This is a genomic window from Jeotgalibacillus haloalkalitolerans, assembly GCF_034427455.1.
Taxonomy (GTDB): Bacteria; Bacillota; Bacilli; order Bacillales; family Jeotgalibacillaceae; genus Jeotgalibacillus; species Jeotgalibacillus haloalkalitolerans.
Map to the genome: position 1 here is coordinate 980418 of NZ_JAXQNN010000001.1, position 44728 is coordinate 1025145.

General features: G+C 44.4%; 39 protein-coding genes (1 of these 39 running past the window's edge). 37 read left to right on the forward strand and 2 right to left on the reverse strand.

The window, feature by feature from the left end; all coding sequences use genetic code 11:
• The 32 genes from UFB30_RS04530 to UFB30_RS04685 all read left to right on the forward strand — a co-directional run.
• Positions 1-683, forward strand: the 3' portion of a protein-coding gene (locus tag UFB30_RS04530; RefSeq protein ID WP_322420487.1) for a flagellin N-terminal helical domain-containing protein. It extends 148 nt beyond the left edge of the window; 683 of the gene's 831 nt are visible here — the last part of the coding sequence; its start codon lies beyond the left edge, outside the window; its stop codon occupies positions 681-683.
• Positions 684-1142: 459 nt separating this feature from the next.
• Positions 1143-1505: a flagellar protein FlaG gene (flaG, locus tag UFB30_RS04535; protein WP_322420488.1), complete on the forward strand. Its 363-nt coding sequence runs from the start codon at positions 1143-1145 to the stop codon at positions 1503-1505.
• 10 nt (positions 1506-1515) lie between these two features.
• A complete protein-coding gene (fliD, locus tag UFB30_RS04540) occupies positions 1516-3567 on the forward strand; it encodes a flagellar filament capping protein FliD (protein ID WP_322420489.1) in 2052 nt (683 codons plus the stop codon).
• 20 nt (positions 3568-3587) lie between these two features.
• Positions 3588-3989 carry a flagellar export chaperone FliS gene (fliS, locus tag UFB30_RS04545; RefSeq protein WP_322420490.1) on the forward strand — a complete coding sequence of 134 codons (402 nt, stop codon included), beginning with the start codon at positions 3588-3590 and terminating at the stop codon, positions 3987-3989.
• On the forward strand, positions 3989-4336 hold the full coding sequence (gene fliT, locus UFB30_RS04550) for a flagellar protein FliT (protein WP_322420491.1): 348 nt from the start codon (positions 3989-3991) through the stop codon (positions 4334-4336). The genes fliS and fliT overlap by 1 nt, the downstream gene beginning before the upstream one ends.
• A gap of 14 nt (positions 4337-4350) precedes the next feature.
• Positions 4351-4551, forward strand: coding sequence for a YjfB family protein (locus UFB30_RS04555; protein WP_322420492.1), 201 nt, complete (start codon positions 4351-4353; stop codon positions 4549-4551).
• Positions 4552-4898: 347 nt separating this feature from the next.
• Positions 4899-6587 carry a methyl-accepting chemotaxis protein gene (locus tag UFB30_RS04560; RefSeq protein ID WP_322420493.1) on the forward strand — a complete coding sequence of 563 codons (1689 nt, stop codon included), beginning with the start codon at positions 4899-4901 and terminating at the stop codon, positions 6585-6587.
• A gap of 496 nt (positions 6588-7083) precedes the next feature.
• Positions 7084-9279, forward strand: a complete 2196-nt coding sequence (locus UFB30_RS04565) for an EAL domain-containing protein (RefSeq protein ID WP_322420494.1) — start codon at positions 7084-7086, stop codon at positions 9277-9279.
• A 178-nt stretch (positions 9280-9457) separates the two neighbouring features.
• Positions 9458-10441, forward strand: coding sequence for an aldo/keto reductase (locus UFB30_RS04570; RefSeq protein ID WP_322420495.1), 984 nt, complete (start codon positions 9458-9460; stop codon positions 10439-10441).
• Between the two features lie 145 nt (positions 10442-10586).
• Positions 10587-11177 (forward strand): ribosome hibernation-promoting factor, HPF/YfiA family, encoded by a 591-nt coding sequence (gene hpf / locus UFB30_RS04575; RefSeq protein ID WP_039811095.1) that lies wholly within the window; start codon positions 10587-10589, stop codon positions 11175-11177.
• 310 nt (positions 11178-11487) lie between these two features.
• Entirely contained in the window at positions 11488-12237 is a 750-nt protein-coding gene (locus tag UFB30_RS04580; RefSeq protein ID WP_322420496.1) for an SDR family NAD(P)-dependent oxidoreductase, read from the forward strand.
• A gap of 395 nt (positions 12238-12632) precedes the next feature.
• Positions 12633-13667 (forward strand): YecA family protein, encoded by a 1035-nt coding sequence (locus tag UFB30_RS04585; protein ID WP_322420497.1) that lies wholly within the window; start codon positions 12633-12635, stop codon positions 13665-13667.
• A 316-nt stretch (positions 13668-13983) separates the two neighbouring features.
• Complete coding sequence (locus UFB30_RS04590) at positions 13984-15594, forward strand: gamma-glutamyltransferase family protein (protein WP_322420498.1); 1611 nt, start codon at positions 13984-13986, stop codon at positions 15592-15594.
• Positions 15595-15630: 36 nt separating this feature from the next.
• Positions 15631-16158: a chromate transporter gene (locus UFB30_RS04595; protein WP_322420541.1), complete on the forward strand. Its 528-nt coding sequence runs from the start codon at positions 15631-15633 to the stop codon at positions 16156-16158.
• On the forward strand, positions 16155-16685 hold the full coding sequence (locus tag UFB30_RS04600) for a chromate transporter (protein WP_039811079.1): 531 nt from the start codon (positions 16155-16157) through the stop codon (positions 16683-16685). The genes UFB30_RS04595 and UFB30_RS04600 overlap by 4 nt, the downstream gene beginning before the upstream one ends.
• 33 nt (positions 16686-16718) lie before the next feature.
• Positions 16719-17549, forward strand: coding sequence for a DUF1028 domain-containing protein (locus UFB30_RS04605; RefSeq protein ID WP_322420499.1), 831 nt, complete (start codon positions 16719-16721; stop codon positions 17547-17549).
• Positions 17550-18109: 560 nt separating this feature from the next.
• Positions 18110-20617: a preprotein translocase subunit SecA gene (secA, locus tag UFB30_RS04610; RefSeq protein ID WP_322420500.1), complete on the forward strand. Its 2508-nt coding sequence runs from the start codon at positions 18110-18112 to the stop codon at positions 20615-20617.
• 478 nt (positions 20618-21095) lie between these two features.
• Positions 21096-22200 (forward strand): peptide chain release factor 2 gene (gene prfB / locus UFB30_RS04615; RefSeq protein ID WP_343217557.1). Its coding sequence is split into 2 segments (ribosomal slippage): positions 21096-21167 and positions 21169-22200, totalling 1104 coding nucleotides; the frame shifts between segments, so codons are not numbered across the junction.
• 303 nt (positions 22201-22503) lie between these two features.
• Positions 22504-23373 carry a YitT family protein gene (locus UFB30_RS04620; protein WP_322420502.1) on the forward strand — a complete coding sequence of 290 codons (870 nt, stop codon included), beginning with the start codon at positions 22504-22506 and terminating at the stop codon, positions 23371-23373.
• Between the two features lie 53 nt (positions 23374-23426).
• On the forward strand, positions 23427-23747 hold the full coding sequence (gene cccB, locus UFB30_RS04625) for a cytochrome c551 (RefSeq protein ID WP_322420503.1): 321 nt from the start codon (positions 23427-23429) through the stop codon (positions 23745-23747).
• Between the two features lie 250 nt (positions 23748-23997).
• Positions 23998-24684 carry a cell division ATP-binding protein FtsE gene (gene ftsE / locus UFB30_RS04630; protein WP_322420504.1) on the forward strand — a complete coding sequence of 229 codons (687 nt, stop codon included), beginning with the start codon at positions 23998-24000 and terminating at the stop codon, positions 24682-24684.
• Positions 24674-25558: a permease-like cell division protein FtsX gene (ftsX, locus tag UFB30_RS04635; RefSeq protein ID WP_322420505.1), complete on the forward strand. Its 885-nt coding sequence runs from the start codon at positions 24674-24676 to the stop codon at positions 25556-25558. The genes ftsE and ftsX overlap by 11 nt, the downstream gene beginning before the upstream one ends.
• 51 nt (positions 25559-25609) lie before the next feature.
• Positions 25610-27019 (forward strand): murein hydrolase activator EnvC family protein, encoded by a 1410-nt coding sequence (locus UFB30_RS04640; protein ID WP_322420506.1) that lies wholly within the window; start codon positions 25610-25612, stop codon positions 27017-27019.
• A 366-nt stretch (positions 27020-27385) separates the two neighbouring features.
• Positions 27386-27931: a TlpA family protein disulfide reductase gene (locus tag UFB30_RS04645; RefSeq protein ID WP_322420507.1), complete on the forward strand. Its 546-nt coding sequence runs from the start codon at positions 27386-27388 to the stop codon at positions 27929-27931.
• 24 nt (positions 27932-27955) lie between these two features.
• Positions 27956-29353: a S41 family peptidase gene (locus UFB30_RS04650; RefSeq protein ID WP_322420508.1), complete on the forward strand. Its 1398-nt coding sequence runs from the start codon at positions 27956-27958 to the stop codon at positions 29351-29353.
• A gap of 115 nt (positions 29354-29468) precedes the next feature.
• On the forward strand, positions 29469-30632 hold the full coding sequence (locus UFB30_RS04655; protein WP_322420509.1) for a PDZ domain-containing protein: 1164 nt from the start codon (positions 29469-29471) through the stop codon (positions 30630-30632).
• Between the two features lie 329 nt (positions 30633-30961).
• Positions 30962-31600 (forward strand): HD domain-containing protein, encoded by a 639-nt coding sequence (locus UFB30_RS04660; protein ID WP_322420510.1) that lies wholly within the window; start codon positions 30962-30964, stop codon positions 31598-31600.
• A gap of 31 nt (positions 31601-31631) precedes the next feature.
• Complete coding sequence (locus tag UFB30_RS04665) at positions 31632-31877, forward strand: CsbA family protein (protein WP_041123198.1); 246 nt, start codon at positions 31632-31634, stop codon at positions 31875-31877.
• A 641-nt stretch (positions 31878-32518) separates the two neighbouring features.
• Positions 32519-34501 (forward strand): excinuclease ABC subunit UvrB, encoded by a 1983-nt coding sequence (uvrB, locus tag UFB30_RS04670; RefSeq protein ID WP_322420511.1) that lies wholly within the window; start codon positions 32519-32521, stop codon positions 34499-34501.
• A 7-nt stretch (positions 34502-34508) separates the two neighbouring features.
• Positions 34509-37391 carry an excinuclease ABC subunit UvrA gene (gene uvrA, locus UFB30_RS04675; RefSeq protein ID WP_322420512.1) on the forward strand — a complete coding sequence of 961 codons (2883 nt, stop codon included), beginning with the start codon at positions 34509-34511 and terminating at the stop codon, positions 37389-37391.
• A gap of 328 nt (positions 37392-37719) precedes the next feature.
• The gene (locus tag UFB30_RS04680) at positions 37720-38982 is read left to right on the forward strand and encodes a DUF4097 family beta strand repeat-containing protein (protein ID WP_322420513.1); all 1263 of its coding nucleotides are present in this window, start codon (positions 37720-37722) and stop codon (positions 38980-38982) included.
• A gap of 522 nt (positions 38983-39504) precedes the next feature.
• Positions 39505-39768 (forward strand): hypothetical protein, encoded by a 264-nt coding sequence (locus tag UFB30_RS04685; RefSeq protein WP_322420514.1) that lies wholly within the window; start codon positions 39505-39507, stop codon positions 39766-39768.
• Positions 39769-39814: 46 nt separating this feature from the next.
• On the opposite strand, the gene UFB30_RS04690 is transcribed toward UFB30_RS04685, so the two are convergent.
• Positions 39815-40471 (reverse strand): N-acetylmuramoyl-L-alanine amidase, encoded by a 657-nt coding sequence (locus tag UFB30_RS04690; RefSeq protein WP_322420515.1) that lies wholly within the window; start codon positions 40469-40471, stop codon positions 39815-39817.
• A 175-nt stretch (positions 40472-40646) separates the two neighbouring features.
• Between UFB30_RS04690 and hprK the strand changes: the two genes are divergently transcribed.
• The 5 genes from hprK to UFB30_RS04715 are packed head-to-tail and all read left to right on the forward strand — an operon-like array spanning position 40647 to position 44522.
• The gene (gene hprK / locus UFB30_RS04695; RefSeq protein ID WP_322420516.1) at positions 40647-41582 is read left to right on the forward strand and encodes an HPr(Ser) kinase/phosphatase; all 936 of its coding nucleotides are present in this window, start codon (positions 40647-40649) and stop codon (positions 41580-41582) included.
• Positions 41583-41600: 18 nt separating this feature from the next.
• Positions 41601-42431, forward strand: coding sequence for a prolipoprotein diacylglyceryl transferase (gene lgt, locus UFB30_RS04700; RefSeq protein ID WP_322420542.1), 831 nt, complete (start codon positions 41601-41603; stop codon positions 42429-42431).
• A gap of 9 nt (positions 42432-42440) precedes the next feature.
• Positions 42441-43385, forward strand: coding sequence for a nucleoside recognition domain-containing protein (locus tag UFB30_RS04705; RefSeq protein WP_322420517.1), 945 nt, complete (start codon positions 42441-42443; stop codon positions 43383-43385).
• The gene (gene ppaX / locus UFB30_RS04710) at positions 43369-44022 is read left to right on the forward strand and encodes a pyrophosphatase PpaX (protein ID WP_322420518.1); all 654 of its coding nucleotides are present in this window, start codon (positions 43369-43371) and stop codon (positions 44020-44022) included. The genes UFB30_RS04705 and ppaX overlap by 17 nt, the downstream gene beginning before the upstream one ends.
• Positions 44019-44522, forward strand: coding sequence for an acyltransferase (locus tag UFB30_RS04715; RefSeq protein WP_322420519.1), 504 nt, complete (start codon positions 44019-44021; stop codon positions 44520-44522). Before ppaX ends, UFB30_RS04715 begins: the two co-directional genes overlap by 4 nt.
• 32 nt (positions 44523-44554) lie before the next feature.
• Here the strand turns inward: UFB30_RS04715 and UFB30_RS04720 are convergent.
• A partial coding sequence (locus UFB30_RS04720; protein WP_322420543.1) for an IS3 family transposase occupies positions 44555-44728 on the reverse strand: 174 nt, incomplete at its 5' end.

The window sequence follows — 44728 nt, forward strand, 5'->3', positions numbered from 1 at the left end:
AAAAAATGCGTGGACAAATTCGTGGTTTAGAGCAAGCTTCTCGTAATGCACAGGATGGAATTTCACTCATTCAAACAGCTGAAGGTGCTTTAAATGAAACACATGCGATTTTACAACGCATGCGTGAACTAGCGGTTCAAGGAGCAAATGATACTAATGCTACTGAAGATAGAACTGCAATTAAGGCTGAATTAGATGAATTAAGTGCAGAAGTAGATCGAATTGCAGCTGATACTGAATTTAATACTCAAAACTTAGTAGGTACTGATGGTGCTACTGTGGGTACTGTGAGTATTCAAACAGGTGCGAATTCTGCAAACTCAACGATTGATATTACATTATCTGATATGACTGCTACTACTCTTGGTGTAGATACAGGTTCTCTATTAGTTGACGATAATACTAATGCTAATGCTACAATAGATGCTGTTCAAGGAGCTATTGATAGTGTCTCTGCTTATCGTTCAGAACTAGGGGCAACTCAAAACCGTCTAGAGCATACAATCAAAAACCTTGAAAATGGGTCAGAGAACCTACAAGCGGCAGAATCGCGTATCCGCGATACCGATATGGCTAAGGAAATGATGAACTTTACTAGAACAAATATCCTTAACCAAGCTTCTCAGGCAATGCTTGCTCAGGCTAACCAGCAGCCGCAAGCTGTATTACAATTACTTCGTTAATTTTATATTCAAATTTAGAGAGACTCTGGTTAGACTGGAGTCTCTTTATATATTTAAAGAATAGATTCTATATATCCATAAAAGATAATGATTACAAAAAAAGAATGTAAAATTGTATTTGTATTTAGAGAATTCCTAAACAATATGATAGGAATTATAGCTAACATAGGTTATTGTTACTTTGTTTAGAGTTTTTTAGTACATAAATATCATAAAATTTTATTTAAAAAATCTTTTTAATTACTGCCTGTAAATCTTCATCTTATTTTTAAGTCGAGTAGCCTAGTTGCTATTGAAAAAATGCGAGCCCTAAGCCTTTACTTCTATTTTGGAAGTAGGGGCGATTTTAATTTTAGGTGAAATAATGACAGAAGACAGTTTGTCTACAAAAATCATTAGTACTAAAGATAAACAGGGATTATCCGATATTTAAAATATAACCCTCAAGGAGATGGAAATATGAACAGGATCGGAGAGATTAGCAGCAGCAGAGATTTTCAACAGATGGGTCAGACATCATCAGTTACTCAAACTGAAGCGATTGTGAAGCATACTAAGGAAATAGCGAAAGAGTTAAGCAGTCAAAGTCAGAGACCCAAGGAAGAGCAGCTAGAGCAAGCTGTGCAAGGGTTGAATAATTTACTCAAGCCTTATGATTCTCATTTGAAGTTTGAGTATCATGAAGACCTGGGAGAATATTACGTAACGATTGTTGATGATGTTTCAAAAGAAGTAATTAAAGAAATTCCTTCAAAAAAACTGTTGGATTCCTACGCTGCGATGGCTGATTTTCTTGGAATCCTGATGGATCAGAAAGCATAGGAGTGAGAGTATGCGTATTGGCGGATTAGCAAGTGGAATGGATATAGATTCAATCGTGAAAAATCTAATGATGGCTGAACGAATGCCCTTAGATCGAATGAAGCAGGATAAACAGATTCTTGAATGGCAGCGTGATGATTATCGTGCGATGAATGCTTTAATGCTTGATTTCAGAAATAAATTGTCTGACATGAGATTTACAACGAATTATCGTGCACGAACAGTGTCAACATCTGATGATACTCGAGTAACTGCAACAGCATCAAGCGCAGCAGCACAGGGATCCTACTCCATCACTAAAGTAGATAAACTTGCTTCTGCGGAAACATGGGTTACAACTACAAGTATTAATAGTGATAACTCCACTCCTGTAGATGGTTCAAAATCTATTAAATCTCAGGAAAATTTATTTGCGAATTCATTGACGTGGCAGACTGGTGCTGTCGGTTCTCAAACCATCACGGCTAACGGGACAGATCCTGTAAAGTTAAACCTTCACACAAATGAAACGATTGTTAATAGTGAACTAAGCAAGATGAGTGTACAAGTGAATGGTAAGTCTTATAAAGTAGTTGCTGCCGGGAATCTAGAAGGTGCTGCAAATCAGGTAACAATCAGTGCAAACGGTGAACTATCTTTCAGCAGTGATGTGCAGATTTCTTCAGGTGCTTCTGTAAAAGTTGATTACGTTACGAATCAGAAAGTCCAGGAGGGTACCTTAAAAGAAGGTGCTGCAACATATAGTCTTAGCAAGAAGAACCTCGCAGAAGATGGTTTTACAGTAAGTCTAGACGGCGGCGCTGGTGTCTCTATTTCCAACGTAACTGGTAATATCGGTACACTTGATGGTATTGGTGAAATTAACCTTGATACAGGGGTTATTACATTTAATGATGGTGTTGTTTCTGCTGATATGTCAATTCGTGTGAATTATAAGCAGGAATACACGAGCTTCTCAGCTGGTGCATACAACTCCACATCAGGCGCTTCACCAGTTACTGAGAATTTTTTAATTGAATCATCACAGTCATTAAATCAGGTGTTTTCAAGAGTAAATTCGAGTAAAGCCGGTATCTCTATGCTTTTAGATGAGACAACGGGTCAGCTTTCAGTCATGAAAAAAGAAACCGGTGATTACAATACGAGTGGAAATGATATTCAACTTGAAGGTGATTTGGCAGGTTTACTCAACCTTGATTCATCAACCGTTACACAAGGGTCTGATGCGGAGTTTACGATTAATGGACTTGCAACAACAAGGAAGTCCAACACGTTTACGATGAGTGGGGTTACTTTTACCCTGAAGCAGACGTTTGATGAAACTGAAACTCCGGCAGGTCTAACTGTAAATAACGATGGAAACCAAGTGTTTGATAACATTAAAGAATTTGTAGAAAATTATAATACACTAATCGGTGGTATTAGTCTAAAAACTTCTGAAGAACGTTATCGTTCATTCCAGCCATTGACAGACGAACAGCGTGGTGAAATGTCAGAGAAACAGCAGGAGCAGTGGGACGAAAAAGCGAAAAGCGGTTTAATCAGAAGAGACCCAATTCTGACTGGTGCACTTTCTTCTATGAGAAATGATTTTTATTCTCCTGTTACGAATTCTGATACTGATCCAATGATGAGACAGTTAGCTTCAATTGGTATTACAACCACCTCAAATTATATTGAAGGTGGTAAACTCGAAATCAACGAAGCAAAATTAAAAGCAGCAATTAATAATAATCCAGAAGCAATAGAAGCTATGTTTATTGGAGGTAATAACAATACAAATGACAGTGAAAAAGGAATCATCCACCGCTTACATGATACTGCAACTGAAACTATGGATCGTCTACGTACTAAAGCAGGGAATGAATTCTCCACATTACAAAATTATTCGCTTGGTAAAAGTATTGTAAATGTTGATGAACGAATTCAACGTTTTGAAGATCGTCTCATACAGGTGGAAGATCGTTATTGGGCTCAGTTCACAGCAATGGAAAAAGCGGTAAGTCAGGCAAATTCACAGGGTATGTATCTTATGAGTCAACTGGGCATGGGTGGTCAGTAATTGTACAAGGAGTGTTTTAAATGGTGAAAAACCCACAGCAGGCGTATGCAAACAATTCAGTAAATACAGCTTCACCAGGCGAATTAACGTTAATGCTCTATAACGGTTGTCTTAAGTTCATTAAGCAGGCAGAGATTGCGATGGAGCAAAAAAATGTTGAACAAAAGAATATTAATATACAAAAAGCCCAAGCGATTTTAAGAGAACTGTCGATTACATTAAAAACAGATCAGGAGATCGGTAAAAACATGCTTGCTCTTTATGATTTTTTAATCAGCCGCCTGATTGAAGCAAATATTCAAAATAATATAGAGATCCTCACTGAAGTTAGTGGATTTGTTGCACAGTTCCGTGACACATGGAAAGAAGTAATCCAGACAAACAGAAAGCTTCAGCAAGTAGGTGCAGGCGGTAGAGTCTGATGTCATTAGCAATTTGTCACCGAATTACAAGAGAGTTATTTGATGTTGTGAACGAACAGGCTGATACCGAACGAGACGAAATCATTGAAAAAGTCACTTCTCTTTTAAATGAAAGGGAAGTGATTCTGGCGCAAGTTCAAAAACCGGTTACTCCTGAAGATGAAGTACTGGCACGGGAAATTATTCAGTGGAATAAAGTGATTGAAGCAGAACTTGCAAATATTAAACTGGATATACAGAAAAAGATTAAACAGACCGGTGATAAAAAACAAACCGCAGCGAAGTATAATAACCCGTATGCCAATGCTGAAGCTAAAGATGGCATTTATTACGATAAGCGGAATTGATGGGAGCAGGTTATATGGATATTGCGGCACCATCAATTGCACTCAGCACTTCTAGAGTTCAACAGGCCACTTCTTTCGCTTTAATGAAAGAGACAATGGATCACACACAGCAGGGAGCGAACTCATTGATTAGTATGATGAGTTCAGAAAGTACAAAGGCAGTTCAGCATGCTGCTCAGCCGCATTTAGGCAGTCATGTTGATGTGAGTGGTTGAGTGGAGGGCATCTCTTTGGGAGGTGTCTTTTTAGTTTGAAATTAGGTTAGAAGGCTGGCTTTCTTATCAGGACAACCTATGTGTGCCGATATGGCTGATACAGCATTCAGATGTGATGACGCATACCTCGATGCTCACTTTACCAACCTCAACCCGGGTGTGTCGCTACTTCAAACAGAATCATACATACGTCGATGGTTTCCATGCGCACCTGGGCAGTGTAGGTAGTGAAGGAAGGGACAGACCCTCCCTTCGCAAAGTGAAACTTTTATACCAAAAATCATTCACAAATAAGCCTTAATACCCGATAATAAGACTATACATATAGCAAGATGGGGGTTAATAATTTGAAGATTAAAGGGAAATTGATCACGTCGTATTTGGTTATTGCAGGACTTTTGATCCTGCTTGGGGTTGTAAGCGTGTTGTCTTTGAATCAGGTGAATGAGAATGGAAAAAGTATGTATGCGGATCAGCTTGTGCCGGTTTCGATTGTGGCGGATTTGACGAGGATGACGGAGAATACGCGTGTGCAGATGTCGAGTGCCGTGCTGCTTGAGAGTCCCCGTATGACACAGACTGCTGTGCAGAATATGGATCAGGTGGATACGCTTGTGGATATGTTATGGGCGACGAATCCGGGTCCTGTTATATCTGATTCTCTGACCAGTTTTGAAGAAAATTGGTCGGTATACAGGGAATCTGTGGAAAGGAATATTCCGATAATTGAGGCTGGAGATTATGATGAAGCTGCGCAGGGAATTGGTGCATCCGGTTCTGTTTTTGCGATGGCCCAGACGGATCTGATTGATATGAAGACCCGTAGTGTTGGGGTGGCGGATCAGCTGAATTTGGAAAATGAAGAGATTTTTGAAACGAATCAGTTAATCATTTTAGTCATCAGTGGTGCCGCTTTACTTGCCGCCATTGCAATCGGTATTTTTATGGGACGTGCAATCGGCAGTCCGCTGAAGCGCGTGGCATCACGCATGGAGCATGTATCCAACGGTGATCTGTCGCATGACACGCTCGTTTCTAAGCGAAAAGATGAAATCGGTACACTTGTTGCCGCGACAAATAAAATGCAGGAAGACCTGAAAACAGTGGTCAGTAAAATTGCTGCAGCAACTGAAAATGTGTCTGCTCAAAGCGAGGAGTTGACGCAATCTGCAAATGAAGTGCGTGAAGGCAGTCAGCAGATTGCGGTGACGATGCAGGAAATTGCTTCCGGAACTGAAGCACAGGCGACAAATGCCGGCTCACTTTCTGAAACAATGGAAGTATTTTCAGGGAAGATTCAGGATACGACACAGCAAAGTGAAAAGGTTTCGAATCGTTCACGCACCGTCATGACAAGTGCTGAAGAAGGATCACAGATGATGGAATCCTCCATTCAGCAGATGATAGTGATTGATCAGGTCATGACTGAAGCGGTTGGCAAAGTGCGAGGTCTTGATCATCAGACAAATGAAATATCAAAGCTTGTCGGTGTGATTCGTGAGATTGCCGAGCAGACCAACCTTTTAGCACTGAATGCAGCCATCGAAGCAGCACGTGCAGGTGAGCAGGGGAAAGGATTTGCAGTGGTGGCAGATGAAGTCCGTAAGCTTGCCGAGCAGGTAGCGAACTCTGTAAATGATATCACCGGTTTTGTAAATGGCATCCAGACTGAATCACGCAGCGTCGTCAGTTCACTTGAGCAGGGGTATGAAGAAGTCAATGAGGGAACGAAACAGATTGCGGTGACTGGTGAGCGATTCAATGAAATTAACGGATCAATCAGGGATATGATTCAGATGGTGGATCAGATTACGGATAACCTGCAGGATATTTCAAATGGCAGTCAGTCAATGAATGCCTCTGTTCAGGAGATTGCTTCTATATCACAGGAATCTGCAGCCGGTGTTGAAGAAGCTGCCGCATCGAGTGAGCAGTCACTTAGTACAATGGAGACGATTTCTGCGAGTGCAGAAGAGCTTGCAGGGCTTGCAGAAGAGCTGGCTGGTGAGGTAAGAAAGTTTAAGTTGAATGCATGATCAGGAATCCGGGGCTAGGGGGAGCTCCGGGTTTTTTATGTTTTTGCTGGATGACGTGTAGGGTAAATTGAGGTAGGTTCACGCCTTGTCGACGTAGCGATACACCTGGGTTGAGTGCTGTTCATATGCAATTGAAGTATGTTCCACTTTATTTGAGTGCGGTGCCCACCCTGTTGATGACTTTAAGAAACTAAAAGCCTGTTTCCTAAGTGAACGAATAGGATGAGGGAGTCGAACGTTGTATTTTAGCTGTCTACGTAGGTGAATTGGGCTGTGATGTAGCGATACACCCGGGGTGAGAGCAGTGATTTTCCTATTCACTGCGCTACACTCCTGTATCTGCGGCTGTTGATCTCCTTGTTCAGTGCTTATCACTCGCCGATTGTGACAGACAGCCACATTTTTTGTCGCAAAAGTCTGAAAATACATTCGACAAATCCTCCTATTTTCCTACAAATGGTATATAATAGAGCCATTACCAGCAGGAGGTGGAGTGATGGGTCTTTTTGAAAGATTGATGAAGGGTGCTGAGGAGTCAGCTGATACTGCTGAAGTCACAAGTTCATTTAGAGTGAGCCAGGAGCAGATTAATGAGCTCGGCGCTTTTGCTAAGACTGCACTTTGGACGTTGGATATTCAAACAGGACGCGTTACCAGCTGTACACGCAGTATTGAGGAAATTTCGGGTTATGCTGCAGAACTGTTTTTGTCTGATGAGCTGAAATGGGAGCACCTAATTCAAAAAGAATTCCATCAATTATACCTTGAAAAACAGAAGCTGCTGAAATCAGGTGAGCCGGTTCAGAGTGAATATCAGATTAAAGATAAAGAAGGAAATCTGCGCTGGATCAGTGATAAAGTGATTCCCGAGTTAAATGACGCGGGCGAACTGATTGGCATATACGGTGTGCTGATGGATATGACGGAAGAGAAAACGCGTGAAATAAAAGAGGCGTTTGATGCTGATCATGAAAAGCTGACGGGACTGCCAAATCAACAGAAATTGTTAAAAGATCTGGACGTAAAAATGAAATTGAGTCAGCCGTTTACAATTTTGACGCTGAAGCTTGACCGGATGACGCTTGTATCTGACGTGATTGGGCGGAAAACCGGTAAAAAAGCTGTTCAGAAAATGGCGGAGCTGCTGGACATTCTCAATGTCGAAAATGCACAAATCTATCATGTGAGGAAGAACGAGTTTATATTTTTATATCACAAAAAATTAAGTGATGAGGAGGCCGTCGAGCAATGCAAAAAGCTGATTGACGGTATTCAGTGCCCCATCATTATTGATAAGCTTGAACTTTACTTTACCGGATTTATCGGTGCAGCCGCCTTCCCGGAAGATGGAACGACTCCATCAGCACTGATTAAAAACGTACATAAAGCACTTTACTATGCGATAGAATCCGGTGTGAATTCATATATGATCCACTCGGAAAATATCAGCCTGGATACATATAAAAGAATTTCCATTGACCGGGATTTGTTTAGGGCAGTGAAAGAAAATCAGTTTGAGCTGAAATTCCAGCCGCTTGTTGAAATTGAGCGAAATATGATTATTGGCGCTGAGGCGTTAATCCGCTGGGATCATCCGGAATGGGGGGTGCTTTCGCCTGATGAATTTCTTGGGCTTGCTGAAAGCAACGGGCTGATCTCTGATATTGATAACTGGGTGCTGGAAGAAGTCTGCCGCAATCTGGATCTCTGGCGACGTCAGAAGGTGCCGCTCGTACCAATCTCTGTGAATCGTTCTGCAAAAAGTTTTCTACAGTTTGATACGCTTGAAAAAATGGTCACACCATTAAGAACTTATGACATTGATCCGGGACTCATCCACTTTGAACTGACAGAATCGTCACTTGTTGAAAATTATGACCGCGTGTCAGCTGTGATCAATCAGCTGAAAGATAGAGGATTCAAAGTGGCGCTCGATGACTTTGGTACCGGTTTTTCATCACTTTTTCATCTGAAGGAATTCCGAGTTCATACCCTTAAAATCGATAAGTCATTTATCGGCAGCCTCCTTGAAGAGCCTGAAAACATGGCCATCACCAGTGCGATTATCCAGATGGCCAAGGACCTTGAACTGAAGGTGACAGCGGAAGGCGTTGAGAATCCGGCGATATTAAAATGGCTGCTGGAACGCGGTTGCGACTACGTTCAGGGTTATTTATACAGTAAACCGATTGCACCAGAAAATATCCGCAAGCTGTTTGCCAGACGCATTTTAAAGCCATTATTCATTGGCGGGGCACATTCAATTGAAAACAGACGGACTTATTTCAGAATCAAGCTGCCATACAAAATGACAGGCGCCATGACAATCACCCAGCTTGCCGGTAAACCTTTATCCATTGGTAAAACACCAATTCTCATCGATAATGTTGGAGGTGGAGGGCTTTCATTTACAGGGAAAATGGAACTGCCCATTCGCCAGGATGTCATGATGAAATTTTATTTTGAAATCAATGGAAAACCATATGAAGTGACGGGACAGTGCAGACGAAAACATGAGGTGAAGGAAAAACTGTATCAGTATGGGGTGGAATTTATCATGAATGAAACTGCCCGTGACCAGTTGATCTCTGCACTGCACGAATTGCAGCTTCATGTAAGAAATCATCCTTACAATCCGCGATATCCACATTTTGAAGATGCGGACCATGAATATTTTCACTCAGGAAAATAGCCTTTCGGGGTTATTTTTTTGTTTAATCAGGAACTATTCAAGCTGCGCAAGGGTTGTATATCCAATCTAAAATCACTGGTATATCTTTATTTCTCAGAATCTTATAAATATTTGTCCAACTCCCTTTCACCGGTGTACAATGTACATACAAATGAAGTGTGTGGAAGGAGTGTGTCGTGTGAAATACCGTCAGTTAGGCAATACAGAACTCAGTTTGAGTGAATTAAGCTTTGGTACGTGGGCGATCGGTGGTGCATGGGGGAAGTCGGATGATCAGGAAGCGCTGCGTTCACTTCATTACGCGATTGACCGCGGTGTGAATTTTTTTGATACGGCTGATGTATACGGTGATGGCCACAGTGAGGAGCTTCTTGCTAAGGCAACGAAAGGTCAGGAATCGAGTATTCATATTGCGACAAAATTTTGCCGTGCCGGTGATATTCATGATCCGAAAACATATGAGATGCAGCAGGTGGAGGCTTATCTGGATGGGAGTCTGAAGCGTCTGGAGCGGGATCGTGTAGATTTGTATCAGATTCATTGCCCGCCAAAGGAAATTCTGGAGGATGGCAGCGTATTTGGTGTGCTGGATCAGCTGCAGGAAAAAGGGAAAATCCGTCATTATGGTGTGAGTGTGGAAACCGTTGAGGAAGGGCTTATCTGTCTGCAGCATCCAAATGTGAAAAGCCTGCAGGTGATTTTTAATATTTTCCGTCAAAAGCCATTAGAGGAGCTGTTTGTTGAAGCAAAGAAAAAGGGTGTAGGGATCATTACGCGTCTTCCGCTTGCGAGTGGTCTGTTAACGAATAAATTTTCGCTGGACCACGAGTTTGAAGAGGACGATCACCGCAGATTTAATGAAAACGGTGAACAGTTCAATGTTGGTGAAACATTTGCGGGGCTTGGTTTTAAAAAGGGTGTGGAGCTGACGAAAGAGCTTGAATGGATTGTTGAAGGCAGAGTCAATATGGCACGTGCTGCACTTCGTTTCATTTTAGATCAGGATGAAGTAACATGTGCGATTCCGGGCTTTAAAAATCAGTCTCAGATTGAAGAAAACCTGCAGGCACTGCACACGCCATCTTTTACAAAGCATGAGTTAAATCAGCTGCATGACTTTTATGCGAAAGAGGTTCATCCTCACATTCGCGGGGCATATTAAGGAAGCATCTGAGTGTGACACAACCCAGTTTTTACCGCAACCATTTCGACAAAAAATTAAAAAATCTTTTACGATTAAGAAGGAGAAAGCAAGGGTAGAGGAGAAATAGGTAGTATAGCTTTTAAGATTCAAAGGAGGAGTTCACATGTTGAATTATAATATCAGAGGCGAGAATATTGAGGTAACTCCAGCAATCCGCGAGTACGTGGAGAAAAAAATCGATAAGCTAGAGCGCTATTTCAACGATACACCTGATGCGAACGTGCATGTTAATCTAAAGGTGTATAACGATAAGCAGACAAAGGCGGAGGTTACAATCCCGATGCCAAGACTGACTCTTCGCGCTGAAGAGCGTCATGAAGATCTGTACGCAGCTGTTGACTTAATCCTAGACAAGCTTGAGCGTCAGATTCGTAAGCACAAAACAAAAGTAAATCGTAAATTCCGTGAAAAAACAAATGAGCCAGAGTTTTTCGCAACAACGGTTGACGCGGAAAACGGCATTGAAGAACTGGAGCCGGTGTCTGTCGGCGCAGATGATGGTGACGAAAGCGAATTCGACATTGTCCGCACAAAGACATTCAACCTGAAGCCAATGGACAGCGAAGAAGCTGTTCTTCAGATGAATATGCTCGGCCACAGCTTCTACGTCTTCACCGACGCTGACTCTAACGGTACAAATATCGTTTACAAGCGTAAAGACGGGAAGTATGGATTGATCGAAACTGAAGCTTGATTGATAAAAGGCGTCCTGCGGGGCGTCTTTTTTGGTTTTGCGGTGTAGCGAATGGCGGGCGACTGGTTGGCCGGTGGATCCGGACAACTTTGGCGGGGATTGCTGCAACTCCGGCGAGGATTGCGATAACTTCCCGGGTGTATCGCGACAACTCCGGCCGAAATTGCTACATCCTGAACGAAAACACAGACAACAAAGGAATTTTCCTCTTCATGCACTTCAATAACAGCCTTTCAGTTTCATAATTGCATGAAGAGTGTGTAGTGAAAGTCAAACAAAAATTTACATAAAAAATGACAGGAGGATTCACATGACAAATAAAGTTGCACTCATAACAGGCGCTTCAAGAGGTCTGGGAAAAAGTATGGCAGTAAAGCTGGCTGAAGCCGGTTTTAAAGTCGTGATCAATTACAACAGTAACCATGAGAAGGCTGAGGCAATCGTTCAGCAGATCAGAAATTCCGGTGGGGAGGCAGTCGCGATTTCAGCTGATGTTACCAGTGAAGAGGCAGTTAAGAAGCTGGTGGCTGATTCGCATGAAGCCTTTGGTCAGCCGATTGAGATTCTTGTGAATAATGCAACCGGTCCGCAGCCTGAGTTGTCCCTTGAAGAAGTCACGTGGGATGATTATCTGGACCAGCTTCACTTTACGGCAAAAGCACCGCTGCTTCTTTTAAAAGAAGTCATGCCTTCCATGAAGAAAAATCAGTGGGGCCGTGTGATTAATATTGGCAGTGAAGTTGTCGAACTGGGCAACCCTGAATTCTCAAATTATGTTACGGCGAAATCGGCCGTGATTGGGATGACCCGTTCCTGGGCAAATGAACTTGGGAAATATAATATCACTGTAAATGCTGTTCATCCTGGTTTTATACCAGTTGAACGTCACGGTGAAGTTACTGAGGAAAGTGCGAGCGGTTATTTGCGGGATGTGCCGTTGAACAGACTGGGGAAACCTGATGAGATCGCAAATATGGTCCGCTTTTTAGCGAGTAAGGAAGCCAGCTTTGTGACGGGGCAGAATATTAATGTGAATGGCGGGAAGACGTTTGGAGTGTAGATGGTAATGCTACGCGCTGGTCTGGAATTGCGAAAAACTTCCCGGGTGTATCGCTACACCATTGGAGTAGATACCTACTGCCCGGACGAAAACACAGACAACAATGGAGACTCTTTCTTCATGCACTTAGGTAACAGTCTTTTAGGTTCTTAAATGCATGAAGAGGGAGTGGTGAAACTAACTGGTGACGGAATATGACAACAGAAAAGTGGGATTGCTACACGCTGGACGGAAATAGCAACAACTTTCCGGGTGTATCGCTACAAGATCAAGCGAAATTACGACAAGACTAACCCGAAATCGCAACAACTTCCCGCCTGAAATCGCCTCCTTTTTGCGTTCTCACGCGCAAGTGTTACAATAATGGGTGATTATTTTAAAAAGGAAGTGCCGAAATGCAGGAAATTGGACGTAATGAACCGTGCCCATGCGGCAGCGGTAAGAAATATAAAAAATGCTGTGCAAATAAAGTAGTAAATATTGAAACCATTTTAGTGAAGGAGCAGATGGACCTTCAGCTTGGTTTCTTAAATGAAGCGATGGCGCCAAAGCAGTCTTCGTTTAAAAAGGATTATGAATATGTGCTTCAGGAAGTCCAGGAAGTGTTCAATGAGCCTCAATTCCTGACTGTATTCCTGACTTATCTTTTCGGGCTGCACGGTCAGCCGTCAAGCTGGGAGCAGTTCCTGGAGGAGCGTACGCCTTCAGTGGAGCGTCCACGCCTGAAAGAATTGCTTGAAAACTGGCAGAAGCCTAAACCGGTTGTGGCAGAAGTGACTGAAATGGAAGAGCTGACGCGTAAAGTGGTAATGAAGGACCTGATCACTGGCGAAACATATGAAGTGACGATTCCCGACTTCCATTCATGGGCACCGATTGATTACATGTTTACACTCCTTCTTCCGTTTGAAGATAAGTGGGTGCCATACGGATTTATGTTCCCGTCAGTATACACGAAAAGTGAAGCAGCTGGGCTGAAATCACGCGTGGAAAAGCTGGCTGAAGACCGCAGCGAGTGGGTTTCAACAGAAGGTGTCGTTGAAGTTATCCGCGCACTGGTTGGCCGTGAACAGGCTGAGGACAACGGTGAATGGATTGACCAGATGACAGCATCACTTTCATCTGATCAGCAAAAAGAAGCACTTCACGAGCTGAAAGCATTCTGGGATCAGCGTGATGAGGACCTTTCCCTATTCGCTTGCCATATCGCCTCAGCTTATTTTGCAGAACATGGGGCAAAAGTGAGAAAGCCCGCGACTTACCTTGCAACCTTCTCTTACTTAATGGCGCAGCATGCAACTGAGCTGCCGATGACGCAGAAAGAAGCAGGAGAAGCGTTTGACGTAACAGCTTCAAGCGTGTCTTCAGCAGCACGTAAGGTTGAAGAGTGGTTTGTTGGTGAGTTGGAGGAATTAAAGAAACAATCATAATTAGAGACGCCGAATGCTTTAATTTAAGCATCCGGCGTTTTTTGTTGAACGTGCCTTGATTGAAGGACATGTTTTTTTAATTGAAGGGGCTATGCTTGTCATCGAAGTAGCTATACACCCGGCTTGAAGTAGGTATGAGCTGCGTTGAGTGTCATGAAAATACAATTGAGTGACATCACAGCCTGATTTACCGTTTTCAGTAGACCCGGGACAGACCCGCTTCTACCCTTTTTGAATCAAAACTAGAATTTTCCCTCAATTTAGACTATAATAAAACGCATTGGTTCGCATTTCGAAATAAAAGGAGCATACATATATGACAACTGATTACTTATATCATCCATTTGCATCCCAGCGGAACACTGTATTTGCGAAGCGCGGGATGGTGGCGACGAGTCAGCCGCTTGCTGCGCAGGCAGGTCTTGAGATCTTGCAGCAGGGAGGCAATGCGATTGATGCGGCGATTGCGACCGCTGCAGCACTGACTGTTGTGGAGCCGACTTCTAACGGGATTGGCGGCGATGCGTTTGCGCTTGTGTGGACGAAAAACAAACTCCACGGTCTGAATGCAAGCGGTCCTGCACCGCAGTCTATTTCAATAGAAGAAATGAAGAAGCGCGGTTATGAGAAGATGCCTGTTTTTGGCGTGGAGCCGGTGACTGTGCCAGGTGTACCGGCTGCTTGGGCTGAGCTTTCTGAAAAGCACGGAAAGCTGCCTTTTGAAAAGCTCATGGCACCTGCGATCCGTTTAGCTGAAGAGGGGTATCCGGTGTCACCTATTCTCGGGAAGTACTGGAAGTCTGCTGCCGAGAAATTCAAGGAAATCTTCAAGGAAGATGTTTATAAACCATGGTTCGATACATTTACACCTGAGGGACGGGCGCCTGAAATTGGTGAGATGTGGTCTTCAAAGGGGCATGCTGAGACGTTAAAAGAAATTGCAGACACGAAAGCGGAGAGCTTTTACAGCGGGGAATTAGCTGATAAAATTGATGCTTATATGAAGGAGCACGGAGGATATTTATCAAAAGAGGACCTTGCAGCATTCAAGCCTGAGTGGGTTGAGCCTGTGTCAGTGAATTACCGCGGCTATGATGTGTGGGAAATCCCGCCGAACGGCCAGGGGATGATTGCCCTGATGGCGCTGAATATTGCACAGGGCTTTGAGTTTGATGAATTCCAGAGTGCGGATACATATCACAAGCAGATTGAAGCGATGAAGCTTGCGTTTACAGATGGAAAAGCGTTTATCACTGAGCCTGAGGATATGCCGATTTCAACAGAAGAGCTTTTATCAAAAGAATATGCGGACAAACGCCGTGAAGTAATCAGTGAAAAGGCGATGGATCCCGAGCCGATGGAGCTCCCAAAAGGCGGTACGGTTTATCTTGCAGCAGCAGATGATGAAGGAAATATGATTTCATATATTCAGAGTAACTATATGGGGTTCGGTTCAGGCGTAGTCGTGCCGGGAACCGGGATTGGGCTTCAGAACAGAGGGCATGATTTCAGTCTTGATGCTGAACATCCGAATGCACTGAAGCCGGGTAAACGGACGTATCATACGATTATTCCGGGATTCCTTACAAAAGACGGGGAAGCAGTCGGTCCGTTTGGCGTGATGGGTGGCTACATGCAGCCGCAGGGTCATTTTCAGGTCGCAGTGAATACAATTGATTTCCATTTGAATCCGCAGGCAGCGCTTGATGCGCCGAGATGGCAGTGGATGAATGGGAAAACAGTTCATGTGGAGCCGCATTTCCCGAACCATTTAGCGCAGGCGCTTGTGCGAAAAGGGCATACGATTCAGGTAACAACAGACGGTGGATCCTTCGGACGCGGACAGATCATCTGGCGCGATCCAGAGACTGGCGTGTTAAAAGGCGGGACAGAATCCCGTACAGACGGACAAATTGCAGCGTGGTGATGAATGTTGGCGAAGAATAAACAGGGCGGTCTGTTCATGGGATTTTTCAGAGTCGGCATCTTCGGCTTTGGGGGCGGACCGTCATCAATTCCACTCGTTCATAAAGAAGTGGTGGAACATTATAAATGGATGAGTGACGAAGAATTTTCAGATGTACTGGCGCTCGGCAATGCGATGCCGGGGCCGATTGCAACAAAAATGGCCGGCTATATCGGCTACCGTGTCGGCGGCGTGCTGGGTATGATCAATGCAGTGTTTGCAACAACTTTTCCATCTGTGGTTGCGATGATTGTCATGCTGATGGCGTTGAACGCGTACCGTGACGTCGCCTGGGTGAATGGTATGTCGCAGGCAGTGGTGCCGGTAGTCGGCGTGATGCTTGCCGTGCTGACCTGGGACTTTGTAAAGAAATCTAAAAGTGCGCTTGGCTGGGGCAGTGCGATTGCGCTGATTCTCGGAAGCTTTGTGCTGCTTGAAATGGCAGGGCTGCACCCGGCGATTTTAATTCTCGGCATTCTGTTGTATGCACTGCTGTTTGGTGGAAAGCGGGGTGCTAAGCAATGATCTATTGGGAAATCTTTTTAGCATTTTTTATACCGGGTATTCTCGGTTACGGCGGGGGTCCAGCTTCAATTCCACTTGTTGAAAATGAAGTGGTGGACCGCTATGGCTGGATGACCACACAGGAATTCTCAGAAGTGCTCGCACTCGGGAACTCTCTTCCGGGCCCGATTGCAACAAAAATGGCCGGTTATATCGGCTATGCAGAAGGCGGAATTTTAGGAGCAGGTGTTGCACTCTTCGCAACGATCGCCCCTTCGTTAATTCTGATGATTGTCCTTCTTGGGCTGATTATGAAGTATAAGGATTCTCCGCGTGTGAAAAAAATGTCCACACTCGTGCGCCCGACGATTGCAGTGCTTTTAGGTGTGATGACATGGGGATTTTTCGCGGATGCGATTGAAGCAACAGGGACTGTGCAGACTGTTGTACTGGCGGCGATCAGCTTTGTTTTGCTGGAACGTTTTAAGGTGCACCCTGCATTTGTCATTGCCGGGGCGCTGGTTTACGGAGCGGTTTTCTTAGGGTAAATAAAAGCATCTTGATATGAGGGAGTGCTGAAAATGACGTATTCAATCGTGGGTTATGATCCTGTAGAAAAAGAATGGGGCGTAGCAACGCAATCAAAATTCCTGGCAGTAGGGGCTGTTGTGCCGCATGCGGTTGCGGGTGTAGGGGCAGTAGCGACACAGTCCTATGCAAACACAACCTACGGGCCGGAAGCGATGACTTATATTATGGCAGGGAAAACAGCTGAAGAAACAATTGAGCTTTTAACAAAAGAAGATGAAGACCGCGTGTACAGACAGGTCGGCATTATTGATAACCAGGGGAATGCCGCTACATATACAGGTGAGCAGTGCTATGACTGGGCCGGCGGGATGACCGGAAAGCATTTTGCCGTGCAGGGGAATATTCTGGTCGAAGGTACCGTTGAATCAATGGCGCGCGCTTATGAAAATGCAGAGGGACAGCCACTCGCCGACAGACTGCTGGCAGCACTTGCAGCAGGTCAGGCTGCCGGAGGGGACTCGCGCGGTCAGCAATCGGCTGCACTGCTGGTTGTAAAAGATAAGGGGGGCTATGGCGGCTTTAATGACCGCTATATCGATCTGCGTGTAGATGATCATACAACGCCTGTTGATGAACTGATCCGGATCTACCGCCTGCACCAGCTCTACTTTGCACCAGCTAAAAAAGAATACATCGTAGCGATCGAAGACGAAGTCGAAAAGAAGCTTGAACTCCAGCTCGTGCGTCACGGCTATCTGAAAGAGGGCATGTCCATTCACAAAGCACTGCGCAACTATCTGCATACAGAAAACTTTGAAATGCGTGAGCAGGCAGAAGGGTATGTGGACATGGAAGTCGTGGAATATATGGAACGGACGTAAACCGGGCGGAGGCCCGGTTTTTTTGTTGTGTAAAAGAGGGGGGAGGATGACGGTTTTTTTACTGAAGTTGTTGCGATTCTGTTTCTGGATGTCGCGATACACAATGTGAGTTGTCACAATCCGCGACCAGGATGCAGCAATCACCCACTTAGGATGTAGTATTCTCACACTAAATCACAGCACCACACCCACTTGATGCCCTTAAGAAACTAAAAGCTTGTTACTCAAGTGCATGCAGGGCATGGTGTAGTGCAAGGGCGTAGATGTCGCTATTCTGGTCAAAGTTGTAACATTGCGGCTTGGAGTTGTCGCGATACACCAGGGAGGTTGCACCATTCCACCGCCAGGATGTCGCAGTTCCCTCTCGACTTGTCTCCATCTCCAACCCAGTCTGCAAGACGCTAACACAATCCCCCCATTTCTTGTATATCCCCCCTGTAAGTGATAAGATAATTAGGTGTATATGTAGGTTTAGCGTAAACGTAACAGGGGTATAATCTCTGTTTGCGATGTGAATAGCAAGGACGGTTTTTCCGCCCGTTATATAAAGGAGCGTTAACATGTCTGGAATTTTGAATAAAATTTTTGATGGTAATAAGCGTGATGTGAAACGTTTTGATAAAGTAGCTGACCAGGTAATGGCAAAAGCGGGCAGCATTGAACAGCTTTCTGATGAGCAGCTGCGCGCAAAAACGGATGAATTCAAACAGCGTTATCAGCAGGGTGAATCACTTGATGATTTGATGCCTGAAGCGTTTGCTGTTGTAAAAGAAGGCGCAAAACGTGTGCTTGGTCTTGATCCATACCGTGTTCAGATGATGGGTGCTGCAGCACTTCACGAAGGTAACATTGCAGAAATGAAAACCGGTGAAGGTAAAACGCTGACGTCTACCATGCCTGTTTATCTAAATGCGATCACTGGTAAAGGAGTGCATGTTGTTACAGTCAACGAATACCTTGCCAGCCGTGATGCTGATGAAATGGGACAGCTTTACAACTTCCTTGGGCTGACGGTCGGATTAAATTTAAATAGCATGGACAAAGATGAGAAGCGTGAAGCTTATTTAGCGGATATCACATACAGCACAAACAATGAGCTTGGCTTTGATTATCTGCGTGATAATATGGTGCTTTATAAAGAGCAGAAGGTTCAGCGTCCGCTGCATTTTGCTGTAATTGATGAAGTTGACTCGATTTTAATTGATGAAGCGAGAACACCGCTGATTATCTCGGGTCAGGCTCAGAAGAACACGCAGCTTTATATTCAGACAAATGCATTTGTACGTAACCTCAGAATTGACGAGGATTACACATATGATGAAAAAACGAAGGGTGTACAGCTGACTGAGGACGGGATTACAAAAGCAGAGAAAGCGTTCCGCATTGATAACCTGTTTGACTATGCGCATGTCACACTGAATCACCATATTAATCAGTCATTAAAAGCACATGCTTCCATGAAACGTGACTTTGATTATGTCGTGGAAGAAGGAAAAGTGGTCATCGTTGACCAGTTTACGGGCCGTCTAATGAAAGGGCGCCGTTACAGTGATGGTCTTCACCAGGCAATTGAAGCGAAAGAAGGTCTTGAGATTCAGAATGAGTCGATGACTATGGCTTCAATTACTTTCCAGAACTACTTCCGCCGTTATGAAAAGCTGTCAGGGATGACCGGTACAGCGAAAACTGAGGAAGAGGAATTCCGCAACATTTATAATATGAGAGTTGTTGTGATCCCGACGAACCGTGAAATCGTGCGTGATGACAAAGCTGATCTGATTTATGCTTCTGTAAAAGGAAAGTATATGGCAGCGATTGAGGATATTGCCGAGCGTCATGGAAAGGGCCAGCCGGTGCTTGTTGGTACAGTGGCGATTGAAACGTCAGAATTGATCGCAAGTGAACTGAAGAAAAAAGGCATTCCGCACAACGTATTGAATGCGAAAAACCATGGCAGTGAAGCACAGATCATTACAGATGCCGGTAAACGCGGAGCAGTTACGATTGCGACGAACATGGCCGGACGTGGTACAGATATCAAGCTTGGTGATGGTGTAAAAGAGCTTGGCGGACTTGCCGTAATTGGTACAGAGCGCCATGAATCACGCCGTATTGATAATCAGCTTCGCGGACGTTCAGGACGTCAGGGAGACCCTGGTGTTACTCAGTTCTATCTTTCAATGGAAGATGACCTGATGCGCCGCTTCGGTTCTGACAATATGAAAAATATGATGTCACGCCTTGGAATGGACGATTCACAGCCAATCCAGAGTAAAATGGTGTCACGTGCAGTAGAGTCTGCACAAAAACGTGTTGAAGGTAACAACTTTGACGCACGTAAGCAGCTTCTGCAGTATGATGATGTTCTTCGTCAGCAGCGTGAAGTCATTTATACAGACCGTGACGAGATTCTTGAATCAGAAAACCTTCGCCACATTGTTGATAAAATGGTTGAATCAACTGTTTACGATGCAGTGGATGCACATGCACCGATGGTTGAAGAGACAAGCAAGTGGGATCTGAAAGGTCTTGAGCACTTCATCTTTGCAAATCTGCTGCCTGAAAATGTGATCACTGCTGAAACGCTTGAAGGTAAATCCAATGACGAGATGAAATCTCTCATCATGGAAGAAGTCACAAAGCGTTATGATGAGCGTGAAGCTGAGCTTGGCGAAAGAATGCGCGAATTTGAAAAAGTCGTTCTTCTCCGCTCACTTGATACGAAATGGATTGACCATATTGATGCAATGGATCAGCTGCGCCAGGGTATTCACCTGCGTGCATACGGTCAGATCGATCCACTGCGTGAGTATCAAAACGAAGGCTTCGCTATGTTCGAAACGATGCAGCAATCTGTAAATGAAGAAGTTACAAAATACGTGATGAAAGCTGAAATCCGCAGCAACATCGAACGCCAGGAAGTTGCAAAAGGCCAGGCAGTCAATCCAAAAGAAGACGGCGGGACAAAGAAAAAAGTCCAGCCGGTACGTAAGGAAAGCAACGTCGGCCGCAACGACCCATGCCCATGCGGCAGCGGTAAGAAATATAAGAACTGTCATGGTGTTTAAGTGAATATATCTCAGTTATAACTGGCTGATGATTGGAGCTCCAGGGGGACGCTTTCCTGGATGAGCCGTTTTCTGGCTCCATTAGACCTCCTCGGCTTCGCCTGTGGGGTCTCAGCTTCCAACTAATCGTCCTGGAGTCGCCCCCTTCCGCACCAATAATCAGCTGTGCAGGTATAAACATTTGTGTTATCAAATTCGTAAACACGTCACCTCTGAACATTCTCAGTCCCTAATAACTGAGTTTTGTCTCAGTGTTTAATGCAGATGAATTTATTGAATGCTTTCAAATATTATAAAGTAAACATAGCTTGTGATTGGAGTGTGGGACGGAGACTCCCGCCCCAGGAAAGGACAGGTGAGATCCCGCAAGGCGCAGCCTGAGGAAGCTCACCGTCCGGGGGCAGGAAAGCGCAGTCCCACACGGAAAGCACAAGCGGTTTTGAAAACAAAAACAACTCAACAATAAGGTGGAACTCAAATGGAATTATCAGATGTAAGAAACGAGCTCGAAAAAACAGCCAGAGTTCTGGCGGACTTCAGGGGGTCTCTTTGACTTAGAAAACAAAGAGGCACGACTAGCTGAAATTGATGAAATCATGGTCGAACCAACTTTCTGGGATGACCAGCAAAAAGCGCAAGGCATCATTAACGAACAAAACGGCTTAAAAGATGTGGTGAACGGTTACCATAACCTTGTGGAAACACAGGAAAACCTTGAAGTCACACATGAGCTTTTAAAAGAAGAGCCGGACGAAGAAATGCACGCTGAAATGGTATCTGAACTTGAAACTTTCCGCAAAACGCTGGATGAATTTGAGCTGCAGCTGCTGTTGAGCGAACCGTATGATAAAAATAATGCGATCCTTGAATTACATCCGGGTGCCGGTGGAACAGAGTCTCAGGACTGGGGTTCAATGCTGCTGCGTATGTATCAGCGCTGGGGAGAAAAGCGTGGCTACAAAGTGGAAACACTTGATTACCTGCCTGGAGATGAAGCGGGAATCAAATCTGTTACGCTTCTATTTAAAGGTCATAACGCGTATGGCTACTTAAAAGCGGAAAAAGGCGTACACCGTCTTGTCCGTATTTCACCGTTTGATTCTTCAGGCCGTCGTCACACGTCGTTTGTGTCATGTGATATCATGCCTGAATTCAATGATGAAATTGAAATCGAGATCCGTACAGAAGACCTGAAAATTGATACGTACCGTGCAAGTGGCGCCGGCGGTCAGCACATTAATACCACTGACTCTGCCGTGCGGATTACGCATATTCCAACCGGCTCTGTTGTATCATGTCAGTCTGAACGTTCACAGATCAAAAACCGTGAATCTGCGATGAAAATGCTGAAATCCAAGCTGTATCAGCTGAAGATTGAAGAGCAGGAGCAAAAGCTTGCCGATATCCGCGGCGAACAAAAAGAGATCGGCTGGGGAAGCCAGATCCGCTCATACGTTTTCCATCCGTATTCAATGGTAAAAGATCACCGAACGAGTACTGAATCAGGTAACGTACAGGGCGTGATGGACGGAGATATTGATCCGTTTATCAATTCTTATCTACGTTCAAGAATCAATAACTAATGAGTGAGATCCGCTGCCTGAGTGCAGCGGATTTTTTTGTGGGTGAATATGACAAAACTATGGTGCGATTGCTACATTCTGAGTGTGAACACCTACAAGCTTCCGGGTGTATCGCTGCACACTGGAGCCCAATTGCTACATCCCGGACTAAAACATCGACAATCAGCCCGCGCACCGCCATATTCAATCAAACCTTATACCCTTCACCGCACTAACGCTCTAGCATGACAATATTCACAGAAATGTCGCTACATGCTATACTCTCTAGCGTTGTAAACTTGTATATAGAAAGGATGACTGTTGATGGGTAAGCAAAATCGCCGTGGTCAGAGTGAGCCGAAACGCTGGCATGGTGCAATTGACTATTTTTATGTGATCATCGGGGCATTATTTGTCGCGATTTCTTTTAATGTATTCCTCCTACCAAATGCGGTGGCATCCGGTGGAACAAGCGGGATCAGTACGATTTTAAACGGATTGTTTGAATGGCGTCCTGCGATTGTGCAGTATGCTTTTAATATTCCACTGTTTATTGCTGGTGTTATTTTACTCGGTAAAAACTTTGGATTGAAGTCGTTTGTGGGAACACTTGCGCTGCCTGGATGGGTATTTTTAACGGAGAATTGGGCACCATGGACAGAGGACCCTTTACTTGGCGCATTATTTGGCGGAATTGGTGTTGGAATTGGTTTAGGAATTGTATTTAGAGGTAAAGCATCTACAGGCGGAACGGATCTGGCTGCGCAGATTATACATAAGTACAGCGGCCTTGGTCTCGGGACGAGTATTGCACTCATTGATGGATTGATTGTGCTCAGTTCAGCAGTTGTCTTCAGTATTGAACAGGGTTTATATGCACTGATCGCGCTTTATGTAACAAGTAAAACGATTGATCTCGTGCAGGTCGGCTGGCAGCGCTCGAAGATGGTTCATATTATTACGAATCGTCAGGAAGAGATCAGTCAGGCTATATTTGATGAAGTGGACAGAGGTGTGACAAAGCTGTCAGCGTATGGAGGATACACAGATCGTGAACGTCCGATTCTCATGTGTGTCATTGATCAGACGGAATTTACAAAACTGAAAAATGTAGTAAAAAAGATCGATCCGAAGGCTTTTGTTATTGTAAATGACGCATCGGAAGTTTTAGGTGAAGGATTTAAAAGAGAGTAAATTGTTATTTTAAGAAAAGATTTGACATAATTTTAAAAACGAGGTGGATATTGATGAAAAAATGGTGGTTAGGTGTGGCGCTGGGATCAGCAGTATTACTGGGTGCATGTGGCGGCGGAGAAGAAGAGGCTGCAGATACCGGCTCTTCAGCTGGAGAAATGGATCCTGAAGAAATTTATATTGGGAACTGCTCAGGCTGTCACGGGGATAATCTTGAAGGTGCAAGCGGTCCAAACCTGCAGGAAGTGGGCTCCAGACTGAGTCAGGATGAAATTCTTCAGGTTATTCAGCAGGGTCAGGGTGGTATGCCTCCTAATATCATTGAAGGTGAAGAAGCAGAAGTCGTGGCAGAATGGCTCTCTGAAAAGCAATAAAATACATTCTTTTTAAAACATCTTTTACCATCACGGTAAAAGATGTTTTTTATATTTCATTAACGAAATGAAACTGTAATATAATTGTCGTTAACAAAATTCGCGTGAATGATATAATGTTCTTGTGCCAAAAATCGACTAGCCTTGATAATTAGCTATTTATTCCTATTATCTTGCGTGTTGAGGGCATGTACACCAGTCAGCCAGAAACAGTCATCATGGAAATTTAAAGATAAGGTGCGTATTTTTAATGATACAAATGAATGAAGTATACAAAAAGTACCCGAACGGTATCATGGCTGCAAACGGTTTTGATGTGAAGATTCAGTCCGGAGAGTTCGTCTATGTAGTCGGACCGAGTGGAGCTGGTAAATCTACATTTATCAAAATGATGTACCGTGAAGAAAAGCCGACAAAAGGTACGATTATGGTGAACGGAATCGATATTGCGAAACTGAAGCGCAAGCGTGTGCCGTATTTACGCAGAAATATCGGGGTTGTATTCCAGGATTTCAAACTCCTGAATAAACTCACCGTCTATGAAAATATTGCTTTTGCTTTAGAGGTAATTGAGGAACAGCCAAAGGTTATCAAACAGAAAGTTATGGAAGTGTTAGATCTGGTTGGATTGAAACACAAAGCCCGCATGATGCCCGATGAGCTTTCCGGAGGGGAACAACAGCGAGTTTCTATCGCACGCTCAATCGTAAATTCACCAAAAGTGGTGATCGCCGATGAGCCGACAGGAAACCTTGATCCGGAGACTTCATGGGAAATTATGAACTTGTTTGAAGAAATTAATTCACGCGGCACAACAATTATTATGGCTACGCATAACCGTGAAATAGTTAACACGATCCGCCACCGTGTCATTGCCATTGAAAATGGTGTAATTGTCCGTGACGAACAGCGGGGGGACTACGGTTATGAAAGCTAGGACGCTAACAAGACACTTCAGGGAAAGCTTCAAGAGTCTTGCGAGAAACGGATGGATGACATTTGCATCTGTCAGTGCAGTAACAGTCACATTATTACTTGTTGGTGTATTCACAGCACTTATGCTGAATATGAATAAAGCCGCAGATGATATAGAAAACGATGTTGAAATGAATGTCTATGTCGAGCTTGAAGCAGACGAGCAGGCAGTTGCATCGTTAGAGCAGGAAATAGAACAGCTCTCCGGAGTTGAATCAATCGATTACTCAACAAAAGAAGAAGAACTATCCGGCCTGATCGACAGCTTTGGTGAGGAGATGGCGTTATTCGAACAGAACAACCCGCTCCGTGATAAGTTTGTTGTAAAAGCTATAGACCCGAGACAAACTGAACGTCTTGCTTCCCAGATCGGCACACTTGAGAATACACACTCTGTCGAATATGGTGAAGGGAAAATCGACAGGCTGTTCAGCATACTTGAAGTCAGCAGAAATGTCGGCGCCGTTTTGATCTTCGGTTTACTGTTTACCGCAATGTTCCTGATTTCAAACACAATTAAGATCACAATTGTTGCGAGAAGAACAGAAATTGAGATTATGAAACTGGTTGGCGCATCTAACTGGTTTGTCAGAATTCCATTTATACTCGAAGGAATCTGGCTTGGTATCATCGGTTCAATCCTGCCGATTGCAGCCGTTTCATTTCTTTACTACAACGTCTATGAATATATGGAACCGCGGCTTGAAGATTCATTTATCCAGATCCTTGAGTTTTCACCGTTTATCTATCAGATTAACGCATTAATTTTACTGATGGGCGTCGTAATTGGCGTATGGGGAAGCTTTATGTCCGTCAGAAAGTTCCTGCGCGTATAACTTAAAGAGAAAAATATAGAGAAATGCTAGATTCGAAGGGAGAACAAATTTGTGAAAAAGTCATTCGTCAGCCTGTCATTGGCAGCAGCACTTATTGCAGGGAGCTTTCCTGTAATCAACACAGCATCTGCTGAGTCATTAGATAGCTTAAAAGAAGAACGTTCATCAATCGAGAGCCAGCGTGAAGAAATCAGCGGTGAGATCAGTACAACAAATAACCGCATTGAAGAGATTGTAGCAGAGCAGGCAAAAGTTACTGATGAAATTAAAAAGCTTGATAGCGAAATTGAAGATACAACTAATAAAATCAATGCAGTTTCAGGTGAAATTGATGAAACAAACGCTCAGATCGAAAAGCTTCGCGGAGAAATTGAAGAGCTGAAGAAAAAGATTGAAGAGCGTACAGCACTGCTTGAAGAGCGTGCACGTGCAATCCAGTTAACAGGCGGTTCAGTGAACTACATTGATGTACTGCTTGGCGCTGAAAACTTCGGAGATTTCATTGACCGGTTCTCAGCAGTAAATACACTCGTAGATGCTGATCGTAAAATCATGGAAGAACAGCAAAGAGATAAAGAATCTCTTGAACAAAAAGAAGCTGAAGTGCAGCAGCAGCTTGAAGAGCTTGAAGCACAAAAAGCAGAGCTTGACGGCTTAAAGGCTGACCTTGATGCTCAAAAAGCTGACAAAGACGCACTAATGGCTGACCTTGAAGCGAAACAGGGTGAACTTGAAGACGAGAAGTCTAAGCTTCAGGAAGAAGACAGTGAACTGAAGGAACTTGCAGCGGACGTTGAAAATCAGATTGTAGCTGAACAGGAACGTCTTGCTGAACTGGCTCGTCAAAAAGAAATTGAGCGTCAGAAAGAACTTGAAAGACAAGCAGAAGCAGAGAGACAGGCTGAAGCTGAAAGACAGGCAGCTGCTGAACAACAGGCAGAAGAGCAGGCTGCATCTTCTCAGACAAGCACTGCAGCAAGCAGCTCAAGTAGCGCAAGCAGTTCTCCACAGCCAAGTGCACCACAAGCCTCAGCTCCGGTTTCTGGAGGTACCTGGACAACACCTGCAAGCGGAAGCATCACAACTGAGTTTGGCTGGGATATTCTAAATGGAAACACGCGTTACCATTATGGAATTGATGTAGCAAACGGTACAGGTTCTGCAATTGTTGCAGCAGCTGATGGTTATGTTGTTAAAGCTGCAGGCGGTGAAAATGGCGGTTATGGTAACATGATCATCATGACACACAGTGTAAACGGACAGACTTTCACAACTGTATATGCTCACCTTAGCAGCATTGCAGTATCAAACAATCAGTTTATCGAAAAAGGCCAGTATATCGGTGGCATGGGTAACACAGGATTCTCATTCGGGTCTCACCTTCACTTTGAGCTTCACGAGGGTGCATGGAACGGATCTAAGTCAAACGCTGTTAACCCGCGTAAATATATCTCATTCTAATCTAGCAGACTCCCAGACTTCGGTTTGGGAGTTTTTATATTTTGGCTTTGTTTAAGGTGGCTGATGATCTCCACTTCAGGGGACGCTTTCCGCGGCCGGGCGGTGAGCCCGCAGGCTTCGCCGTGCTTGGTCTCACCTGTCCCTTCCTGCCACAGGAGTCGCCCCTTACGTTCCAATCACCAGCTGTGCAAAAACAACAATGGACTTTAAAAAAGTATGTATAAAAGTTAAATGATGCTTTTCACGCTTTACTGATAATTCCGTATTCCCCTTAAAAAATTCACATTTCTACTTTCATCTCTAATCGCATCATCCTGTCATGATCCCCAACCTGCTTCATATACTTCCCCGGAGGAGGGACAGTATATGATGGTTCAGAAAATGAGATTGGCCGGGTGGACATTTGCTGTATTGTGTTGTGCGAGCATTTTTTTTCTGATCAGTGCAGAGCCGGTTCCAAGCGAGCCTGTAATGAAACCGGAACTCCAGGATGCACCGGAATTTACACTCATCATGCAGGACGGATCTGAGCTTTCAAAGAAGGATGTCCAGGGAGAGCCGCTCATTCTTAATTTCTGGACAAGCTGGTGCCCGCCATGTATTGAAGAAATGCCTGAACTGAAGACATTTTCATCTGAACATCCTGACATTAAACTGATTGGCGTCAATTTAACAAAAGAAGAATTCAACCTGAAAAATGTGTCAGACTTTATAAAAAAGCACGAAATCACTTTCCCAATCGCACTGGATGAATCCGGCAGCATGCAGCAGGATTTCCGGGTTTTTACGATTCCAATTACAGTGATCATAACCCCTGACGGAAAAATATATGAAACATTTTTTGGACCTGTTACTGCCATTCAGCTTGAAAAGAGCATGGAGGCGCTTCTAAGTGAAACAAATGCTTCATAACGTGTATCAGAGAGGGGGAAGCAGGTGAGAAGAGCACTTATGATCCTGATATGTATGGTACTTGGAGCTGGCGTTTATTACAGTGCAGAGCGGTGGATCGTGAAGAGGGCGCCGGAAGAGGTATCTGTTGAAATGTCCAAAATTGAAAAAGCACAGCAGATGATTCAGGACAGTTATGTTGAAAAGGTGGATGAAAATCTGCTGCTTGACGGTGCGTTAAAAGGAATGGTCGCAGCGCTTGGGGATCCATATTCAGTCTATATGGATGAACAGACCTCAAAGCAGTTCCACGATTCGCTTGATTCATCATTCAGCGGAATTGGTGCAGAAATTACGCAGCAGGAAGGTGAGTTCATCATTGTTGCGCCGCTCAAAGGATCGCCGGCTGAAAAAGCAGGGTTAAAGCCGAATGATGTGATCACGCTTGTAGACAATGAAGAAATTGACGGACTGACAATTTATGATCTGACATCAAAAATCAGAGGCCCTAAAGGCAGCCGCGTGCAGCTTGGTATTAAAAGAGGAGAGGCTGAAAAATCCTTAACCATTAATGTGGTGCGTGATGATATTCCTGTTGAAACGGTTTCCCATCAGCTTTATGAACGTGACGGGGCAAAGGCCGGATACATAGAAATTAAAACGTTCGGTGAGGGGACCGGTAAAGATGTGAAAGCAGCACTTGATGATCTTGAAAAAGAAGACCTGTCCGGATTAATCATTGATGTAAGAGGCAATCCGGGGGGATTACTGTCAAGTGTTGAGGAAGTGCTGGGCAATTTCTTAACAGATAAAAAACCATTTATGTATGTGGAAGAACGCTCAGGAAAACGGGAAGCACTAACCTCGGGATCTAAAGACAAAAAAGAATATCCGATTGTCGTGCTGATTAATGAAGGCAGTGCATCTGCTTCAGAAATTCTTGCAGCTGCGATGTATGAGGTTGAAGGCTATACACTGATTGGTACAAAGTCATTTGGAAAAGGAACCGTTCAGCAGTCACTTGAACTCGGTGACGGCAGCCAGATGAAGCTGACGGTATCAAAGTGGCTGACCCCTGATAAACGCTGGATTCACCGTAAGGGTATTCAGCCAACTTTAGAAGTCGTCCAGCCGGAGATTTTCGAATTATCTCCTGTTCAGTCTTCTATTGTGCTGAAAAAAGGCATGAATGATGAAAGGGTCGCTTCCCTTCAAAGGCTGTTAGATGGTCTCGGATATGAAGTTGACCGGACAGATGGCTACTTCAGTGCACAGACTGAAAAAGCCATTACTGAATTCCAGAAAAAATCCCGCCTGAAAGAAACAGGTGAAGTCAATACTTCTACACTGAAAAAGCTTGAATCGACGCTGGAGCTATACAAAAAGAATCCAAATCATGATCATCAGCTGCAATCAGCAATCGAGTTTATTGCACGCCATTAAACATTTCGCCCGGGGACGGCATAAATACGCTGTCCCCGGGCGAAATTCCTATACTGTGATTCCCTCAGGTCTGATACAATAAATACAAGAATTTGTTATCGACCGGGGGGATCGTATGTTCAATGAATGGTTAAGTGAATTGCCGGGTGCGCTTTTAGGACTGTTAAATCCGGTGCTGCTGATCGGAATCATCGCAGCAATTGTTGCAGGAACTGTAAGATTGAAAAGGGAACGCCGTGATGTCAGAACAGCGGTCAAGCCGTGGTACATAGAATTGCTCAGTTTTTTCGGCGTTTCTTTAGCATTTGGACTTGTGTTGTCAGCAGTGATCAGCGGAGCGGGAATCGTTGTTGATCTCTTCTGGATTTATGCAGTCAGTCTGGCCATGATTCTATTTACAATCATTGGTCAGTTCAGGCTTTTATCTGCAGGCTTTATGTTTCCGCTTGTATTTGTTGCGATTATCGGGCTTGACTACTTTAACGTGACACTACCGGAGCTTGTTCCGGCACTGCCTGATGCTTTTATCGCTGCAGGCATTGTAATGGGATTATTGCTGATTGCTGAAGGGCTGATGATTCAGCTGAATGCTGTCAAACAGACTTCACCAAGGGTAATCAGAACGCCGCGCGGCATGAAGGCAGGCGCATTTTTCACTAAAAGAATCTGGCTGGTACCACTGCTCATCCCGGTTCCAACAGGATTGATTAATGAAGCCGGCTGGTGGCCGCTCATTGGTGCAGGGGATACATTTTCACTTTTCATCTTCCCGGCTGTACTCGGCTATCAGTTAACGGTCGTACATGACCTGCCGAAAAATATTTTAAAATCAAACGGCGCACAGGTTGTGTGGCTTGGCTTCTTATCAGCTGTCATTGCAGCAGGTACACTCTGGGCACCATATCTGATCTTTGTGTCATTCGGAATTGCTTTTGCAGGACGATTATTCATTCTGCTCAAAACACGTGCCGTTTGCAGAAAATCCGGTTATCACTTCCTGAACGGAGATAAAGGCGTCATGATCATTGATGTGCTCCCGGGCACTCCGGCTGCAAAAATGGGACTGATGCGCGGAGAAATGGTTCATAAAGTAAACGGCCTGGTTGTCAGAAACGAACGTGAATTTTATGAAGCGATTCAGAAGAGCCGTGCCCATTGTAAGCTTGAAGTGTTCAACCATGCCGGAGAAGTGCGCTACACGCAGGCAGCTTTGTATGAAGGACAGCATCATCAGCTTGGATGTATTTTAATTGAAGACCGCAAACGTGAAACAGCCTGAGAGATCGGGCTGTTTTTTTTGACTGGCGTTCGGTGGGGCGGGCATGGCTGGGCTGGGTGGTTGAATAAATTAAAAGGTGATTGAATGAACAGGATTGGTGATGGATAAAAGTTGAAAGGTGTAAGAATCAACTTCATGTAAAGCGGCTCAGGCTGAATTAACCATGGAGCTGATTGATAAAAGTAAAAGGTGATAGATTAACGCCAATAGATGAGTGAATAAAATAAATTCCTCCCCGGACCAATCATTCAGCAAAAATTTCACATACAATGTATTGTACTTTACACACTGTGAATGCTACTATTAGCTAAAAATAACGGGGTGAGCTCATGGGGATTCATCATTATTTCAAAAGTCTATCTGATATGGAAAAGCTTTATCGTTGTCCCGGCAAGTTTAAATATAACGAACATACAGTGGCAGCCCATTCATTTAAAGTGACGAAAATTGCGCAGTTTCTCGGCACGGTTGAGGAGCATCACGGGAAGACCGTGAACTGGAAGAATCTTTATGAAAAAGCATTGAATCATGACTATCCTGAAATTTTTACAGGTGATATTAAAACACCTGTAAAGTATGCCTCTTCTGAATTAAACCGACTGTTCAGTGAGGTGGAAGAGGAGATGGCACACCGATTTGTGCAGGCGGAATTTCCTGAAGAGTACCAGTCGATTTATCTTGCGCGTTTTAAAGAAGGGAAGGATCGCACACTTGAAGGCAATATCCTGTCTGTTGCGGATAAAATTGATCTGCTGTACGAATCGTTCGGCGAAATTCAAAAAGGAAATCCTGAGCCGATCTTCCTTGAAATCTATCAGGAAGCATTATCCACGATTCTTAAATTCAGTGAGATGAAAAGCGTTGAATTCTTTTTAGAGGAAGTATTGCCTGATATGCTGGCTGAAAAGTTTATTCCTCATTCAGAACTGAGCAAAATCACACAAAATCTTATTGCAGCATCAAAATGAGTTCAGTATGATGGAATCGTGAGGTGATGAAATGGGCACAAAAATTCTGATGGCCATGTTTCTTCCAGCATTATTAGTTGTTTTATTTACCCGTATCACTTACAGCCGCACGATCGCAATGCTGCTGACGATCGCACTGATTGCCGGCTCATCTTATAAAGGATACACAGGAAGCTGGTACGTTATCATCGTTGACGCCGCCTCCCTGACACTTGGCCTCTGGTACGCCAACCGTTATATGAAAAAGTACACAGATAAACAGCGCGGAATCGCTTAGATTCCGCGCTGTTTTTTAATGCGGGATCCGGCTGAGCTGTTACCGTTCCAGCCCGGGCTGCAAAATCCGACTTAGGCTTGTAGCGATTTCTGCCCGAGATGTAGCAATTTGTTTTCAGCTTGTAGCGATACACCCGGGATTTTGTAGCAATCCACCCGTCAGTGTGTAGCAATCGCACACTTTTGTTGTCGTATTCACATGCCACAGTTGTTATGCCACACCCTCCTGATGCCTTTAAGAAACTAAAAGCTAAGCGCATGCAGGACATGGTGCAGTGGTAGGCTGAAGTTGTCGCTGTTTCGGCCCGGGATGTAGCAATCAGCCCCAAGCTTGTAGCGATACACCCGGGAACCTGTAGCAATCCCCCTCCAGGATGTAGCAATCGCAGACTTTTGACGTCACATCCACCGCCATAGTATCGCCATCCTCATGAACAAGTTTCTTATCTCCTCAACCACCTCCCGTAACTGCTCAAAACACATTTTGAGAATGTATGTTCGCTTTTTGCTGTTATTTTTTATCTCATGGTGGTAAACTAGTTGAGACAATTAATTTGCCTAAAACCCTGTTTCGTTTCATCATAAAGGGTATGAATATAGAAGAAGCTTTTTTCGGAAAGATTTATAGGAGGCGTTAGATAAATGGTGCAGGAATTTGATTTGCAGTCAAAATATCAGCCGGCGGGGGATCAGCCTGCTGCAATTAAGAAGCTTGTAGAGGGCGTTGAAAAACAGAAGCGGCATCAGACTTTGCTGGGTGCGACAGGTACAGGTAAGACCTTTACGGTTTCAAATGTTGTACAGGAAGTAAAGCGGCCAACGCTGGTCATTGCCCATAATAAAACGCTTGCCGGACAGCTGTATAGTGAGTTCAAAGAGTTTTTCCCGAACAACGCTGTAGAGTATTTTGTCAGCTATTACGATTACTACCAGCCTGAAGCCTATGTGCCTCAGACTGATACGTTTATAGAAAAAGACGCAAGTATCAATGATGAAATTGATAAGCTGCGACACTCAGCGACATCTTCACTGTTTGAGCGTGATGATGTCATCATCATTTCATCTGTTTCATGTATTTACGGTTTAGGTTCTCCGGAAGAATATAAAGAACTCGTGGTTTCACTCCGTGTTGGAATGGAAATTGAGCGCAATCAGCTGCTCAGAAGACTGGTTGATATTCAGTATGAACGAAATGATATTGCCTTTACCCGGGGTACATTCCGTGTGCGCGGTGATGTCGTTGAAATTTTCCCGGCTAAAAATGATGAGCACTGTATCCGCGTTGAATTTTTCGGAGACGAAATTGACCGGATCAGAATGGTTGATGCTCTTACCGGTGAAATCCTTGGTGACCGCGACCATGTAGCAGTATTTCCGGCTTCCCACTTCGTAACACGTGAAGAAAAAATGCGTGTTGCGATTGAAAATATTGAAAAAGAACTGGAAGAACAGCTGAAGATTCTCAAGGAAGAAGATAAGCTGCTTGAAGCGCAGCGTCTTGAACAACGTACGCGCTATGACCTTGAGATGATGAGGGAAATGGGCTTCTGTTCAGGGATCGAGAACTACTCGAGACACCTGACGCTGCGTGAAGCAGGCGCTACACCTTATACACTGCTGGACTATTTCCCGGACGACTTTTTACTGGTGATTGATGAGTCGCACGTTACGCTACCTCAGATCCGCGGGATGTATAACGGTGACCAGGCGCGTAAGAAGGTGCTTGTTGATCACGGATTCCGTCTGCCTTCAGCGATGGATAACCGCCCATTAAAGTTTGAGGAATTTGAAAAGCACGTGCATAATGCGATTTATGTATCAGCAACACCGGGCCCTTATGAGATGGAGCATACAGATGAAATGGTTGAGCAGATTATCCGTCCGACAGGGCTGCTTGATCCAACCGTTGAAATCCGTCCAAGTGAAGGTCAGATTGATGATCTGCTCGGTGAAATCCAGGACCGGATTGCGAAAAATGAGCGTACACTGATTACGACACTGACGAAAAAAATGTCTGAAGATCTGACTGACTATCTGAAAGAGATCGGCATCAAGGTTCAATATCTTCATTCAGAAGTAAAAACACTTGAGCGAATTGAGATTATAAGAGATCTCCGGATTGGTAAGTATGATGTATTAATCGGAATCAACCTTTTAAGAGAAGGGCTTGATATTCCTGAAGTGTCACTGATTACGATTTTGGATGCAGATAAAGAAGGCTTCCTGCGTTCTGACCGTTCATTGATTCAGACAATCGGCCGTGCTGCCCGAAACTCAAACGGTCATGTTATTTTATATGCTGATAAAGTCACGGATTCCATGCAGCGCGCAATGGATGAGACGGCAAGAAGACGTGAGAAGCAGATTGCTTATAATGAAGAACACGGCATTACGCCGGTTACGATTAATAAAGAGATCCGTGATGTCATCAGAGCCACTCACGCTGTTGAAGAAGCAGAAGAATATGTATCACCTGCTGAACAGATGAAGAAGATGTCTAAGCCGGAACGCGCGAAAGTCATTGAGTCAATGGAAATTGAAATGAAGGAAGCGGCACGTGCGCTTGATTTCGAAAAAGCGGCTGAATTGCGCGACCTCATTTTAGAACTGAAAGCGGAAGGATGACCTGACAATGGGTAAAGATCAGATTATTATACAGGGCGCCCGCGCTCATAATCTTAAAAATATTGATATAAAAATTCCACGTGACAAGCTAGTGGTGATGACGGGTCTTTCCGGATCAGGTAAATCATCACTTGCGTTTGACACGATTTATGCGGAAGGGCAGAGACGATATGTTGAATCACTCTCTGCTTATGCAAGACAATTCCTTGGTCAGATGGATAAGCCCGATGTGGATACAATTGAAGGATTATCCCCGGCGATTTCGATTGATCAGAAAACAACCAGCAGAAACCCGAGATCAACTGTTGGAACCGTTACGGAAATTTATGATTACCTTAGACTGTTATTTGCACGTGTCGGGAGACCGGTTTGTCCGGATCACGGCATTGAAATCACGTCACAGACAGTTGAACAGATGGTGGACCGTATTTACGAATATCCTGAACGCACTAAGCTTCAGGTTCTTGCACCACTTGTATCAGGGCGCAAAGGAACGCATGCTAAAATTCTTGAAGATGTTAAAAAGCAGGGATATGTCCGCGTTCGTGTAAATGGCGAAATGATGGATGTCGGTGATGAAATTGAGCTCGATAAGAATAAAAAACATTCTATTGAAGTGATCATTGACCGGATTGTGGTAAAAGAAGGCGCTGAATCAAGACTGGCTGACTCTCTTGAAGCTGCCCTGAAGCTTGGTGACGGCAATGTCATTGTAGACGTCATTGGTGAAGAGGAAATTAAATTTAATGAACATCACGCGTGTCCGATTTGTGGCTTTTCAATTGAAGAGCTTGAGCCGCGTATGTTTTCATTTAACTCGCCATTTGGCGCATGTCCGGATTGTGATGGACTGGGAACAAAGCTTGAAGTTGACCTTGATCTTGTGATCCCTGACTGGAACCTTACATTGAATGACCATGCGATCGCACCATGGGAGCCGACAAGCTCACAGTATTATCCATCTATGCTGAAAGCGGTCTGCAAGCACTACGATATTGATATGGATATTCCGGTAAAAGATATTCCAAAGAAAAAAATGGAGAAGATTCTAAAGGGCTCAGGCCGTGACAAGATTTATTTCCGTTATGAAAATGACTTTGGTCAGGTACGGGAAAATAAAATTAACTTTGAGGGCGTACTCAAAAACGTTGAAAGACGTTACCGCGAGACAAGCTCGGATTATATCCGTGAACAGATGCAGAAATATATGGCGCAGCATCACTGTCCGACTTGTGAAGGTCATCGTCTGAAGCGTGAAAGCCTTGCTGTGAAAGTACAGGATCTTCATATTGGACATGTCACTTCATTTTCAATTGAAGAAGCAAAAGAATTTTTTAATCGTGTGGAACTGACTGAAAAAGAGATGCAGATTGCCAGACTTATTTTAAGAGAAATCAATGAGCGTTTAACGTTCCTTGTGAATGTTGGACTGGACTATTTAACGCTAAGCCGTGCGGCCGGAACACTTTCAGGTGGGGAAGCGCAGCGAATCAGGCTGGCAACACAGATTGGTTCTCAACTGACCGGTGTTCTTTATATTCTGGATGAGCCATCTATCGGTCTGCACCAGCGCGATAACGACCGTCTGATTGATACCCTGAAAAATATGCGTGATATCGGCAATACGCTGATCGTCGTTGAACATGATGAAGATACAATGCTTGCGGCAGACTATCTGATTGATGTCGGTCCCGGAGCAGGCGTTCACGGCGGTGAAATTGTTGCAGCCGGGACACCGAAACAGGTCATGAAAAGCACAAAGTCTCTGACTGGACAGTATTTATCAGGAAAGAAATTTATTCCGCTGCCTGCTGAACGAAGAAAGCCTGATAAGAAAAGACAGCTTGAAATTAAAGGTGCAAAAGAGAATAACCTGAAGGAAGTGGATGTGAAGATTCCACTTGGCGTCTTTACCTCTGTCACAGGTGTATCAGGTTCGGGTAAAAGTACGCTGATCAACAGCATTCTGCACAAGTCACTTGCCCAGAAGCTTCACCGTTCCAAGGTAAAGCCTGGTGAGCATAAGGAAATTAAAGGAATCGACCACCTTGAAAAAGTCATCGATATTGACCAGTCACCAATCGGCAGAACGCCAAGGTCAAATCCGGCGACTTACACAGGTGTATTCGATAATATTCGTGATGTATTTGCGACCACCAATGAAGCAAAAGTGCGTGGCTATAAAAAAGGCCGCTTCAGCTTCAATGTTAAAGGTGGCCGTTGTGAAGCGTGCCGCGGTGACGGGATTATTAAAATCGAAATGCACTTCCTGCCGGATGTGTATGTGCCATGTGAAGTCTGTCATGGTAAACGTTACAACCGTGAGACGCTTGAAGTAAAATATAAAGGAAAGAATATCGCAGACGTTCTTGAGATGACAGTAGAAGACGGTCTTTCATTTTTTGAAAACATTCCAAAAATCAGCCGTAAGCTGCAAACGATTGTAGATGTAGGACTTGGTTATATCACGCTTGGACAGCCTGCAACAACACTTTCCGGAGGGGAGGCCCAGCGTGTAAAGCTTGCTTCTGAACTGCATAGACGCTCAAATGGTAAGTCGATGTATATTCTTGATGAACCGACAACCGGTCTGCATGTGGATGACATTTCACGCCTGCTGAATGTATTGCAGCGTTTAGTTGATAATGGTGATACAGTGCTGATTATTGAGCATAACCTCGACATTATTAAAGCGTCAGACTATATTATCGACCTTGGTCCTGAAGGTGGAGACCGGGGTGGAACAATCCTTGCCTGCGGAACTCCGGAAAAGATCGCTGAAGTAAAAGAATCGTATACAGGAAGCTACCTGAAGCCGGTTCTCGAACGGGATCGCAGCCGGATGGAAGAAAAGATGGCTGAGCGTACTGGAGAAAAAGTCAACGCTTAAAATCGTCCCCGAGCTTTAGAACAATATCAGTCCTGAGACTGGTGGTCCGTTCCTGTTTTTCTGTCATGCTTAAATCAAATGAAACTTTTATTTGATTAAGCCGTATGAATACTAATTACCTTTTGAATTGAGCGGAGCGGAAGGCGGCGACTCCGGGACGAGTAGCGGGACAGCTGAGACCCCGCAGACGCGAAGCGTTGAGGAGGTCTAATGGAGCCACAAAACGGCTCATCCAGGAAAGCGTCCGTCTGAAGTGTAGCTCAATGGTTACTGGTGCACGTTCAAAAACTGTAGAGGCAATTTCAAACCAGAGGAGAGTGTCAAATACATGGAAAACGAACGCAAGAGAATATTAAGTATGGTAGAAAAGGGAACGATCACAGCCACGGAAGCACTAACGTTACTGGAAGCACTTGAAAAAGACGGTTCCAAGTCAACGGAGCATACAACATCTTCTGCTCATCAGGAAACAACGTATGAACAGCAGAGCCGCTCATCTCATAAAACATTCAGCGAGTCTCACAGTGAAGCCGGCAGCGGACAAGGCAGTCAGCAGAAAAAAGAATTCCCGTTTAATCTCGATGAAATGATCAATGATCTTTTCGGTACAATCGAGAAAAAAGCAACGGAATTCAAAACTGAGCAAAATAAGAAAACTGCCCGTCAGCAGCAGAAAGACAAGCTGACAGATTTCGTTCAGACTGCATTTGAAAAGGTTAAAGGACTGAATCTTGAATTCAACATGGGACCATCACTCGAATTCAAGCATGTGTTTGAGTCTGAAAAAGCAGAGCTGATCGACATTGAAGCGAGCATTTCAAACGGTAAGCTTACAATCCGTCCATGGGATGAAGACTTTGTCAGAGCTGAATGTAATGTGAAGGTATTCAGATCAGATGATGAATTTAAAGCAAAGCAACAGCTGAAGGATTCAGTTATTTTTAACACGAACTTCAAAAAACTGCGTTTTGTATCAGACTTGAAAATGATGAGCCTTGACACAGTACTTTACGTGCCTAAAGCGAGCTACGAAAGATGGGATATCCGCCTGTTCAATGGTAAGTTCCAGTCTGAAGGCGGCAATGTCAATAAAGTAAAAGTCCGTACAGCGAACGGAAAAATTGAGCTGTCTAATATGCTGATTGAAAAAGCTGAGCTTGAAACAGCTAACGGCGGCATCAACGTGGAAAACACACGTGCAGATCTGATTGAAGCAGAGTCAGTAAATGGCAAGGTAAATGTAGAGGGCGCACTTGATGAAATCGATGCGCAGTCTGTAAATGGAAAGATCGTCTGCAGTACGTCAAGTTCTTCTGCGCGACGTATCGAAGCCAAGTCGCTTGCAGGTCCGATTGAAATCAATGTACCTGACACCGTTTCGCTTGATGGGACACTCAGAACCAACTTCGGAAAGCTGAAGGTGGATTTTCATGAGATGGATCATTTAGAAGAGCGCGAGGAAATGATGCAGCGCAGACTGAATTTCAGAAAAGACCGCGAAGGCGCATCAAAGCTCTATATCACTGCTGATGCAAAAACCGGAGCAGTCACTGTCAAATCTTATTCTAAAAACAATGAAACGAACGCTTAAATCATTCGTCTAATCAGATGACCAGGAATCACTAATATAAAAAAGACAGCCTGATGCGCGTCCCCCCAGACAAGCGCATCAGGCTGTTTTGTTTATCACATGGGGAACAGTTATTTGTAGCAATCTTGTTCTGAGTTGTAGCAATTGAAGTCCGGTATGTAGCGATACACCCGGAGACTTGTAGCAATCAACCTGGCATCCGGTAGTAATCCACCGCTATCTATGACATATTCACTCAAAAAGTCACTGCACCACACCCTCTTCATGCCTTTAAGAAACCAAAAGACTGTTTCCCAAGTGCATGAAGTTCATGTTGGCGCCGTTGACTGTCGCACGGTTGCCAGCGATGTATCGATACACCCGGGTTGAACGCTGTATATGCACTCGCGACTGTCACATCTACACCACTGACCGTTGTATTCACCAAGTCCACAAAACCATCAGCTCTCTAAATAACCAAAAATGTTTCCGAGTCCCCACTTCATGGTATAGTACAATAAATACATAAGGCGGGTGAGGCAGATGGAGACGTTTATTAACCGGATCATGTGGTTTGGTTTCAGTACGGTTGGTGCAGCATTTCTTGGGACAGGCGTATTGTTTGTGGTGCTGGCGCTGATCACGATGAATGCTGATATTATGGGCTTTTTTAAATGGATTTTGCTAATTTTCCATTGGGGTGTCGGAGGTATCAGTCTGCTGATTTCAGTGGCGATCCTGGCGATTGGTCTGAAATTACGTTTTTCTTCAGGAAAACAGAATTCGGAAGTATCGAGTGCAAATTAAAAAGACGTCAGGGGTATGAATCCCCGGACGTCTTTTTAATTTTGTTCTACGATTTTATCATTGCTTCAAATCCTGCTTTCTTGAGTGCTGCTGCCTGCTTTTCCGCGTTTTCTTTTTTGGAAAATGCCCCGGTTTGAACAAAATAGGTGGCAGCTGATTTTCCAAGGTGCGCTAATATACCGGCGGCAATCGCTTCTCCACAGGCTTTGCGATACCTTTCACTTGCAAGCAGCTGCTTCTCCTCACGATTGGTCATAAACCCGCATTCCACCAGTACAGACGGCATTTTTGTTTCGCGAAGCACGTGAAAGTCCGCTGTTTTTACGCCTCTGTCAGGTCTTTTCGTACTTTTAATCACATGCTGATGAATGGTTTGTGCAAGTTTTTTCTCTTCATCTGAGTGGAGCGGATGAATATAGGTTTCGATTCCCTGCACCCCGTTCCAGATGGATCCGCCGAATGCGTTTGCGTGGATGGAAACGTAGAGGTCGGCCCGGCCGTTATTAGCCAGATCTGTTCTTGCTGAGAGTGATACATCCGTGTCATCCCGGTGCGGTGTTAAAACGGTGATGCCTGCCTGAAGCAATACTTTTTTCGCTGCGAGTGCTGCCGCTTTGTTAAATGCGTATTCGTTCATTCCGTCAGGGCTTCGTTTTCCAGGTGTGTTGTAGCTGTGTCCTGCATCAATACATACAATTGGCATGATTATTCTCCTTTAATCAATGGATTGTGAACGCTGAATCCTGCATTCGCTTAACAGATCGTCGCGATATAACAAATCAGACACCTTTTCAAAAATGTTTCGGTTTTCTAATGTAGTGCTTCATTTTTCAAAGTGCTACAATAGACTGTATGTGAGAGAAGCAGGGAGGTTCATGATGGCTAAAGTAACGACGAATGAAATTATTGAGAAGTTCAAAATGGAGCTTGTGAGCGGGGAGGAAGGAATTCACCGCCCGATCACAACAAGTGATATTTCGAGACCGGGTCTGGAGATGGCAGGTTATTTCAGCTATTATCCTGCTGAGCGGATTCAGCTGCTCGGACGGACGGAGATGTCTTTTTATGAGCTGCTGTCGACGGATGAGAAGAAGGACCGGATGAGACAGTTATGTACAGATAATACGCCTGGTATTATTCTGTCTCGTGATATTGAGGTGCCAAAGGAATTGATTGAGGCTTCTGAGCTGAGTCAGGTGCCTGTCATGAGAACACCTGTCAAGACGACACGTTTTTCAAGTCGTCTGACAAACTTTTTAGAAAGCAAGCTTGCCCCGACCACTGCGCTGCATGGCGTGCTTGTGGATATTTACGGTGTGGGTGTTTTAATTACGGGTAAAAGCGGTGTCGGTAAAAGTGAAACGGCTCTTGAGCTTGTGAAGCGTGGACATCGTCTGGTGGCGGATGACAGTGTTGAAATTCGCCAGGAGGATACTGATACGTTAATCGGTTCTTCACCTGAGCTGATTGAGCACTTATTAGAGATCAGAGGACTTGGCATTATTAATGTCATGACGCTTTTCGGGGCTGGTGCAGTACGCAGTCATAAGCGGGTGACACTTGTGATTGACCTTGAGATCTGGGATAAGACAAAGCAATACGATCGTCTTGGTCTGGATGAAGAGACGATGAGAATTATTGATACGGATCTGACAAAAATTACGCTGCCGGTTAGACCTGGTCGAAACCTGGCTGTCATTATTGAAGTAGCTGCGATGAATTTCCGTCTGAAAAGAATGGGAATGAATGCAGCAGAGCAATTTTCAAACCGTCTGAATGACATTATTGTTGACGGGGACCATGACGATATTTAATCAGGAGGCTACATTATGATGTTATTAACAGCCCAGCCGATCGATCCGGTTGCTTTCAGCTTCGGACCGCTCAGTGTGGCGTGGTATGGACTGATTATCGGAACTGGCATTGTACTTGGTTACCTGCTTGCGAATCGTGAAGCAGACAGACTTGGTATGCCAAAGGATATGTTTGCTGACCTTTTGATCTGGGCAGTGCCGATTGCGATTATCAGTGCGAGAATTTATTATGTGATTTTTCAGTGGGATTATTTTTCCCAGAATCCCGGGGAAATTGTTGCGATCTGGAACGGCGGGATTGCCATTCACGGCGCGCTGATCGGTTCAGTGGCAACCGGATTTGTTTTTGCGAAACGAAAAGGTCTTTCATTCTGGAAGATTGTTGATATTGCAGCACCAAGTATTATCTTAGGACAGATGCTTGGGCGATGGGGGAACTTTATTAACCAGGAAGCGCACGGTGGCGAAGTGTCACGCAGTTTTCTGGAAGGATTAATGATTCCGGAGTGGATCATTAATCAGATGTACATTGAAGTAAACGGAAGCTTTGCCTATTACCATCCGACATTTTTATATGAATCTGTCTGGAATTTTATTGGCTTAATCCTTTTACTTTTACTGCGGAAAGTAAATCCGCTCAGAGGAGAAATCTTTTTAAGCTATGTGATCTGGTATTCAATCGGCCGTGCGTTTGTAGAAGGGCTGCGAACTGACAGTCTGATGCTGACTGAAACGATCCGTGTGGCACAGGCCATTTCAATTCTGTTAGTGATCGTTGCAGTCGGTCTGATTCTTTATCGGAGATTTGGGCAGGGGATTAAAACGCGTTACGCTGATAAACGAAATTAGGTGAATGGAATGACTCAACAGACGTTCAAAGACGGCTTAAAGGCAGGTCTGAATACAACGTGGACACTCGGGAAAATTATTTTTCCGATTACATTTATCATTACGGTTCTTCAGTTTACACCTGTATTGCCGTTTATCACGGAACTGATTGCACCGTTTATGGGGCTGTTTGGTCTCAGTGGTGAGGCAGCGGTTCCGCTCGTTTTAGGGAATCTGTTAAATTTATATGCCGGAATCGCCGGGATTTTATCGCTGGAAATGACGGTTAAAGAAGTATTTATCATAGCAGTCATGCTTTCTTTTTCTCACAACCTGTTAATAGAAACAGGTGTTGCGCTGAAGGTGGGCGTGAAGCTGTGGGTGATTCTGCTTGTGAGACTTGGACTTGCATTCACTTCTGCAATCGTGATTAATCTTGTATGGAGCGGCGGAGGAGAAATTGCGCAGTATGGCATGGTGCCTGTCAGTGAGCCGGATGTGAGCGGATGGGGTTCAATCATCCTGCTCGGACTGGAAAAAGCAGCATTTGGTATTTTACAGCTTGCGATGATCGTGATTCCACTGATGATTGTGATTCAAATTATGCGTGATCTGAAATGGCTTGATGTATTTTCACGCTGGATGGCGCCGGTTACACGAGGCCTTGGTATGCGGGAAAATACATCAATGACACTGGTTGCAGGTCTGACGATCGGACTTGCGTACGGTGCAGGCGTCATGATTAAAGCAGTGCAGGAGGACGGCGTCAGTAAAAAGGATGCAACACTCGCCTTTATTTTCCTCGTCGCCTGTCACGCAATTGTTGAGGATACCTTAATCTTTATTCCACTGGGGATTCCAATCCTGCCGCTGTTATTGATTCGCGTGATCACTGCGATTCTGCTGACGATTACGGTTGCAGCGATCTGGAACCGTGCGGAGAGGAGAGAACCAAGCTATGAACAAACGCATTGATACTGTGCTGTTTGATCTGGACGGCACGTTAATTAACACAAATGAATTAATCATTTCATCATTTATGCATGTCATGGATCATTATTATCCGGGTGAATACAGCCGGGAAGATGTCCTGCAGTTTATGGGACCGCCCCTGGTTGAATCATTCCAGGCGCTCAACCCTGAAAAGACTGAGGAAATGGTCGACTTTTACAGAGCCTATAATTTAAAAGTGCATGATGAACTCGTTACACCATTTGAAGGCGTTGATGAGACGGTAAAGGAATTGTATGATCGCGGGATCAAAATGGCGATCGTCTCCACTAAACGTCATGACATGGTCGTAAGAGGATTAAAGCTGATGAATCTTGATCAGTATTTTGATGTCGTCATTGGTCTCGATGATGTAGAGCACGCAAAGCCACATCCTGAACCACTTTATAAAGCGCTCGAAGCACTTGGCTCAACAGCGGATCAGGCGATTATGGTTGGTGATAACCACCATGATATTGAAGGCGGTCAGAACGCAGGAACGAGAACTGCCGGTGTGGCCTGGACTTCTAAAGGTAAAGCGCATCTTGAGACTTATAAGCCTGACTTTATGCTTGAAGAAATGAGTGATTTACTGAAAGTGATTGAGGAGAGCGGCTCATGAGAAGGACAAAGCGTTATCCTGTAGAAGGATCGAATTCGCTTTGGCAGCTCTATAAAACCGTTTCTTTTTTTAAAGTGGCACGTAACTTTGCCGTGCTGCAAACTGCGCGGTATACGCCGTTTTTCAGCGTGAAGAACTGGATGTACCGCAGGCTTCTCGGGATGAATGTAGGAGAAAAAACCGCATTTGCACTGATGGTCATGCCGGATACACTTTATCCTGAAATGATTAAGGTAGGACGCAATACGATTATCGGCTATAATTCCACGATTTTAGCACACGAATATCTGGTGGAGGAATACAGGCTTGGGGAAGTCGTGATCGGTGACAACGTTATGATAGGTGCGAACTCAACTGTGTTGCCAGGTGTCGTCATTGGAGACGGGGCAGTGATATCAGCTGCGACACTCGTTCACCGTGATGTACCTGCCGGCGCATTTGCCGGTGGAAATCCGATGCAGATCATAAAAATGCCCGAACAAAAAGAGCAGAAGGACTAATGAACTGCACCCAAAAAGTTAGACACAAAATATTAGGCAGCCTGCTGGGCAAGAATTCGGTATTGTACCGGACTCTTGCCTTTTAATTTTGCCTTAATACGATCGTGGTTGTAATAATAAATATACTTCTCTAATTCCTGTCTGAAGTGCTCCATACTCTCAAATTCTTCTAAATAAAGTAGCTCACTCTTTAATAAGCCAAAGAA

Excerpts from the sequence above, each read along its gene's own strand:
- flaG (WP_322420488.1), top strand. The coding sequence starts at position 1,143 with ATGAACAGGATCGGAGAGATTAGCAGCAGCAGAGATTTTCAACAGATG.
- fliD (WP_322420489.1), top strand. The coding sequence starts at position 1,516 with ATGCGTATTGGCGGATTAGCAAGTGGAATGGATATAGATTCAATCGTG.
- fliS (WP_322420490.1), top strand. The coding sequence starts at position 3,588 with ATGGTGAAAAACCCACAGCAGGCGTATGCAAACAATTCAGTAAATACA.
- fliT (WP_322420491.1), top strand. The coding sequence starts at position 3,989 with ATGTCATTAGCAATTTGTCACCGAATTACAAGAGAGTTATTTGATGTT.
- UFB30_RS04555 (WP_322420492.1), top strand. The coding sequence starts at position 4,351 with ATGGATATTGCGGCACCATCAATTGCACTCAGCACTTCTAGAGTTCAA.
- UFB30_RS04565 (WP_322420494.1), top strand. The coding sequence starts at position 7,084 with ATGGGTCTTTTTGAAAGATTGATGAAGGGTGCTGAGGAGTCAGCTGAT.
- hpf (WP_039811095.1), top strand. The coding sequence starts at position 10,587 with ATGTTGAATTATAATATCAGAGGCGAGAATATTGAGGTAACTCCAGCA.
- UFB30_RS04580 (WP_322420496.1), top strand. The coding sequence starts at position 11,488 with ATGACAAATAAAGTTGCACTCATAACAGGCGCTTCAAGAGGTCTGGGA.
- UFB30_RS04585 (WP_322420497.1), top strand. The coding sequence starts at position 12,633 with ATGCAGGAAATTGGACGTAATGAACCGTGCCCATGCGGCAGCGGTAAG.
- UFB30_RS04590 (WP_322420498.1), top strand. The coding sequence starts at position 13,984 with ATGACAACTGATTACTTATATCATCCATTTGCATCCCAGCGGAACACT.
- UFB30_RS04595 (WP_322420541.1), top strand. The coding sequence starts at position 15,631 with ATGGGATTTTTCAGAGTCGGCATCTTCGGCTTTGGGGGCGGACCGTCA.
- UFB30_RS04600 (WP_039811079.1), top strand. The coding sequence starts at position 16,155 with ATGATCTATTGGGAAATCTTTTTAGCATTTTTTATACCGGGTATTCTC.
- UFB30_RS04605 (WP_322420499.1), top strand. The coding sequence starts at position 16,719 with ATGACGTATTCAATCGTGGGTTATGATCCTGTAGAAAAAGAATGGGGC.
- secA (WP_322420500.1), top strand. The coding sequence starts at position 18,110 with ATGTCTGGAATTTTGAATAAAATTTTTGATGGTAATAAGCGTGATGTG.
- UFB30_RS04620 (WP_322420502.1), top strand. The coding sequence starts at position 22,504 with ATGGGTAAGCAAAATCGCCGTGGTCAGAGTGAGCCGAAACGCTGGCAT.
- cccB (WP_322420503.1), top strand. The coding sequence starts at position 23,427 with ATGAAAAAATGGTGGTTAGGTGTGGCGCTGGGATCAGCAGTATTACTG.
- ftsE (WP_322420504.1), top strand. The coding sequence starts at position 23,998 with ATGATACAAATGAATGAAGTATACAAAAAGTACCCGAACGGTATCATG.
- ftsX (WP_322420505.1), top strand. The coding sequence starts at position 24,674 with ATGAAAGCTAGGACGCTAACAAGACACTTCAGGGAAAGCTTCAAGAGT.
- UFB30_RS04645 (WP_322420507.1), top strand. The coding sequence starts at position 27,386 with ATGATGGTTCAGAAAATGAGATTGGCCGGGTGGACATTTGCTGTATTG.
- UFB30_RS04655 (WP_322420509.1), top strand. The coding sequence starts at position 29,469 with ATGTTCAATGAATGGTTAAGTGAATTGCCGGGTGCGCTTTTAGGACTG.
- UFB30_RS04660 (WP_322420510.1), top strand. The coding sequence starts at position 30,962 with ATGGGGATTCATCATTATTTCAAAAGTCTATCTGATATGGAAAAGCTT.
- UFB30_RS04665 (WP_041123198.1), top strand. The coding sequence starts at position 31,632 with ATGGGCACAAAAATTCTGATGGCCATGTTTCTTCCAGCATTATTAGTT.
- uvrB (WP_322420511.1), top strand. The coding sequence starts at position 32,519 with ATGGTGCAGGAATTTGATTTGCAGTCAAAATATCAGCCGGCGGGGGAT.
- uvrA (WP_322420512.1), top strand. The coding sequence starts at position 34,509 with ATGGGTAAAGATCAGATTATTATACAGGGCGCCCGCGCTCATAATCTT.
- UFB30_RS04680 (WP_322420513.1), top strand. The coding sequence starts at position 37,720 with ATGGAAAACGAACGCAAGAGAATATTAAGTATGGTAGAAAAGGGAACG.
- UFB30_RS04685 (WP_322420514.1), top strand. The coding sequence starts at position 39,505 with ATGGAGACGTTTATTAACCGGATCATGTGGTTTGGTTTCAGTACGGTT.
- UFB30_RS04690 (WP_322420515.1), bottom strand. The coding sequence starts at position 40,471 with ATGCCAATTGTATGTATTGATGCAGGACACAGCTACAACACACCTGGA.
- hprK (WP_322420516.1), top strand. The coding sequence starts at position 40,647 with ATGGCTAAAGTAACGACGAATGAAATTATTGAGAAGTTCAAAATGGAG.
- lgt (WP_322420542.1), top strand. The coding sequence starts at position 41,601 with ATGTTATTAACAGCCCAGCCGATCGATCCGGTTGCTTTCAGCTTCGGA.
- UFB30_RS04705 (WP_322420517.1), top strand. The coding sequence starts at position 42,441 with ATGACTCAACAGACGTTCAAAGACGGCTTAAAGGCAGGTCTGAATACA.
- ppaX (WP_322420518.1), top strand. The coding sequence starts at position 43,369 with ATGAACAAACGCATTGATACTGTGCTGTTTGATCTGGACGGCACGTTA.
- UFB30_RS04715 (WP_322420519.1), top strand. The coding sequence starts at position 44,019 with ATGAGAAGGACAAAGCGTTATCCTGTAGAAGGATCGAATTCGCTTTGG.